Origin of the sequence: Pseudoselenomonas caprae (genome assembly GCF_008271345.1) — a bacterium.
GTDB classification, from domain to species: Bacteria; Bacillota; Negativicutes; order Selenomonadales; family Selenomonadaceae; genus Selenomonas_A; species Selenomonas_A caprae.
In genome coordinates this window covers 1-48,942 of record NZ_VTOZ01000023.1, presented here as the reverse complement: position 1 = coordinate 48,942, position 48,942 = coordinate 1, and the positions used below count along the sequence as shown (strand labels likewise).

Below are 48,942 nucleotides of genomic sequence, written 5' to 3'. Positions count from 1 at the left end.
AACTTTTTCAATGCTTAGTTAAAGGCAAAAAATATTTTTAGCAAAGCATCTAAGTGAAGCGTTGATACTCCCCTGCCCGGCGGCGCGGCTTTCCTCGAATAAAAACACGGTAATTTACAAACTGCAATTTATAATACAAAGATCCGCCGACACATCTCTGCATCGGCGGACCAACAATCATATTCTCTTAGAGCAGATGGGCGCGCAGTTCCTCGCCGCTCTGTGCGCAAAGATAAGCCGGTGCGATATCGAGTACCGTGCGGCAGCCAGTCTGCCCCTCTTTTGCGAGGCGATAGGCGGCACGCGCATAGGCGATCAGCACACTCGTGGTGAACTCCGGATTGGAATCAAGGTCGAGCTTGAATTCAATGACATGCTTGTTCTCCTGCGCATGCCCCGTCGTGCCCGTGCGGATGACCGAACCGCCATGCGGCAGGCCGCGATGGTTTGCCTGCAGCTCCTCCTCGCTGATGAACGTCACCGTCGTATCATAATCGGCAAAGTAGTTCGGCATCGTCTTGATCTCGTTCTCGACGTAGGCTGCATCAGCGCCTTCCTCCAATACGACGAAGCACTCGCGCGTATGCTTCTGGCGCGTCGTAAGTTCAGGATTCTTGCCAGCACGGACAGCCTCCAAGGCTGCCGGAACCGGCACCGTATACTGGCGGGCATCTTTCACGCCCTTGATGCGGCGGATGGCATCGGAATGCCCCTGCGACACACCACGCCCCCAGAACGTATAGTCCCTGCCCTGCGGCAGGATAGCATTGCTGTAAACACGTGCCAGCGAGAACAGGCCCGGATCCCAGCCGACGGAGATGATGCCGATATGCCCCGACTCCTTGGCTGCCTTATCAACAGCAGCATAATGCTCGGGAATGCGCGCATGGGTATCAAAGCTGTCGATGATGTTGAACAGCTTTGCATACTTCGGCCCCTGCACCGGCAGATCCGTTGCACTGCCGCCGCAGAGGATCATGACATCGATCTTGTCTTTCCAGGCCTCTGCCTCATTGACGCTCACAACCGGCACACCAGCCGTCGCGATCTTGAGCGCCGACGGATCGCGGCGTGTGAATACTGCCGCCAGCTCCATATCCTCATTAGCGGCCACGGCGCATTCAACACCCCGTCCTAAATTGCCATAACCCAGAATACCAATACGAATGCTCATCAGGAACTACCCCTCTCTGTCAAAATACCAACCATTCATGAAGCATCAAAAATACGCTATTAATATACCATACCTGCCCTGTCTTGCAAATGATTTTTCGCAGATTCCACACCGCAGATTTCCCTATACAATTGCGCAACAACCCGCTATAATAGAAACATTACCGTCAAAATCTCAAGACAGGAATCAGGAGGTCTTTTGCATGATTACACCGGAACTCATCGCCCGCATCAACGAGCTTTCCCGCAAGAAGCGCTCCGTTGGCCTTACGGAGGAAGAACTGGCTGAGCAGCAGGCTCTGCGCCGCGAATATCTCGATGGCATCCGCGACCAGGTGAAGGGCATGCTCGACAACATCGAAGTCGTCGACGCCCCGCTGCAGCCGCAAGCCCAGCCAAAGGTCACGCGCATCAACGAGGTTTCGTTCTCCCTGCGCCGCCAGCTGCACTGATGCGGATATCCAGGCACACAAAAAGGGACTGCCAGCTATCATGCAGCAATCCCTTTTCAAAGCAGGGGTCCAAAATGCCGTTCGCTTTTCATGCCTAAAACCTGCTGCTCGCAGGTGGGTGCCCTAAGTCTGACTTCTGGCATTCGCCGAGGCGGACCTCCATCAGAATCAAATCAAGCTCCCTATAAAAAACGTAGGTTAGACATAACAAAGCCCGCGCACATTCCAGGCTTATCCTTCTTTGTCTGTATAATAGCATAAAAAAATTATGCTTGCAAGACTTGACAAATCAGGCATTGATGGTAGTTGACAAAAAAATCAGTATGTTTTAACTTTTGCCGCATTATTTATTTCTGCCAACACATTTTGGACTTTCCCCGCAAAATAGACTATAATGAATAAATAAGTTTTTCGATAGCAAACACGAAACCATTTACGGATAAAGGAGTTTTACTTATGGCTACTACTTTCAGCGTAGCAATCAGCTACAACAACGCACTCGGCTGGATCGACTACGATGCCGATGCCCGCAAAGCCGAGGTCCATCTCGCTGATGCCGAGGGCAAAGAGCTTACCGAGGCTTATCTGGGCAAGACACATGAGATCAACATCCCGCACGCAACGCTCATGGACTTCACCCATGAGACCATCGATCCGCTGGCCGATGAGGAAAGCTTCAAGCTCGCCCTCACGCGCCTTTGGAACGAGACGAAGGTTCATGTGGATTGGAGCCGTCCGGTCGACTACGTAAAACAGCATCCGCATTATTGATACGAAAAAGGCAGCCGCAATGGCTGCCTTTTTCGTATCTGTTGCCAACCGCATGGCCGCACCTGGTTCAGCGCTGCTCGAACAGTTCGCGTATCTCTTCTTCGCTGAGCTTGGACAGGAAGTTGTCGCCCGGCTGGATCATCTGGTCGATCAGTGACTTCTTTTTCTCCTGCAGCTCGTAGATCTTCTCCTCCACCGTTCCCTTCGTGATGAACTTCAGCACCTGCACGTTGTTCTTCTGTCCCAAACGATAGGCACGGTCGGTCGCCTGATCCTCCACGGCCGGATTCCACCAGGGATCGAAATGGATGACCATATCCGCCCCCGTGAGATTGAGCCCCGTGCCACCAGCCTTGAGCGAAATCAGGAACACAGGGATATTGCCAGCATTGAACATCTTCACGAGCCGTATGCGCTCCAGCGCCGGCGTTGCACCATCGAGATAGTAATACGTGATACCGATCTGCTTGAGCCGTTCACCGATGTGCTCCAGCATCGTCGTGAACTGCGAGAATACCAGGATGCGATGGCCGCCCGCCACAGCCTCCCCGACAACTTCCTCAAGCATATCGAGCTTGCCCGATCCGCCTTCATAGCCTTCCAGGAACATCGCCGGGTCACAGGCGATCTGCCGCAGGCGCGTGAGGATAGCCAGTATCTTGATGCGGCTTTCCCCAAAGCCATTTGCCCGCAGCTCGGCCGCGAATTCCCGCTGGCTGCGGACGAACCACGCCTGATAGATCTTCTCCTGCTTGGGCGTCATGTCGCTGACCATCTTGCGCTCGACCTTATCCGGCAATTCCTTCAGGACATCTTTCTTCATGCGCCGCAGGATAAACGGCATCACATGACGCCGCAGGTTGGTCAGCATCCGCTCGTCCTGCTCGCGGACAATCTGCGTCTCATAGCGCTCCTTGAACTTCTTATGGGTCAGCAGATAGCCCGGCATCAGGAAATCAAAGATCGACCACAGCTCGGTCAGCGTATTCTCGATAGGGGTACCGGTCAGCGCAAAGTACCCGCCAGTCTTTATCTTCTTGACTGCACGCGCATTCTGTGTCGTCGGATTCTTGATATGCTGCGCCTCGTCGAGGAACGCATAGCGGAACTTGCGCTTTTCGTAGAGCGCAATGTCGCGTTTGAGCATGTTGTAGGTCGTGACCAGCACGTCATAGCTCTTGTCGGCCTCCGCCAGCACAGCCTCGCGCTGCGCCTTCGTCCCTGCCACAGCTGCGGCCTTGAGGGACGGCGCGAAGCGCGCGATCTCATCGAGCCAGTTGTACATCAGCGAAGTCGGCGCCACGACCAAGGAAGGCGGCTGCGATGCATCCTGCCGTGCCAGCAGGAAAGCGATCACCTGCAGCGTCTTGCCCAGGCCCATATCGTCAGCCAATATGCCCCCCAGATGATAGTCCGCCAGTGTCGACAGCCAGTTGAACCCCGTGACCTGATAGTCGCGCAGCACCTCCTTGAGCTCTGCTGGCACCTCATAATCTGCTTCCTCGGGACGGCGGATGTTCCGCACGATGGAACGGAAGGTACGGCTGCGCTCAAGGTGCAGCGTCTCATCGGCCCGCGCCAGCTCATCGAGATACATCGCCTGCGAGAGCGGCAGCTCGACAGTCGCGCCATCAGCCGCCTTCTTGCGCGTGATGCCCGCATTCTCCACGAAATCCGCCAGTGCCTGCATCTGCTGCTCCTCCAGCGTCACAAAAGTCCTGTCCTTCAAGCGATGGTAGCGCCGTTTCTGCTTGTATGAATCGAGGATATCCATAAGCTCATGGACATCGAGATCCTTCATATTGAAAGTAACCTCCAGCAGGTCCATGTCATTGACGCTGACCCCTGCCGCTACCTTCGGCATAGGCCGCACGGGCCGCTTCACAAAACTATCCTCGTAGAAAACATCTACCCAGGCCGGCAGGTTAGGCAGCTCCTCGGTCAGGAAATCATAGCTCCTTTCCTCATCCTTCTGCACCAGCTGATCCCTTTCAGGCCGGAAGCCATAGACAGATAGCCGTGTCATGATTTCCTGCTCGCCGCGCGCATCACGCACCAGATGGCGGCCATCGCGCAGCGGCGGCGCAGCGGCCACCAGCGGATTGAACTTGGCATCGCCATAGCAGAGCAGCGGCCGCACTGCGATGCCATCCCCGGCATAGTCGATATAGAGCTCTGCCGTCAGGGGCTGCAGCATATACTGCTCAAGGAAGGCAGGATCGACTTCCACCGCCGCCGCTTTTTCGAGCCGCGGCAGCACCTCGCCGAAAAAGCGTCCCATCTCCGACCGCGGCACTTCAATGCGTGTCGTCGTGCGGAATGACTGCCACAGCGGTTTGACTGCCCGCGCAAATTTCGCTGTGACCGCATAGATATACTGATCCTGATAGAGATAGCGGCATGCATCATCGAGCGGCAGGATTTCTTCCGTCGTCAGGCTGACCTGGCCGCGGCCCTCCTTCTCACGGATGCTCACACCAATCTGCGGCTGCCCCTGGCTGCCACGCACATCGCCGATGTCAGCACCATTGATGCGCATCTCAAACGGCGTATCCCCCATGACCGCCAGGAAGCGCCCCAGATTATCCGGCGCCAGCTTGAACTGCTTCTGCTCAAAGATATAGCTATGGAAGCCCGAGTAATACACGCCGTTATTCGGCCCGTAGAGCAGAACTTCCTTCTCGGCCCGATGCGCGTCCTTGAGCATGGCATAGAGCTTGGCCGACACGGGATCTGCCCAGCGGATATCCGCTAGATCCAGCGCAGAATTCCGGCCCAGCTGCCAAGTCTCTCCCTTTTCCTTGCTACGCAAGAACTCCAGCACATTACGCACCACATACAGCCTGTCCGTACCGAAGCGGAATTCCAGCCAGCACTCGGTGCGGCCATAAAGATCCTCGACAAACAGGCGCGGCACAAGGTACGCTGCCTGGCTGGCCACGCGGTACTGCGTGCTGTCCTCACGATCAGCATCCGCAAAAAAGCGGAACATCCGCCGGCTGCTCGTCGACTCAGCCGGTTCCCCCTGCTGGCGTACATCGAACGTCCGCTTGAGCTGGCTGAAGATCTCGCTTTTCGAAAGGTTCGCCTCCTGTTCCTGCTCCTCCCCGGCCTGCTCATCCTGGATGGCTTTGAGTACCGCCACCACATGCTTGCAGGCTCCTAAATACTGGCTGGCCGCCGGACAGTCACAGGTATACTGCTCGATGCCGCTGCCATCCTTTGACAGGCGCACTTCGACTTCATATTTTATCGAGCCATCAACCTCGGCCCGGTACCGGTTGTCCCGGACGCGCTCAAGATGGGTAACCCGGCCCTGATTATAGTAGCGCACCCCGCGGCTGTAGGCCATATCGCTCGCTACGGTGCGGATCATCATATCTTTCAGCAAGTATTCCCGCTCCTTTTCCTGCGCAGATTCGCCCGGCATCCCGTCAGCGCTTGAATCCACTGCTTTTCCTATGCTAAGATAATATTATCGCTTTTTAAGCATCCACGTATCCTTTTATTTTACTATGGACCGGTGGAAAAACCAACCGGCACGAAGGAAAATCATGAAGAAAAAACACCCGGTACTGGCTGCCGGTACACGTATCCTCATCGTGCGTCTCAGCGCTATCGGGGATGTCATGCACGCGACCGCCGTCGTCCACAACCTCAAGCGTCTCCAGCCCGGCTGCCATATCACTTGGCTCGTCAGCCCGCCAGCCGCCAGCCTGCTGGCAGGCAATCCTGATATCGATGCCCTGCTTGTCTGGGATCGCCGCGCTCTGGACCGCGCCTTTGCCGCCAAAGATCTGCGCGGCATCGTACGCAGTCTTGCCGCAGCCCGGAAACTCCTGCGCCCGCATGCGTTCGATATCGCCCTTGACATCCAAGGGCTGTTCCTCAGCGGCCTGCTGACGCGCATGAGCGGCGCACCGCGCCGCATTGGCATCCACGAACGTCACGAAGGCAACTTCCTGTTCATGACCGAGCTTGCGCCCGACCTGAAGGCCAAGCACAAAATCCATCGCTATCTGTCCGCCCTCCAGCCACTCGGCTTCGATTTTTCTGCCTTCCAGCCAGGCCTTGTACTGCCGCTTGCCGCTGCACAGCGCACTTGGGCCAAGGATTTCTGGCAGGCCCAGGGCGTCGAGACCGGCAATCCCCGTCGCCCGCTGCTGCTCGTCAACACGCGCACGACCTGGCCGGACAAGAACTGGCCGGCGGAAAACTTTGGCCATTGCCTGCGTGCCCTTGGCCCGCACATCCAGATCGTCTTCACGGGCGCAGCTGCCGACGCCCCTTGCATTGCCAAAGCCCAGCAGAGGCTTGGCCGTCCCAGCCTCTCTATTGCCGGAAAGACAACACTTTCCGAGCTTGCCGCCTTGTTTGCCGAAGCGGACCTGTTGCTGACCGGCGATACGGGACCGCTCTATATCGCGGAAGCCGTCGGGCTGCCCACACTTTCCCTCTGGGGGCCGACGCATCCGGACATCTACGGCCCGCTGACCTCTGGCCACCACTTTGTGCTGAGCCCGCATAGTTGCACGGCTTGCTGCAAAACAAAATGCAGGCACCACACCAATGCCTGCATGAACGCCATCACACCAGAAAGCGTCACCGAAAAAATAAAACGCCTGCTGCAATGACAGGCGTTTTATTGTCTCACTTATTCTCACCGACAACCCGCATCATAGCGCGGACGTTGTCTGCCACCGGCTTCTGCGGATCGAACAGCCGGACTGCATCAGCCTGCTGCTGCTTATCCGTGCAGAGCACCAGCTCTACCCGGCCCCCCAACAGGCGCTTCGCCTGGCGGAAAGCCAGCCAGAAGTCACGGCTCCAGGCGACCATGATATACGTATCGGCCAGATCGCTATGCGCAGCGCTGACAAGCTCAGCCACCGACGGGCCGGCATCCTTGCTGCCACTCACGAGCACATGGATGCCCATATCCTGCAGCTCCCGCGCCTGCACCTTGTTTTCCGCTACCGCCATCAAGGCTACCGGCATCAAGGCCTCATGCGCGTCCAGCACATGGCTTTCACTCATATTCGTGACGTGAATCCCCTTGAGCGGCCCCCAGCCGATCGCCTGATCGATCACCTTGCCCGGATGGTCGGTATGCAGATGGACGGTAACGCCGCGCTCCTGGGGCTGGACCAGTACGAAGTTCGAGTATTCCTTGAACTGCTGCTCGATTGCCGCGATATCTGCCTTGGCATTGACGATCGTAAAGCGCACACAATACGGCCGCACGACATCATTACGCGGGTCCGGCATCCCAAACTGCTGCGCCTCCAGCCCCAGCGACAAGCTGACAGCCGGCGAGACAAAATTGCCATCGAGCCCCTTGAGACACCCCTTGAGGAAAGAAAACATGATGCAGGCCCCTGCGTCCTCACTGCCCACCTCGACCAGGGCCTTTTCGCCGGCGGCAATTGCCGCCTCGAGGATCTCCGATATCGGCTTGTTCGCACGCACCGCATGGTAAGCTCCCTTGGCCACTGCCTTGGCCAGCGCAATGATAGGCTGCTCAGACTGCTCCGGAATCACCCGCTGGGCGTAGAGGATGCCATACTGGAACGCCTTGCCAAACTCCGATGACGTCGCGTGATACTTGCCCGACAGCCCCTTGCCGATGCCGCGGAACATCTGCGCCAGCACGACACCAGCACTGCCACGCGCCCCAAACAGCGCGCCTGCGGCCACACGGCGGGACAGCCCGCCGATGCCGTCATCCTTCACATCGCGCAGTGTCATCACCGCCGCGCCCATCGTGCGCAGCACATGCGTACCCGGCAGCCGGCCCGCGCCCTCCATCTGATTGATATTCTCATACTCGAGCAGGAACTCGCTATACGCGCCACTGACCATGCGCTTGAAATCGCCAGCAGTTATAACCTCTTTATTTCCTGTCATAACAATCACACTCGCTTCTTTGTAATGTAGTATCTGCCCTGAAAATTTCTGCTAAAAACAGGATTCTATTATATACTTCGCGAAATAATAAAAATAACCTTTAAAATTCTAAAAATACAAGGAGTTTTTTTATGCCCACCATAGATAAATCCACCGCTGCTGCCACCAAGAAAACCAGCGCAGCAGCAGCAAAAACAACCAAGACTACCAAACAAGCTGCCAGCAAGAGCAAGACCAGCAAGACCGCCAAAGCAGCCGGGAAAGAACCAGCCGCCGCCAAGGGCACCGGCGACCGCATCTTCTCGCTCGATATCGGCACGCGCAGTGTCATCGGCATCGTCGCCGAATACCACGAAGACGATGAGCAGCTCCATGTAGTCGCCACCGACCGTCTCGAACACACGACGCGGGCGATGCTCGATGGCCAGATCCACGACGTCCCGCAGGTCGCTGCCGTCATCGAGAAAGTCAAGAAATCCCTGGAAGCCAAGACCGGCCCGCTCAAGAATGCAGCTGTCGCTGCCGCTGGCCGTGCGCTCTACACAATGACCGCCGAAGCTGAAATGGACGTCAACGGCCTCATCACAGCCGAACAACAGCGCAATCTCGACTTTGCTGGCGTACAGGCGGCACAGGCCGCATTGGCAGAGTCCCACACCGTCGACGATCCGACACGCTATTACTGTGTCGGCTACAGCACCATCCGCTATGTTCTCGACGACATCCAGCTCAAGATGCTGATCGGCCAGCGCGGCAAAAAAGCCAAAGCCGTCGTCATCGCGACCTTCCTGCCGCGGCAGGTCATCGACTCGATGCAAAGCGCCCTGCATGCCACCAACCTGGAAATGCGCGCCCTGACCCTCGAGCCGATAGCGGCTATCAATGTACTGATCCCGCCGACCATGCGCCATCTGAACCTTGTACTCGTCGATATCGGCGCCGGCACCTCCGACGTGGCCATCACCAAGAACGGTTCCGTCATCGCTTACGGCATGGTGCCGCTGGCCGGCGACGAGATCACCGAGGCCATCAGCCAGCGCTTCCTGCTGGACTTCAACATCGCCGAAGACATCAAGCGCCGCGCCGCCAACGGCGAGGACGTGACCTTCACGGACATCCTCGGCATGGACTACGCACTCAAGGCAAGCGAGATCATCGATCCGGTCCTGCCGAATATCGAAAACCTCGCCGGTGCCATCGCCAAACAGATCATCGAGCTCAACGGCGATGCGCCGCAGGCCGTCATGCTCGTCGGCGGCGGCTCGCTAACCCCGCATCTGGCCGAATTCGTAGCCGAAGCCCTCGGTATGCCTGCCAACCGCGTCGCCGTGCGCAAGCCCGACCGCGTCGACGGCATTACCGACCTGCCTGAGGAGCTCCACTCGCCAGACGCCGTCACTCCGCTCGGTATCCTAAAGATTGCCTCCCTCAACACACTGCACTTCCTCTCGGTCTATGTCAACGACGAGGAATACAGCCTGTTCAACTTCCGCGAGCTCACAATCTCCGACGCCCTGCTGAATGCTGGCATCAACATGCGCAAATACAATGGCCATCCAGGCCTTGGCCTTATGGTCAACATCGGCACGGAAAAGAAATTCTTCCCGGGCACCCTTGGCACCTTTGCCAAGATCCTGCTCGGCGATGAAGAAGCCGACCTCGACACCGTCATCCACGACGGCGCCCGCATCACGATCATCCCCGGCGAGAACGGCACGACACCGAGCGTCCGCCTTGGCGACCTCGTGACAGCCGGCCAGGAATACACCATCTACATCAATGGCCGCGAAAAACACATCCGCCAGCGCGTCACGATCAATGGCAAAGAAGCTGACGCTGACCAGCTGCTCGCCGATGGCGATACCATCGAAAGCCGCGAGTTCAAGAGCCTCGGAGAGGCTCTGCTGGCTGCTGGCTACCCGCCGACAGGCCGCAAGATTCACTATAAGCTCAATGGCAGCGATACGACCTATAGCTGCACGCCGGAAATCCTGCTGAACGACAATCCGGCCAGCATCTCGATGCCGATCCACGAAGGCGACCATGTCGAATACATCGCCGATGAGGAACCAAAGCTTGGCGATATCCTGAACCTCAGCAATTCGGATACCTCCATTGTCATCTATTACGAAAATGCCGAGTATCAGATCCCATCGGCCGGTGTCGAGCTCACGGTCAACGGCCGCAAGGCCAGCCCTGGTACCTTGATTGACGATGGCTGCGAAATCACCTACGTCAAATCCGAGCGCACGGCAACCACCGTCAGCGACGCCTTGCTGGCCGTCAACTTCCAGCCGCCTGCTGCCACGAGCCGCGTGACCTTCACGATCCTCGTCAACGGCCAGCCCGTCGACTTCACCGACCCGGTCAAGAACGGCGACAGCCTCGAAGTACGGCTGACCTCACTGGAAGCCCCCGCAACGGCAGCAGCACCTGCCATGAACGCTGCTATGCAGCCAGCCGAGCCTGCGCCTGCACCGAGCATCAGCAGCTTCATCCACACACCGCAGCCTGCCGCCCAGCCAATCACGCCACCAGCAGCACCTGCGGACACGCAGCCACGCCGCCGCACCATCGCAGATTTTATCCGCACGGATTGATTGCAGGGACAGGTACAAAAATTTTTCTTGCATAAATGACAAAAAGAAGGTATCATAGTAACATGTGTCAGCGCACATGAACTATGTGAAATGAATCCATTCAGCATCAACCCATTGCGTGGATTTCACTAACAAGGAATAAGATTTGCTCCGGAGGTGAAAATCAACATGGCAGTACCAAAGCGTAAAACTTCCAAAGCCCGTCGCGATCAGCGCCGCGCTAACTGGAAACTCGAGGCTCCGGGCTTCATTGCCTGCCCGCAGTGCCACGAGCCGAAAATGCCTCATCATGTATGCCCGGAATGCGGCTACTATGACGGCAAAGAAGTCGTAAAAGCAGCAGAATAATGCATAAATAACAGGGCAGCCAACGGCTGTCCTGTTGTTTTGTCCCCTCATCCTGTTACAGAAAGGAGCGCATCCTTGAACATCAAATCCTTCCGCGCCATCGAACAGATTCGCGCAGCACGTATCGACCAGGGCCTGAGCTGCAGCCAGCTGGCACTCAAATGCGGCGTCCGTCCCTCGCTGATCCTCAACTTCGAATGCGGCACGCGCCCCATCTGCGAAGACACTTACAGGAAAATCTGCAAGATACTGGGAATCTGATGCTCTCAACAGACAAGTCCCATAAATTCGTAAAGGCTTCAGGACTAATACACACAAAGTCCTGAAGCCTTTTTCCGTTTATTCGTCAATAAACTCTCCTGAGTCCTATTATACCATAAAACCCAGCGCACAAGAAAGACAATTCGCATGAGCAGTACGAATTGTCTTTCTTGCTGTGTATTATATTTTAGGAGAGCTTTGACATCCGTTCAGCGCCTCCACGCTTTGAACAAATGCCGTAACGAAAGCCTGAATATAATATAGCGTAAATGAGAATAATTGTCAATAGATTGCTGGAAAATTTTTCAAAAAAAGAAAAGGCTGCCGTTAGGCCAGCCTTTCCTCAATCATATAGACAAACATGCATCGCCAACAGGCCATGTGCCTCCCAGCAGTGCTCGACGGAGTACTCCAGGCATTCATCCAAATGCTCCAGAGATGCCTCCATCATATCAATCTCCCGCTGCAATCCGTTCATGCTGTTGCAGAGGTTGCAAAGCTCCTTGAGCGTCTCTTCCATCTGACAGATTTCCCTTCATACAGTACCTATGTTACCCGATACCTGAATATTGTATACACACATTATAACATAATAAGAACATAAAGGCAGTGTGAAAAAATACAAAGATTCTCTACTCTACAGGAATTTTATAAAAACAAAAAAGCCCCGTGAAAACTCACGAGACCAATGATTTCAATGGCAGAGAGGGTGGGATTCGAACCCACGGTGGCTATTAACCACACTTGATTTCGAGTCTTATAAAGGTGCATCAAAAACAAATTTATGGGAATGTCTATGAGCCGTGTACTGGCAATGGTTGGTGGAACCCTTATCAGGATTGGGATTCTGCAGGCTTCTATTAGTAAACTGGTCGTCTAGTGACTTCTAGTTACTTTTAGCGGTTCAATTTCTTCTTCACCGTTGCCCGCAAGTTGCACGAGGTTTTCAGTGCACAGAAGATTTCAATTACATCGTTCAGTAAAAAGTTTGCAATGATTTAATTTGTTAAAAGGAAAGTTGTGGGAGAATATTTTAATAGATTGTGGAGTTTATAATTTGGATAAACACAAGCTCTATGCGAAATGCGTAGGGCTTATTTTTTCGTCAAAAGTCAAATTTTTATTTATTCGTTTCTGTGAATTATTATGTAATAATGCCAGTAGGCTTTTAATAGGAAAATGTCATTCCCCACCCAGCGTTGTCCCTGCTTTGGTGGACGCTGACGACCAGAGCGACCTGCGACCGCTTTGACCGGTCAGCGTCCACGTCGCTAGGGACACCGCGCCCACCCTCAAAAAGTTACTAAGAGGCTGACAAGTCATGCGAGGGCGGACAGTACGGCTGCATTCCCTCGTTTCTCCTTCCGGATGGCCATGCACTGACGTACCACCAGCACAGAGCCATCCTCCCTCCGGCACTCGGTCACTTAGCCGTACAGACCGCCCCCGCGCATAAAAGCAACAGGCAACGGGTGTCCGTTGGCTTGGGTGGACAGGAATGCTGGCCTGCCTGCGCAGCCCGGCATATCCTGTCCACGTCGCCACAGACACCGCTCACTTGACCAGTCATTTTTGATTTAGGTAAATGCTTTTCAACTGGACATTGCATCAGGTTCGGCGGGCGGGACGTGCTTTGCACCTCCCGCAAGGTACCATCCGGCATCCGCAGGCCGTGGCGTTGTCGGGCAAAATCGGAAACTTGCGGGACGGCACTGCGGGCAGGGGGCCGTCTCTGCACGTGGACGCATCCGCGTCCACTCTCCGCCCCCTTTCCCCCTACGGCCCCGACCAGCGGGGCCTACCCTCTTTCCCCCGATTTCCTGCCCTGCGGTGCTGTGGCTCCTCGGTCAGGCAGGGAATAAGGTGCTGCGGATTAGGGGGACAGGGGGCTTGGCAGCCCTCCCTGCGGTCGGGACGACTACGGCGGCCAGCGAGATAGGAGCAGGATAACTCGCGCCGCCGTACCCCCTGCCCGCAGTGCCTAGTGCTGACCAGTAAGGCTCAATGTTGCCTGCTCGTAGTTCATGCGATTGGTTTGTGTCCGCCTGCTCGGGTGGGCAGGAAACCTGCCCACTTCGCAGCAGACACTTTCCGTTTCTCTTGGCGGGCGGCGGTCGGACTGTGCGGCTCCATTCCCGCGGCGTTCCAGTCGTCAGTCTCCTGCTGGGGCGGGTGCTCAAGTCTTCGCACTATTTCCGCCCCAGTAGGAACCTTCCTCCTTCCAGCACTTAGTCATTCCGCCTTACAGACCACCGCCGCGCAATGCTTGTCACGGGTACGCGTGTCCGTTGCTTTTGGTGGACAGCTGCGCTGTCCACGTCAGCACCGACACCGGCATCCCTGCCGAGGAAAGGCTCACGTCCTGTTCGCCCGCATAAAAACAAAGGATTCAGGCAACCAGTAGCGAATATAACAACAAGGTCATTTAGAGGGGGGATTCAAGTGGAAACACTGGCAGCTTTGGGCTTTTTCGCCCTGATGGGGGCAGCCTATTTAATTATGATTGCTATGATCCTCGGTATTTTGGGAAAGATTCTGGGAATGTTTTTTCGGAGCTAATCAAATTACTAGCGAAAGCGGCCAGTTCTTTCAGCGGCGGCCAATCACACTCAAAATGCGTCCAGTTCGACACTTTCATGCCGTATGGCCGCAAAATCGGGTAGATTTCGGTCACAATTTCCATTAACGCATTCCGCAGCAAGGCTTGATGATATTCGTCGCCCAGCTGTTCGTCCTTTATACGTTTCAGCATTTCAGCATCCAATCGGCCAATATTGCTGGTTTCAACTTTTTTCCCCGGAAAAGTGAATTGCTGATAAATTCCATCCATAATGAGATTGTTGTCAATAACCTTTGGAAATGACTTTATCCTGTCCGCATATTTTGCCAATACTTTTGACAGATCAGCTGCCACCTGTTCCGGCAGGCTGGCTTTGTGTTTGAACTCCGCCTTCAGTGGCTCATTGAAAATCCGAAAAATCAGCGTACCCTTGGCGGTTATCTTAAATTCAGTTTCAAAATCGAACGGCTCATAAAAGCAGGGCGAACTGCGATAGCCGAACAATATTCTTGCCATGATATTGCCCCCTTTGCCTTGCGAATGATTATGCCCTAAGTATACCATATTTGACGGGAAAGGTTAGAAAAGATAACAGGCACGAAAAAAGCCGCTGTCCTTGGATGGCGGCTTTTTGACGTGCGCCCAATAAATTTGTCCACATTGGCAGGATTTTTCCTATAAATATCTAATACCTTACTGGTAATTTATTAGGAGGCGTTTAAATGTGAATAGGGGTAAAGTGTTCGTTCTTACGGTGATGGCTGCTATGGTCATACCTGCTGACCAGCTGGATTAGTACAAAGGAAAAGGCGGACGGCTGACCGGTCAGATTGACCAGTCAGCCGCCCGCCTTGCTTTACTTTTCAAACCGCTTCAGTTCCTGTATGAGTTCGCCCAGCTTGTCCGTGAATTTGTCCATGGACTTTTGGAAACTCGTGAGCAGGTAAAATGTCACCACAATGGGGAATCCCACGGCAGAAACGGCGGTCAGGATGGTTTGTTCCATTTGTTCCGCCCCCTTATGGCAGTAAGGTTTCATCAATGGTACGCAGGAAAGCGTGCTTGTAGCCTGTCGCCGGGACACCATTTTCCGACAACAAGACTTTGTTTTTCATCATTTTGTACGCCGCCGCTTCCACTTCTCGGCGCGTCAGGTCTTCGCGCGGGCAGGGTATGGAAATCGTCATGGTTCTGTTGTTGGCCAGCCAAAAAATAATAATCAGATAGACTTTCATCATCAGCCCTCCTTGGTCAATTCGCAGCTGTCCAGCCGCTCAACACTATGCAGCGGCAGGTAAATCATGCCAACTATCGCATTAACGGCCTCCAGCAGGTCTTTGTCGTTTGCTTCGGGATTGACATTAAAATGGAGATACCTGCAATGCGCGCCGTATTCATCATAGCCGTATTCACAGCCAATTTTCAGCACAGAAGCTGCTTTTTTACGCATAAAATCCCCTCCTTGCAAGAAAGGGGGCCGCAGTTTTTCTGCGTCCCCCCAGCCTTTTGGGCAAAAAGTTTTTGGCGGATTATTCCACTTCCGTCTCCTGAATGGTGCGGACAAACGCCCGTTTGAAGGAAGCTACCGGGGAACCGGAGGCGATAATGGCCTTCTTTTCCACGATTTCATCTGCCGCCGCAGTCACATCTGCCTTGGTCACATCCTCGCGCGGATCGGGGATGGAGACAGTCGTGGTCTTGTTGTTTGCGAGATTGAACTCAATCATCAGCGTGGTTTTCATGGCTTAGCCCTCCTTAATCATTGGCCAGTACACTGGAATCAATGCGGCCGACACTAACAATGGGGAATTTCTGCAAAAAGCTGAGCTTGTCCCCGATAGAGAGCACATCTTTGTCCGCCAGTTCCGGATTGACCGCCAGATTGACGAAATCATGGGTTTCCTTGCCCGTGCTGGACGTAGCCGTTACACGGGTGATTTTCAGCGTGGTTTTCTGATTGGTACGCATGGTCATTTCCTCCTTTTCAAATACAGCAAAAGGGCCGCCGGATTGTCACCCTGCGGCCCTCTTGCGGAATGACAACCCAAATATATCAAGCGCGGGTTCGCGCCCAATACCCATAAAACTTGTCATTTCCGAAAATGTATTCAGTTAGGTTTGTTATAGGAAAGTTCTTTCAACTACTATGATATGGAGTTGACCGGTCAAAGGCAAGGAAAATTTTATTTTATCCGTAAAGTGGCCGTTTTATGATTGAGTCCGTATTATGGTCATATTCGGCAACATAGACTTTGAAATCATCCCTGCCATACTTCCTGCATTGTTTCTCAATGGCATCCACAATCATCATCCTGTTTTCCGGCGACATTTTTGCACCTAAGATAATTCCCTTCAAATCAGCGAAATGATATTTTATAACTCTGGTTTCACGTTTCGTATAATCAAAGAAGAAATTTATCAGTAATAAGCGATATTCCTGCTCATATTCCCATTCTTTTGTCTTGTGGCAATATCTGTCATATAAAAGTTTCCAGTATTCTTTCCGCCACTTATCTTCCTGATCATAAATAGCATTCAGGCAGCAGCTTCTTTTACCGTCCTTACTTGCCAGCCAACCGTGTAATTGTTGGCTGTTTAGCCGTCCAAGCATAGTGAAAAAATTAGCTTCACACACGTTGCCGCCATAATTGACAGGATAACAAACTTCATCTACATATTTCTTATATTCTTCACCTGATGATGATACACCATACTTTTTTCGTAACGCTATACACTCGTTACCATTGCTGGTATGGGTATCATATATCAGGCATACACCGGTATGATTGTCTGCATATTGTCCCCACATGGCGTTATTATTTCCCGAAGCCGAAAAACAAGCAACATAAGTTTCCGGATGTATAAGATTTTCCAAATAGTCAATATACATTTTCGGAAAATTACAGGCTACGGACATCCATGTTTTCTTTTGCTTATCTGATATTTCCGCTACACACATAGTATAATAATCTTCATGCTTACTTATCATACCATGCAATATCTTTTGCCTTGCGACAATATCTTCCTTTAGAAATGCCTTCAACGAAGGTAATCTTCTTTCTTGTATTGATAATGTTAATTTATCCCGAAATTCTACAAATGATTCTTCGTTATAATCAGCATCAATAAATGCGTTAAGCACTTCTAAAAGAGCCCGGAGATGAAAAGTGTACAGAAAAAAGAGCAATTCATCACGGGAAATTCTGGGCTTACCTTCACTTAAATCAATGGTCAACTGTTTTACATTCTCACATTGCAGAAACGTATCACCCAATTTTTCTAGTGTCTTTCCTGCGGGAACGTCATCAAAACGATGTATATCAATCATGACCGCAGATTCTTTTATGACGCTATGTTCTGCCTGCAAAAGATATAATTTAATCGCATTATACAAACTGCACACATAGTTTCTGAACAACCCTTCCCATGCTATGCGGTCGCCTTGCCAGTAGACATTCAGAAAGCCCTCTGCTGCGGGGTCATTCAAGTCTTCTCTAGGCGCAAAATAAATCGTTTGCTCCTGTATTTCCTGCAAGCCTCTTGCAAAAGGACGATAGCGAAACAGCTCCATGTAAATCACTCCTCAACGTGGAAAAACTTACATAACACTATATATTTTTTACTTGCCAAAGCCCATATATTCCGGCAAGGCCAGTTTATACATTTGACTGGTCAAATTATTGCCGTCTTTTTCGGCCAGCTGACACAGTTCCTGATAGGCAGAAGCCTTAGCGCCTTGTTGGCCGATAGGCTTTTTGCCCTTGGCTTTCATAAAATCACTTATGGCTATGGGCAATGCCTGAGTGAGTTCCAGCAGGGCGTTTTCTTTGCCTGTGGCCAAAGCATAGAATTTATCCGCCGAAATCTCATGGATACGGGGATGTTCCTGCTTCATCTCATTGACGGTCACTGACCATATCTTATCCGTGCTGTGTTTGGCGATAATTTCCACCAGATAGCACATTGCCTTGGGATAGGCTTTAGCCAGTCCCGTCAGTTCCTCGTACACACCAGCGGCAGAACGAACATTCATGGTATTATGTTTGTTCTTGACCTCCGCAAAGATACTGTTGTCTTTTTTCCGTACATCACAAGGAAGATCAGGACTTTCCTCAAAGCCGTCAATGGCTCCCAAAAGTTCCTGCTGAAACTCGCCAATCGCATTGGCAATGGACTTGTCGCTTTGACGAAAGGCCTCACTGTCAATCGTGGCCTCGGCATTGCCGCCGTGAATAAACTCCGTATCAAACTGAAATTTGAAGGGGTCAATGATATTCTTGTTCAACTTTTTCAAGCTGGCCTCTGAAAAAGCCTTTTGATAGCGATTGTACAGTCGTTCGATAGCAGCCAGCAGCTTTTCGTCCTCCATAAAGGACACATATTTACGATTATCAGACACAGTAAAAAACCTCCCATACAAAGTATACCTTTAAGTATAGGAGGTTTCTATTGTTCTGTCAAAATTTGCTTGACGATTTATTGATTTTCCACCTGATTAAGCACGTCAATGATGGACAGGCCGATAGCCTTGGCAAGTTCCACAGGTACAGCATTGCCTATCTGCTTGTACTGCTGGGATGTGGAACCGCTAAACTGCCATTCGTCCGGGAAACTTTGAATACGGGCATATTCCCGTACAGTGAAAGGGCGGGTTTCTTCGGGGTGGCAGCGTTCTGTCTGTTTCTGTGCCGGACTGCATGTAAGCGTCAGACAAGGTTCATCCCATGAAATACGCCGTGCCATTCCCGTGCGCCCACCACCAGAAAAATAGCTTTTGCCCATATACTCACGAGCAATATCGTCCGGCAGGTCACGCCAGTAACCGCCGGGAGGAACCAGCTTCAAGACCTTTTCTTTTTTGGCCGGATATTTCTCTCCCGGGGAAGGTGGTACATTTTGCAGAACGTCCCGCAAGACCAGCTTTTTATCGTATACCTTGGGCAGACGGTATTTCACATCTAAATCCCCGCGAATCCCCACGATAATCAATCGTTCACGCTTTTGAGCTACACCATAATCAACAGCATGGACAAGATGGGTTTCACAACGATACCCCATGCCCTCATAAATATCCAGCATGGTCTTCAAGGTTCTACCACTATCATGTGTCAAAAGCCCTCTCACGTTTTCTGCTAAAAAAACTTTGGGACGCAGCTCATTAACAATTTTGGCAAAGTAGAAGAACATCGTGCCGCGCACATCTTCCAGTCCCATCTTCTTGCCTGCATAGCTGAACGCCTGACAGGGATAACCGCCGGAGAGGAAGTCAATTTCCCCGCAATCTGCTGGCAGGTAGGAACGAATACCCGCTTCGGCTACCTTGACCACATCTTCCTCAATCACATTCCAGTCAGGACGGTTTTCGCGCAATGTAGCGGCGGCGTACTTGTCAAATTCCACCAGCCCTTGCGCTGAAAAACCTGCTTTTTCCAGCCCTAAGGCAAGACCACCCGCTCCGGCAAAGAGTTCAATGGACTTATACGGACGCTTGGCTGTTACCTTACCCGTGTCCACATAATCTGCAAACAAATCATCCTCTGTACAGTTTATCAGACGTTTTCGTGGTGCCCTGCGTTCTGCGCGGTGTTCTTCCCGTGGCTTAATGACTGTTGACGGGTCAACATCCAATATGTCAAAAAGTTTTTGGTAACAGCTTTTTATTGGGGTACTGCGAGAGGATAAGAGAACCGATACCTGATTCTTCGTAACCCCCATGCGTTCAGCCAGTTCCGCCTGTGTCTTTATGTCGCGTGTTTCCATGACCATACGCACTTTTTCACGATCAATAACATATTCCATTTTGTAACCCTCCGTCTTGTTATGAAAATATATTAACCTATCTTAGGGTTATTGTCAAGAGAAAGAACGCGGGCGACTTGACTGGTCGAAATATATATCCCGTGTCTGTGCTGACGTGGACAGCATAGCTGTCCACCAAAAGCAACGGACACGCGTACCAGTGACAATCTACGCCCGGCGGTGGTCTGTAAGGCGGAATGACTAAGTGCTGGAAGGAGGAAGGTTCCAACCCCTGCGGGAATAGTGCGAAGACCTGAGCACCCGCAGGGGCTGGAGACTGACGACTGGAACGCCGCAGGAATGGAGCCGCACAGTCCGTCCGCCGCCCGCCAAGAGAAACGGAAAGTGTCTGCTGCGAAGTGGGCAGGTTTCCTGCCCACCCGAGCAGGCGGACACAAACCGAATACGCATGAACGACAAGCTGGCTTCCACTACTCCATCTGGTCAGCACGAGGCAATGCGGGCAGGGGGTACGGCGGCGCGAGTTATCCCACTCCGCTCTCGCTGGCCGCCGTAGTCGTCCCGACCGCAGGGAGGGCTGCCAAGCCCCCTGTCCCCCTAATCCGTGGCACATTATTCCCCTGTTCGACCGAGGAGCCACAGCACCGCAGGGCGGACAATCGGGGGTAAGGGGGTAGGCCATGCTTGCCGTGGCCGTAGGGGGAAAGGGGGCGGAGAATGGACGCGCAATGCGTCCATGTGCAGAGACGGCCCCCTGCCCTCATTGCCGTCCCGCTTGCTTCTGATTTTGACCGACAAGGGCACGGCCTGCGGTTGCCGGATTGTACCTTGCGGGAGGTGCAAGGCACGTCCCGCCCGCCGAACCTGACGCATTATCCTTTTGAACCATGTTTAACAAAATCAAGATTGACTGGTCAAGTGAGCCGGTGTCTGTGGCGACGTGGACGGCGCAGCTGTCCACCCAAGCCAACGGACACCCGTTGCCAGTTTCTTCTTATGCACGGGGGCGGTCTGTACGGCGGAATGACCAAGTGCCGGAGGGAGGATGGCTCTGTGCTGGTGGTACGTCAGTGCATGGCCATCTGGAAGGAGAAACGAGGGAATGCAGCCGTACAGTCCGCCCCCGCCTGACTGTTTGGCTCTTATGATGAGTATTAGGGCGGGGAGCGGTGTTCCTCTGCGACGTGGACGCTGGCTGTCCATGGCGGTCAGAGGTCGTCATGGGTGCCAGCGTCCACCAAAGCAGGAACGCCGCAGGGCGGGTATAACAAAAACAAGCGGCTGACTTTGACCGGTCAGCCGCCTTTTTGTCGTTATACCGTTTTCCAGTAGTCCATTATGCCCAGTGCCAAAGCCTTGGCCATGTCCTCCTGATGTTCTTTTAAGAGCCACACATCCGCGCTGTCAATGAATCCCAGCTCCACGAGCGCGGCGGGCATCATGGTTTCCCGCAGGACGCACAGGCTGGGGCGTTCCTTTATTCCCCGGTCAAGATAACCTTTGTCCAAGGGCTGCATGGCCATGACCAGTTGATTCTGGATGGAGGCAGCCAGCCGCCCGCCTGCGCCGTACCGCCAGTAACAGAAGGTTTCCGCACCTCTGCCGCCGCCGGCGTTGACGTGGATGGAGATAAAGGCATCCGCAAGGCTGTGATTGGCGGTGTCGGTGACATTGGGAAAGCCGGGGGATTCCCCGCCAAGGTTATGGCTTTGCAGGAGACTCACCGTACAGCCTGCTTCTTCCAAGAACTTGCCCATAATACTGCCTACCGTCAAGGCAATATCACACTCGCGCAGGTTTTCCGCTTGATTTACGCATCCCGGATCAGGATTGCCGCCCAGTGCGTGCCCCGGATTGATAAAGACATTCATCATTGCCGCCTCCTACTCTACATCCACCCCGCCATATTCATTTTCCGTCACTGTATAATGGTCTTCCATACCGTATTCTTCCGCCCAAACGCTGTACTCATTGGGCGTGACCAGCGATTCCGATACATTGACACAACCGCCCAAAGACACGGTAAGCATGCCCATCCAATCGTCAATACTTTCAAACGTGCCCGTCACCCTTGGCATTTCGGCCTGCGCCGCTGCTGGTGCCGCAGGCGCAGCAGGTTTTACCAGTCCTGCCTTGACGGCGGGCGGCGGCGGAACTTCTGCGGGAGGAGATGCCATTTTATCGCTGTTTTTGGCCTGCGTACCTTTTGACTGGTCAACTTGACTGGTCAAAAGGTAGGTGGTTCTGCGTCCGTCTTTCCCCAGCATCAGAAGTCCAGCGTCTGCCAGCTCTTTACGGGCGGCGCAGATTGAGCCATGGGACAAGCCAGTTTTGTCCCGTATCTGCCATTCGTCAATAAAGCCGCCGCCACGGGACGAAATCACAGCCAGTAGTTTTTCTGCTTTTGCTGATAACATAATCACGCCTCCCCACACTTTTGCAACACTACATACTCCCGCACCGAACAGGGGGGACGGCGCTTAATCCCATGTTCCCGGTCGCGCCTTTTCATCCCGTTTTCAAAGAGCCTGCGCCCGGCAATCGTGGAGAAGTCAATGTAATCCTTTCCCAGCAGGCTGCAGCAGGGGAGGATTTCTCTGGCCACATCCCATGCAAGGCTGGCGTAAAGCTGCGCCCATAGTCTTGCCATACGGTCATAGCCAAAATCGCCCAAGGCCAGTGAAATATCCAAAACATCACTGCCGGAAAGGTCAAAATCTGCATTCAGGTCGATGCCGTGGGGCGCAATATGCAGAGGCACCCAAACAAAAAGCCCATCAGGTGCCCACCGTTCAGCCAGCAGTTGTTGCCAATAATCAGCCAGTGACGGCTTTCCAGACAGTATTTTTATCCCTTGTTCTTCCCGTTTTAGGCAATCACCAATATACAGGGTTTGAGGCCTGTCAAGCCTTACTCTCACATTCAGCTCCATGATAACAGATCACCTCTCACATAAACCACCCTTGCCACGGGGGTGCCGTTGACCAGTGCGAGCATTCTTGATCGGTCAAATCGTACGGGAATCTGCGCCCGCCGGTAGACCTCGAGAACCACGCACTCCACAGCCGTTCTGCCGCTAAATTCCTCGTAATCATCTAATTCTCGACATTCTGCTTTTCTCAATTTACTATCTCCCTTATGATTTATCGTCTTACTTTACTGTTATTGTTATCCGCCCAAAGGAAAGCAATCGCCTCCCACACCTCTGAACGAAAAAACTGCCCAAATCGTAATGCTATGAATCATAAAGTTTTATACCAGATGCAGTCCCTTGGCAGCTGGCACTGACTGCGCAGCAGTAGCGCTTTTATCCGTCTGCGGTGCCAGTTTCTGACCAATGTTGATATTGGACAGGATATAATATCCTGCCGGTTTGTTGCCGCCAAAGGACTGGTGACGGATATAGCCGTAATCCTCCAGCTCCCGCCTTGCCCTTTTGACCATGGTCACGGACATTTTCGTGGCACCTGCCAGTTCCAGCAGGGACAGACGTATGGGAAAATGCCAAAACGCCTCATTGCCACGGTACATCAGATAAGCCCATAAAGCCTGTGCATGGGGGGATAGCGGGAACGCCAGCTGCCGTTTGTAAAAATAGCGGATTTCCTGCATCCATCCCCCAAGCGTATCCATTAAATATCAATAACCGGCAGGCAGGCGTCCTGATGAGCTGCGCAGTCTGCCAGCCAGTCTTCTGCTGACTGTTTGTGAATCATAATACGGTGCCCGATACGGATGGCCGGAAAGCCCTGCACATGGGACAGACGACGGATTGACTTTTCCCCCAGCCCCGTGATTTCCGAGAACTCCTGCACCGACAATAGAATCTTACCTGTTTCTGTCATTTCTTCCACACCTTTCCGCTTATTTGTTCGGGAGTCATCCTACCCACAAGGACAATGGTCGATAAAATTCATCATACTACTATGAAATCGTTGATTTATCACCATAACCCCCCATCTGTTAGTTTATTATACTCTTGTTTTATCCTGTTGTCTACTAAAAAATAGGTATTTTGATGTATTTTAACAGTATTTTATGGTAAAAAACGGCAAACTATGGTAGAATAAAGACAAAAGGAGGTGTGAAGGTGAACGAAAATAGTAAAGACAGCGCGGCAAAATCTGACCGGTCAATCTTAGAGGAACGCCCTGACCTGGCTGAACGGATGGCTGATCTGGCGGCTCAAGATGCCAGCGACAACCTGTTTCCAAAACGGTTGAAAGTATTGCGGCAGGATTTGGATATCCGTCAAAATGAAATGGCCAAGATACTAGGTGTACCACTTACTACCTATGCCAACTGGGAACAGGGGCGTTCTTTCCCCAGCGTTGATCGTCTGCCGCGCATTGCGGCCTTCTTCGACGTGACCGTTGACTATCTTATCGGCGCAAACCGGGACACCGTGAACCGCCGCATTGTTCAGCAGCTGGCGGCGCTCTCGCCAGAACAGCGCCAAGCTGTCGAACTCGTTTTATCCAGTATGAATAATGGCAAAAAAAATAGCAGCATCTAATCACGGATGCATGGCAGTCGTGTGACCCACTACTATTATATTTAGGTTATGTCTACAAATTGGGTTCGTCTTAGGAGGTCCGCAATCCCTTGTATCTCAAAGGGGAGCGGCTATCCACAGGGCACAATATGTCCGCAATGTTACCCACAAAAGTGACCACAGATGTGACCGCAATAGTACCTGCCTTGTTACTTATCCACCGAATAATCACAAGAAATTCACAAGCTATCCACAGATTTATCCACAACCTGTAAATAAATCCACATCTTTCCTGTGACCACTTTAAGGAGTGACAGGAAATGACAACACAAAACAGAAATTCTCATCGCGGTGCCGGAGAAGGTACCATTTACAAGGACGTTAAGCGTAATCGCTGGGTGGCTCAGGTAACCGTTGGTTACGACGGGCAGACCGGCCGTCTTATCCGTCGGTCAAAATCCGCCCGTACACGCAAGGAGGCAATGGTTGCATTAGCCGCGCTCCAAGAGAAATACACCAGTCAGGCGGCTATTTTTGCCAGTAAAATGACCGTAGGTCTTTGGCTTGACCGGTGGTTTGACACGTATTCAAAACCCCATATCCGTCAGAATACGGCGGCGGGCTATCTGATTATGATCGATATTGCCAAGGAATATGTGGGCAAACTTGATCTGGAAACGCTCTCCAGCTTTGACCTGCAAAATGTCATTAACAAACGGCTTTATACGCATTACCGCGAGGCTCAGTATTTCCGTACAGTCATGCGTATGGCCTTTGCACGGGCAGTCAAGCTGAAAATCATCCCCGAAAATCCGGCGGAGGATTTGGAACTGCCGAAGAAACCACCGAAAAAAGCGTTTGTCGCTCCCACCAAAGAGCAACGCGAGGCACTACTGGATGCACCGTCTATCTATTATTGCTGGCGTCAAATGATGCTGGTCGAATTTATGACCGGCCTGCGGCGCGGTGAACTTCTAGCCCTGCATTGGGAAGACCTAAATCTGGAGGAAGGCTGGCTCAAAGTCCGTCATGCACTGGTCAACGGCAAACGGGAGGAAGGTATGGCGGCCTGTCCGGTATATCTTAATGATCCCAAAACCGAAAAGAGCCGCAGGCAGCTTTATCTGCCGCCTGCCCTTTGTCAGGAACTTGCGGCCTATAAAGTCAAACAGATGAAACTGCGCTTGCAAGCTGGTCACTGGGAACACCCGGAAATGGTGTTCACGGATAAAGACGGGGACTACATCAGCCCTTCCGTCTTTTCCTCCCAATATGTCAAAGTCCGCAAGAAACTGGGCATTAAGACGACGTTTCACATGCTACGCCATGATATGGCCAGCCGCATGAAAGCGTCACACCAGTTTGACTTTAAGGATATTCAGGAGCAGCTTGGACACAGTACCATTCAAATTACTATGGATATTTATACACATATCAATGAAGAAAAAAAGGCTGCCGTCAGCAACTGGCTGCAGAACGATATGGATAATGTCGTTAATTTTGGAGAATGTGACACAATCAAACCACGTCAGAGGAACTAAAAAAGGGACGACCAGTACAGAAAAAAATCTGCCTGTCCGTCCCAAACTATCTGACGAAAAAAGTCCCTTAACGGCTTTTAGCGTCCGAAAAAACTCCCGCCTGTTGCCCGCAAGTTGCCCGCAGACACCTCAAAAAACACAGCAAAAAAGACCCGCACAAAAACGCGCGAGCCCTTTAATCTCAATGGCAGAGAGGGTGGGATTCGAACCCACGGTGGCTATTAACCACACTTGATTTCGAGTCAAGCACCTTCGACCACTCGGACACCTCTCCGTGTTCGTTGCGAACAAAAATATTATAGCACACGGTGATAGCATTTGTAAAGGTTTCAAACCATGTTTTCTGATAAGTTTTTTCCTGTTCTTTCCCCTCTTCTCACCACCATTCTTCTGTGTTGTTTGTTTAAAAGTATATTAGATTATCGTCGGTTCGTTATTGCGAAACGCCCTTCTTTCGACTATAATAATAGTGCGGTCCTGCAAGACCGACGACATACAACGGGAGGGTCCGGTGTGAATAGTCTGAATGCCGATCGAGCCGCCACCAGCTTTGCAATGCTGGAAGAGGATTTCTTCCTGTTGCAGACCAAGGCTGAAGATATCCTGTTGGATACGGTGGGACTAGGTCAAAAAATGCAGGAAGCGTTTGAACGTCATGGTGATACCCTGAGCTCCGCAGTTCTGTGGAAAGCATTGCAGCAGCAAGGATAATCCATGGACGTCGAAAAGCGCCCCGGTTTCAACAGAAACCGGGGCGCTTTCAATTTATCCAAGTCAAGTTTTAAACGGTCTGTGCTTCGCTTTTGCGACGCTTGAACTGATACGCCAGCACCGCACCAAACAGCGTCAGGCCGATGGCGTCGGTCAAAAGCCCTGGCTGGATCATCAGCAGGCCGCCCACGACGAGCAGGATGCGCTCCAGCCACAGGCAGTTGGCTGCCAGATAGCCAATCAGCGCCGACGAGAGCGCAATCATGCCCGCCAGAGCCGTGACTGTCGAGAACAGCAGCTCCACTACGGAACCTTCCATCATCAATAGCACTGGCGACAAGACGAAGATATACGGGATGATGAAGGCTGCAATGGCGAGTTTCGACGCATTGATGCCAGTCTTCAAGGCGTTACCGCCACTGATACCCGAACCGGCATAGGCGGCCAGTGCGACTGGCGGCGTGACGTCGGCGATGATGCCGAAGTAGAAGACAAACATATGCGCAGCCAGAACCGGCACGCCCATCTGCACAAGAGCCGGCGCCGCAATCGTCGAAGTGATGACGTAGTTGGCCGTCGTCGGCACACCCATGCCGAGAATGATGGCCGTGATCATCGTGAAGAACATCGTCGGCAGCAGCATCCCGCCCGAGAGCTGCAGGAGCCCCGAGGCCAGCTTGAGGCCGACGCCCGTCTTCGTGACGACGCCGATGATGATACCGGCCGCCGCACAGGCCACGAGCACGCCCAGCACATTGCGCGCACCATTTTCAAGGCCACGCACGATCTCAATCGGTTTCATGCGCGTCGACTTGCGCAAAGCCGAGCAGACGATCGAAAGGACAATGGCAACGAGCGCCGCCCGCATCGGCGTATAGCCCGAGACGAGCAGGTAGACGATGAGGATCAGCGGAATGGCCAGATGGCCGCGCTCGCGGATAAGCGTCATGATTTTCGGCAGCTGGTCGCGCGGGATGCCCTTGAGGTTCTCACGCTTGGCCTCGAAGTGGACGCCGAGCCAGACACCAGCAAAATACAGGAAGGCCGGCACGACAGCCGCCTTGACGATATCGATATAGGGCACACCGACAAACTCGGCCATCAGGAAGGCAGCTGCGCCCATGACCGGCGGCATGAGCTGGCCGCCCGTCGAAGCGGCTGCCTCAACTGCACCCGCAAAATTCTTGTGGTAGCCGAGCTTCTTCATCATCGGGATGGTCAGCGAACCTGTGCCGACAACGTTAGCTACCGAGCTGCCCGACACCGTGCCCATAAGCCCCGAGGACAGAACTGCCACCTTGGCGGGGCCGCCGCTGGCCCAACCAGCGATTGAATTAGCAAGATCGATGAAGAACTTACCGAGCCCCGTCGACTCCAGATAAGCACCAAACAGGATGAACAGGAAGATGAACGTCGACGATACGCCGAGCGGGATACCAAAAATACCCTCGGTCGTAAAATACAGATGACTGACGAGCTGCGATACCGTCAGGCCGCGATGGGCCAGCACCCCCGGCATATACGGACCGGCAAAGGCATAGGCCAGGAACGCCAATACGACACAGACCATCGGCAGACCGACCACGCGGCGCGTCGCCTCGATGACCAGCAGGATGCCCAGCAGGCCGACACCAAGATCGATATCGGAGACCGTGCCTGCGCGCAGCACGAGATTCTGATACTCGTAGATGATATAGGCCGGTGCAGCCGCACCGAGTATCGCGAGCAGCAGATCGAAGGGATGCAGCTTATGGCGCGACCACGACTTGCAGGTCGGATACAGCAGATAGACCAGCGCCAGGCCAAATCCCAGATGGACGCCGCGCTGCAGCTGGGCATCCAGTACGCCAAACGTAGCGGTATACAGCTGAAAGACGGAAAACGCGATGGCGATGGCGGCGACAATCTTCGCCATCAAGCCCGTGTATTCCATGGTGTCGGACTCCTTGTCATATTTCTTCAGGATGTCCTCGGCCTTTTTTGCTTCAGACTCTTTCATAATAACATTCCTTTCCCTAATGGACTGACAAATAGTTCTACCGGCGTTCCCGGCGGATACGATTCATAGAGACGATATCTGCGCCCGCCCAGAGTCAGCGTCAGCTTCGTACCGACGCCAGTCCTCAGCGTGAGACGCGGAAAATGCCGCTCCATGTCATCCATGATGTAGTAATCGCCTTCCTGCCGGAAATTGCCCTCCTGCTCAAGGAAGGGCAGCCCGACGCCAAAAGACTGATATCGTGTCGAGTGAAGGACAAAACTGCTGCCATCTGGAGCCACCGCCAGATTCTCCCAAACCGGCGTCTTCTGCACCGAATGGATGAAATGGATGGTGAATGATGTTCCCGGTGCAGCGGGCACGACTGCCACCCGCTGCCCGCCTGCCTTGACGAACAGGCAGGGCTGGCTCAGCACATCCCCGAGCCCTAGCAATATGCCCAGGATGCACAAGTAAACCGGCAGTCTCCTCAGCTTAGACAATTCTGACACTTCCCTCTCACTAAATATGCCTTCCTCATGCGAGGAAGGCATATCAGCAGCAATCGCTATCGCTTACTCTTTGAAGAACTTCTCTGCACCAGCATTCATCGGCAGGGACATACCCTTCGTAGCGCCCTCTTTCGTGATGAGCTTGCCGACCGAATGAGCGGCCTGCAGACGATCGAGGTTCGAGAAGATGGCCTTGGCAATGTCATAGCCCAGCTTGTCATCGACCTTATCCGTTGCTACGAGCATTGCCATGACGGAAATCGTCTTGACTTCCTCGTCAAAGCCTGCATACGTACCAGCCGGAATCGTCGTCTTCGTATAGAACGGATACTTGGCAATCAGCGCATCTGCCTTGTCGGCATCCACCGGCAGCAGGCGGATCTTGTTCTGCGAGCTGATATCCTGTACCGATGCCGTCGGATAGCCTGCCGTCAGGAAAGCTGCATCGACATTGCCATCCTTGAGGGCACTGGCACCTTCACCGAAGGACAGGTACTGGACCTCGATATCGTTATAGGTGATGCCATAGGCTTCAAGGATCTGACGCGCATTGGCCTCAGCGCCCGAGCCAGCTGCACCGACAGCGACCTTCTTGCCCTTGAGGTCAGCAATCGACTTGATGCCGGATTTATCGAGCGTTACGAACTGGCAGGTCTCCGGATACAGCGTGGCAATGCCGCGGATGTTGTCGACCTTCTTGTCCGTAAACATCTCCGTGCCGTTAACGGCATAATAGGTGATATCATTCTGAACGATAGCCAGATCCACCGAGCCATCCTTCAGCATGTTGATATTCGCTACCGTAGCGCCGGTGCTCTGCGCGCTGGCGTTCATACCCTTGATATCCTTGTTGAGGATCTCAGCCATCGCACCGCCGATCGGATAGTACGTACCAGCCGTACCGCCCGTTGCAATGTTCAGGAACTTCTTGCCGCCGTCATCGCCGCCGCAGCCTGTCAGAAGTGCCGCCGAAACGACCATGGCCATACCAATAGCTGCCAGTTTCTTGAATCTACCAAAGTTCATACAAACGCCTCCCATGTCCTTTTTTGCATACAGTATTATTCATATTTCATATGTAATTATAGCATAGTGCATATACACAAGCAACCGCTTGATTATAAAAAAAAACGATGTATGTAAAGTATATCTGTATACAATACACACATCGTTTCCATATGTCATTCCTGATAGAAGCGCTGCAGCAAGCGCACCAATGCCTGCTGGTCACTTCCGGCCATTGTCTCGCGCGCAGAATGCATGGAAAGGATCGGCACACCAACATCCATCGTGCGCAGCGGCACCAGTGCAGAAGCAATCGATCCCAGCGTCGAGCCGCCACGGCTGTCGCTGCGGTTGACGAACTGCTGCCAGGCAATCCCCTCCTCCTCACAGAGACTGCGCACAATGGCGACGGCCTCGGCATCACCGGCGTACGACTGGCTCGCGGCCTGCTTGATGGCAAGGCCGCCGCCCAGCACCGGATGCACGACAGGGTCGGCCTTATCCACATGATTCGGGTGCACAGCATGCGCCACATCCACCGACAGCATGAAGCCCGCCGCAATGTCGATGAAAAGCTGCTCCTTGGTGAGCCCCAAGGCAGCATAGATGCGCTCCAAGACCTGCATCAGCACTGCCGAGCCTGCCCCCTGCTTCGTATTGCTGCCGACTTCCTCGTTATCGAACAATGCGGCCAGACGCAGTCCCCGGCCCATAGCTTCGGCCGCACAGATGCCATCAAGGCAGGCCTGTACCGAGGTCAGATTGTCAAGGCGCGGCGAAGAGACGAACTCATCGCCCAGCCCCAGCGTGCAGCCCTGCTCCACGGGATAGGCCGACAGTTCATACGAAAGGATATCTGCCGCTGGCACTTCAAGCTCGCCAGCCAGCCAATCCACAAAGAAGGATTTCTCCTTATCTGCTGCCTCATCTGCCGCATCAGCTGTCTCCCGCCCCGCAAAGGCCGCTGCCAGTGGCAGCATATCCGTCTGCGCGTTGAGCTTGCCCTCATCGTTGACCTCACGGTCCATATGGATGGCCAGACTGGGGATCGTCACCAGCGGACGCTCGAAATCCACAAGCCGGATTTCCGGATTGAAGGCATCCTCGCCGCGCAGGACGATCTTGCCCGCCAGCGAAAGAGGACGGTCAAGCCACGAGCGCAGGATGAGCCCACCGTATTTCTCGACATTCAAAAGGCCACACTTCTCCTTGACGATGCCGGCCTGCGGCTTTATGCGGAAACACGGAAAGTCCGTATGGGCCGCCGCTATCCTCAAGGGCCCGTCCGTCTCGCCCACGACAAAAGCCAGTAATGTCGAGTCGTAAACCGTCACAAAGTACCTGCCGCCCCGCTTGAGCTCCCAGGGCCCGGCCAGCGGCAGCTCGGCAAAGCCAGCCAGCCGCAGCCGTGTCGCGCTTGCCTGCACCGTATGGAAAGGCGTCGGGCACTCGGCGATGAAATCAAGCAATTCTTCCGTTTCTACATTCATCCAATCAGTCCTTATTCTTATGATACCTTCATTATAGCACAGCCACCCTCCTCAGGCCGCACCAAGGCCTGTATCGCCTTGGTCGGGCACTTGGCCAGGCATACCGGCTCCGGGCAGTCCCGGCATTTTGACGGGTCAACCACGGCCACGAAGCGGTCGATGGTGATAGCCCCCTGCGTACAGCTGCGCATGCAGAGGCCACAGCCGATGCAGGCGTGCTGGCAGAGCTTCTTGGCCACAGGGCCCTTGTCATGCGAGCTGCAGCCGACCTGTACGGGCGCCGTGAAGGTCTGCAAGGTAAGCAAAGCCTGGGGACAGGTTGCCACACACTTGCCGCAACCCGTGCAGATGGCCTTATTGACTACGGGCAGGCCGTCTTCCCCCATGGACAGCGCCCCGAACGGGCAAGCCCTGACGCAGTTGCCAAAACCGATGCAGCCGTACTTGCAGCCCTTCGGACCGCCCTGTATGAGCTTAGCCGCCGCACAGTCAGGCACACCCTCATAGCACGCGGCCATAGCCGCAGCCGTCTTCGTCCCACGGCACTTCAGCTGTGCGTACTTGGGCTCAGAGGCCCCGGCCTTCTTGCCCGTGAGCTCCGCTACCTTTGCGGCTACCGCTGCTTTGCCCGGCACGCAGAGATCCGGCGGCACCGACTCATCTTCGACGACGGCCTCCGCATACTTGGCACAGCCTGCAAAGCCGCAGGCACCACACTGCCCCTTGGGCAGGATGTCTTCGACTTCATGGATCAGCGGATTGACCTCCATGGCGAATCTCTTATCCGCCAGCGCCAGCACAATCCCGAAAAACGCGCCGACGCCAACGAGCACGACGATTATCATGATTGCTGTGTTCATAGAGTACCTCCTAGCGGCACTTCCCTTGATGGAAGGCCCTTATAACATCCCCGAAAAGCCCAGGAAAGCCAGCGACAGCATGCCCGCCAGAATGAAGGCAATACCGATGCCTTCCAGCGGCTTCGGCACATCGGCATAGGCAAGCTTTTCACGCAGACTCGCCATCAGGATGATGGCCAAGGCAAAGCCCAGCCCCGAACCAATGGCAAAGACAATGCTTTTCATAAGGCTGTAGCTGTTCTCGACGTTCAAGAGCGGCACCGCCAGCACGATGCAGTTCGTCGCGATCAGCAACAGGTAGATGCCCCACATGTTGTAGAGTGCCGGGGCCTGTTTCTTGATGATGAGCTCCAGGAGCTGCACGAAACTTGCCGTCAGCACGACGAAGACGATAGTCGTCAAGAACGTCAGCCCCAGCGGCTGCAGCACAAAGAAGTAAACGATCCACGCGAGGATGGAACTCATGGTCATGACCGAGGTCACGGCCATGCCCATGCCCACCGAGGCACTGAGATTCTTCGAGATGCCAAAGAAGATGCACAGGCCCAGGAACTTCGTCAGCACGAAATTGTTGACGATGACCGCGCCGATAAATAACGTAAGATATTCTGCCATCACGACTCAGCCCCTTTCATCGCCGCCTGACGCCGCGCCTCCCGCGCCCGCCGCTCTTCCACATGCTTGTTCCAGGTCTTGGTCGCCGCCACCAGATAACCGATCAGGATAAAGGCGCCTGGCGGCAATACCATCATGAGCATGGGCTCATAGCCCTCACCGAACACCGGCAGGCCGAGGATTGTCCCCGCGCCGATAAGTTCACGGATTACCGAAATAATCAGCATGGCCAGCGTAAAACCGCAGCCCATGCCAAAGCCATCAGCAAAGGACTTGACCACGCCGTGCTTCGAGGCATAGACCTCGGCCCGCGCCAGGATGATCGCAAAGACGACGACCAGCGCCAGATAGATGCCCATAGCCTTGTAAAGCTCGGGGAAATATGCCTGCAGCACGAGCTGCGCCACCGTGACGATCGTGGCAATCGACGTGATGTAGACCGGCACGCGCACCTTCGGATTGACCCAGTTGCGCACGATCGAGACGACCACATTGTTCGTCGTGATGACGAATGTGACCGTAAGCCCCATCGTCAGCCCGTTGATGACCGTCGTCGTGACCGCCAGGGCGGGGCACAGGGACAAGGCGAGGATGAAGATCGGATTCTCAGCCACGAGCCCCTTGCTGAAGATTTGCCAAAGTTCCTTCATATCATTTCCCTCCCGTCAGCTGCGCGACCTCCTCGACGGCCTGTTTGACGCCCTTGGTCACTGCCCGCGAGGAGATGGTCGCACCTGTCATGGCCTGGATGGCCTCCTTGTCGGCAGGATTCTTCGTGACCGTCAGTTCCGCAGCACTCTTGCCTGCAAACTGCCCGCGAAAAGCCGGTTTCTGTGCATTGTCGCCAAGCCCCGGCGTCTCATTGTGCTCGAGGATATTGTAATCGATGACCTTCGCATCGGCAGAGACCGCCACCAGCAGCTTGATGGTACCGCCATAGCCCTTGGTCTCGCTCGGCACGATATAAGCGGCGGTCTTGCCCCCCTTCTGTGCGGCAAACCAGCCCTCATGACCGTCAACCGGCTGGAAATCCTCCGCATCGGGAACCAATGACTTCATCGACTCCTGCCGCATGAGCTCAGCCTTCTGGGCAGCCACCGGTGCAGTCACATAGTAGACCGAACCGATGACGACGCCTGAGATGAAACACGCCATGGCCAGATTGGCGGCAATCTTCACAATCGAATGTTCCTCAGCCATCATTTGTCACCCCCTGCGCCAAAAATCCGCGGTTTCGTGAAACGGTCGATAAGCGGCGTCACCGCATTCATCAACAGGATGGAATAGCATACGCCCTCGGGATAGCCGCCGATCAAGCGGATCAGCACCGTGATAGCGCCCGCGCCCACGGCAAAGATCACCTGCCCCTTGACCGTCATCGGTATCGTAACCATGTCGGTGGCCATAAAGAACGCACCGAGCATCAGTCCGCCGGCCATCATATGGAACAGCGGATCCCCCGTGAACAGTCCTGCCGGCCCAAATACAAAGGTCAGCACGCCCACCGTTGCAATCATGACCGCTGGCACGATCCAATTCACATAGCCTTTCACAATCAGATAGAGGCCGCCGATGAGCAGCAGCACCGTACTCGTCTCCCCCAGCGAGCCGTTGCGCGTGCCGATGAACATATGCCAGTACATGGCGGCCTGCCCGCCAAAGGTATTCACCAGCGCATCATAGCCCTGCAATTTCAGGATGTTGAGGGGCGTCGCACTCGTCATCGCATCGACGCCGGCGCTCATGTCCTGCATCTTCGACCAGGTCGTCATCGCCACTGGCCAGGATACCATAAGCGCCGCCCGGCCAATATGCGCCGGATTGAAGATATTGAATCCCAGGCCGCCCATGGACTGCTTGGCCACCACGATAGCCAGCACCGAGCCGATAGCGACCATATACGGCGGCAGCAGCGGCGACATCGACATCGCCAGCAGGAGGCCCGTGATGCAGGCACTGCCATCGAAGGCCGTAACCGGCCGCTTGAGCGCGCGCTGCCAGACATACTCAGCGCCTACGGCAAATATGACACCCACAAGCATATTGATAAGTGCGGGGAAACCAAACCACCAGATGGCAAACAGGGCTGCGGGCAAAAGTGCCGCATTGACCTGCCACATGATATGGGAAATCGTCTCATCGTCGCGGATATGCGGCGAGGCAGAAATCGTGTAGCGCGTCTCACTCATTTCCCATCGCCCTCCTTCTTCTTTGCATCAGCCTTGGCCTTGGCTTTGGCCATCTCCGCCCGCACAAAGCCCTTCGCATTCTTGATGTACTGCACGATATTGCGCTTGGCAGGACACACATAGGTGCAGCAGCCGCACTCCACGCAGTTCATAAGCCCGTATTCATCCCGGCAGCCTGCAAAATCCTGTCGCTCCGAAAGAATCGACAGCATGCTCGGCACGAGACCCATCGGGCAGGCCTTGACGCAGCGCCCGCAGCGGATACAGTTCATCTCCGGACCATGCTCTGTGACTTTGCGCGTCAGCGCCAGGATACCCGACGAGCCCTTCATTACCGGCACCTCTGCCGTTGTCTGCGCCATGCCCATCATCGGGCCGCCAGCGATGAGTTTATCCGGCGTCTCGCGCAAGCCACCGCAGAACGCGATGGCATCGCTGAACTTCGTGCCGATGCGCACGCGCAGGTTCTTTGGCTCGGCCACCGCATCCCCCGACACCGTCGTGACGCGTTCCGTCAGCGGCAGGCCACGCACGACTGCATCGTCGATGGCCGCCACAGTCCCCACGTTCTGCACGACAGCCCCGACATCCATCGGCAGCCCGCCCATCGGCACCTCACGATCCGCGATGACCTTGATGAGCATCTTCTCCGCGCCCTGCGGATACTTTGTCTTGAGGGCCACGACTTCGATGCCCGTACCGGCACAAGCCTTCTCCAATGCCGCAATGGCCTCAGGCTTATTGTCCTCAATGCCGATGACACTGCGCTTGACGCCAAGCACCTTGGCAAGGATCTGCACGCCCTCCACAATATGTGCGGGTTCCTCCAGCATCAGCCGGTAATCCGCTGTCAGATACGGCTCACACTCCGCACCGTTGAGGATCAGGATGTCCACAGACTTAGAAGGTTTCAGCTTGATATGCGCAGGGAAAGTAGCACCACCCATGCCAACGATGCCGGCCGACTGGATCGCACCGAGGATTTCCTCAGCCGTCATCGCCTGCCAGTCGCGGCTCAGCGGCAGTCCTTCCACCCATTCATCGGCCCCATCGCATTCGATGACCACCGCAGGACAGCTGATGCGCCCGGAATGCGGCCGCTCCTCGATGCGCACGACCTTCCCAGCCGCCGGCGCATGGATATCCGCATGCATGAACGCCGGACTCGTGCCGATAAGCTGGCCGCGCTTTACCACATCACCCACCTTGACACAGGGCGCACAAGGTGCACCGATATGCTGGCTCAGCGGCACAACGAGTTCCGCTGGCGGTGCCATCACCTCGATGGGTTTATCCTTGGCCAGCGCCTTGCCGTCCTGCGGGTGGATTCCTCCCCAAAAACTCTTGAACATCAACATCACCTCATAGCTTTCGCAAATCTCGCGTCAATCCGCCAGGATTTCGACGATGACGGGTTTCATCTCCTGCCGTCTGGCCACACGGCGGTCAAAGGACCGCACAAAGCCCAAGGCCAATACCAAGGCCACCAGCGCAAGACCTGCACTGCCCTGTGCCGCCGAAACGGACAGGGACGGCGCCAGCAGCCAGCCGGCCGCAGCGCCAAGCCCCGCGGCCAGCAGGGGCAGTACGAATACGACAAATGCCCCGACGAGCACATTCTGCTCCTGCATGGCAAAACGCACGCGCTGACCGGGATGGGCGCCGATCTTGTTGACCGCCTCGACCATCACCTGACGGCTCGACGGACACGCCCCGCAGCTCGTGCACTCCGCATGACGCCCGACTTTTATCTTCGCCAGCCCGTCATAGACCTCGACGACGAGACCTTGTTCCTGTTTCATCTGCTCTCCTCCCGCCTATCGATATACACTTACTCTATTCGACTTCTATTCAAAATATCCTGTTTCCTATCAATTGTGAAAATTATATTTTAAGGAATAGATGCCCCGTAATACAGCAAATTGCAGTTTGACGGTTTAGTTCCAGCCTTCCCCTTACCGAGGGGAAGGTGGGCGCGAAGCGCTCGGATGAGGTGTATGCGTCCGTATGGAATCCTGCTACTACGAAGCGCGGGGTTCACGGGGTAGTACTTTTTCTGTTTCCGCTAAATGGACCGTACGACCAAAACTACGGACTTAGTTACCTGCTCCCGTCACCAGGTCGTGGCGTACACATCGGAGTCTAGCTTATGCGCTTACGGCCCAGTCCTGCTGCGCAGGACAGTCGCTCCAGACAGAAAGAAGCACTACCCCGTTCGCCCCTTTGGTAATGGAAATCTGAGATGGTACGAACCGTTTCTCCCGTAACAAGCACATCGATGTAATTCGTTGCCTATCGCCGGAAAGGAACAGGCTTGTTCCAACATATCGGAGGGCGAGGGTGGGTACACTTTCTTCGTAGACGGAGCGACTGCCCGAACGCAGTGAGGGATGGCCCGCGGTAGATAATCACTAGAACGTTTAGATGTATTGGCGCGCCGCCGGCTTGCCCGGCGCATGTCACTAAGTACGTACAAGGGTATCCGCGCGGGTCATTTAGCGGAGCGGAGAAAAAGAGCACCCACCCTCACCCAAGCTGAGCTGCTCCAAGCCTATTTTCAGCTCGCACGAACATACAAACTGCAATTTGCAAAAAAGTCCGCTGACACTTTCCTGCGTCAGCGGACTCCTACGTATCATATATGTATCTCTCTAATCCGGTTTGAAGTAAACCACGATGCCTGCCCCTTGGTCGACGAGCGTATTCACCGGGATGCTCTGTCCCGTCGCGTAGCCCGATCCTTCGCCCGTAAAGCTCAGCCCCTTGTCGCTGGCAAGCTTGGCTGCCTCGCGCAGGCTCTTACCCGTAAAGTCCGGCATCACGATCTTGCCCTCGGGCACCTCGCCGTCATACGGTTTGACTGGCTTCGGCTGGGGAGTATTCTTGGGCGGCTCCATATTGGCAAATGGATCGCTTGACGGCGCGATGTGCAGATAGCGGAACAGCTGGGAAAAGATGCGTCCCGCCACCGGAGCCGCAATCTGACCGCCGTAGTAGTTGCCCGTGCTCGGGTCGTCAATCATGACCAGCACAGTAATCCGCGGATCCTCGACCGGCGCAAAGCCGCAGAACGAAGCAATATAGCGCCCTTCCATATAGCCGGCACCATCCTCACGGATCTTCTGCGCCGTACCAGTCTTACCGGCAATGCGATAGCCGCGCACACTGGCTTTCTGGCCACCGCCGCTGGCAACGACCTGCTCTAAGAGCCCCACGAGCGTCTTATCGGTGGCCGACTCGATTGTGCGGCGCACCTCTTTGGTCTGCCGCTCCTCATAGACCGAATCATCGGCATTGCGGATGGACTTCACGATATACGGATGCAGCAGGACGCCATCGTTGGCAATCGCCGACATCGCCGTCACCAGCTGCAGCGGCGTCACCGCGATACTCTGGCCGATGGACATCGTCGCAATATCCGAGTCGCGCATATTCTCCGGCTCGAACAGGATGCCGCTCTCCTCGCCCGGCAGATCAATGCCCGTTGCCTCGCCAAACCCGAATTTCTTGGCATAGGCCGTGATTTTCTCCGCACCGAGCCGCAGGCCGACCTGCGCAAAGCCCGTATTGAGCGACTGCTTGACGACATCGGTGAACGTGACGGTACCAAAGCTCGTACCGCTCCAGTTCTGGATGCGTCGTCCCGACACCATGACATAGCCAGGGTCGACAAAGACCTGATTCGGCGTGACAACCTTCTCCTGCAGGGCCGCACCAGCCACCACCGACTTGAACGTCGACCCTGGCTCATAGATAAACGACACCGCACGGTTTTTCCATACTTCCGGCTGATAATCCCAGAACTTGTTCGGATTGTACGAAGGCCGCGAAGCCATCGCGAGCACCTCGCCAGTCTTCGGATCCATGACGACACAGGTGATGGATTTCGGGTTATTCTCGGCCACCGCACGGTCGAGTTCCTGCTCGACGATGAACTGGATGCCGCTATCGATCGTGAGCTCCACCGTCTTGCAGTAGTCACCGCGGTAACGGCGGCTGCTTGTGAAGATTGAGTCTAGGATAGGGCGGTCCTGACGGTCAGTCGTCAGATACTTTTCCTTTATCTCGCCCTTGAGCAGGCCATCGAGCGCCTGCTCAACACCATCAAGTCCCTTGTCATCTGTACCGACAAAGCCCAGCACATTAGCCGCAAGTGCATCGTTCGGATAGTAGCGTTTCGCCTCATCACGGAATCCCAGGCAGGACTGATACGACTTCTCGCGGATCAGCTTGCGCACAGCCTCATACTCCGTCTGCTCCATGCGCCGCTTCACCCAGACAAAGCCGCCGCCCACATTGATGTCGTCAAGGATTTCCTGCTCCGGCTTGTCGATGACTGACGCCAGATCTGCCGCCAGCACAGCCGCATCCTCGACATGGTTCGGGTCGACATAAAGCGATTTGGTCATGGTACTGACCGCGAGCTCCCGCCCATTGCGGTCAAGGATTGCACCGCGCGGCGACTGGATGGCATAGTCATGCCCGACTTGATTCTTCATGCGCTCGGAAAGCTCACTGCCCTGTATGAGCTGCAGCCAGCCATAGCGCAGGACGACAACGCCCAACACGAGCAGCATCAGCATCGCCAGCCAGGTAATATGCTTTTGTGTCGTGTACCGTCTCTTATTCATTCCCTTTTATCACTCCCGGCGCCCACTGCTTTTCAGCAGCGTATCCCGCAGGCGCCCCTCGATCTGTACCAGCTCGGCCTCGGCCGCTTGGCGTTTCGCCCGGCCCTCCTGCTGGATTTTGATTGTCTCTTCAATGGTGGCCACCAGCCGTTCATTGACCTCGCGCACCGTCTCGATATCGACCACGCCGCGCTCATTCTCACGAGCCGTCTCCACCGTATTCTGCTGCAAGAGCTCGGCATTGCGGCGCAAAAGCTCATTGGTCGCATCCGTCACGGCGCGCTGCATCTGCAGCGTCTGCTGCTGGGCCGACAGCCCTAAAGCAATGACCATCTGGTTCTTCCAGAGCGGTATCGTGCTGTAAATAGCCGTCTGCACACGGTCGATGAGCGCCTTGTCGTTGTTCTGGATCAAGCGGATCTGCGGTGCCGTCTGGATGGCGATGGTCTTGCTGATCTTGAGATCATGGACCTTCTTTTCAAACCGCTCGACGCTGCCCTCGAAGTCTGCCACGACCTGCACGGCCATCGGATCATTTGCGGCAGCCGCCTGCGCACGCAGCTTCGGCAGCGTCACCTCACGCATCTCCGTGAGCTTCTCCTCACCAGCCTGGATATATACCTGCAGCTGCTTGAAATACGCCAGATTCTCATCGTAAAGCTTATCGAACAGGACGACGTCCTTCATCATCTTGATCTTGGCCTGCTCAAGACTGCTCTGGATGCGCTCCACCTGCACCGAGAGCTTGTCATAGCCATTCTTGATGTCCTCAGCCTTGCTGGCCAGGCCACCGATGAATGGCAGCTTGCCCAAAAAGCCGCCGGGCTTATGCCCCTCAAAGCCGCGCACCTCAGTCACCAGGCTGCCCAAAAGCTCCCCCACCGGGCCACTGTCCTTCGTGCGCACCTGGGCGAGCACGCCATCGGCAAACTCAGCGATCTTCTGCTGGGCTGGCGCGCCGAAACTCAGCACCGCCGTCGAATCCGTGAGGTCGATGCCCGCCTTTATCTTATCGGCCTGCGCCCGCTCCTCCGGCGTCAGCTGCAGCGTCTGCTGCTCGACCTGCGCCGCCAGCGCCTCGTCTGCTGCCACAGGTGCCTTTGCCCCTGCAGCTTCTTGCTTTGCTTTCATGAGATCTTCCAGATTGATGTCCATCGTCGTCACCTCAAAACTCAGCGGTAGTACTTCTCATAAAAATCGTCCACGGGCATGAACAGATAGCGGACGCCCTCGATAAAGCCGATGAAGCCCGGCAGGAACGTCCAGAACAGGACCAGATACATGATGCCCGCAAAGGTCTTGCCCCGGTAAAACTTATGCGCACCGATGCAGCCAAGGAATATGGCCAGCAGGCTCAGGATGATCTTCTCCTTGACGACCTCACCACGCACAGCCGGCGGTACGATGCTGTAACTGCCCTGGCCGCTCTTATTGCGGCCAGAACGCCCTTTGCCAAAGGTAAAAGGGATATCCTGCCGCGGAGGACGCTTAGCCTGCGCCGCCGGCTGCTTTTTCGGCTGCGGCCGGCTGGGATCATCGGCAATCCCCTCCGACTCCAGATGCTGCTGCATCACCGTCATCTCGGCCTCCATGTCCATGAGCTGAGGCCCCATGACCTTCTCGAACTCAGCCGCATAGGCCTCGTCAAAAGCCGCCAGCGTCTCCTTGAGCCGCGTGCGCACCTGCCGCACCTGCTCGGTCTCGAGCCGTGTCTGCTCGAGCTCATGGAACTCCTCGCTGAGGCTCGCCGCCCGGTCCTGGTAATAGTCGATGAACCGTCGCGCCACAGGCACGCGGTCGGGATGCTTCTCCAGGTAATCCAGCATGCACGCGGACTCCTGCTGGATGGTCGTGAGCTGCCGGCTCAGATCTACGTCGTGGATCTGCCGCCGCACCTTCTCGATGCGGTCATAGTCTGCCAGCGCCTTCTGCCAGCTTGCCTCGGCCGCCCGCGCCTGCTCTGTCGATAGCTCCTCGGTCCGCAGCCTGCGTCCCTCGCTTTCGCGGCCGGCCCGCACGCCTTGCACCAGCGACCAGCCGCCAGCAAACAACGCTGCCATCCCGAGCCGTGGATAATCGCCACTGACCCAGAATATGCCTGCGCCCAAGAACAACACACCTAGTCCTATATATAGATTCCGCATAGCGACAATTCCTCCCTGCCGTCTCACGAAAAAAACTAGTAAAATCTGACATTTATATCATACCACAAAACATCGCGAAACAACACCAAGACAAAAGCCCTCCCCCGCAGGGGAAGGCTTTCCTCACCAATGATATTTCTCTCCACGATTGATTTTAAAGCAACGGTAGATCTGCTCAACGAGCAGCAGCCGCACCATCTGGTGCGTGAACGTCAGCTGCGAGAAGCTGAGCTTCTCATCGGCCGCCGCCCGCACCTCCTTCGACAGGCCAAACGCACCGCCAATCAGGAACGTGATATTGCTGCGTCCCTGGATGCCGAGCTGGTCGATTTTCTCCGCCAGCTTCTCCGACGGCATTTCCTTGCCATACACATCGAGTACAAACAGATAACTGCCCGCAGGCACGAGCCGCAGGAGCTTCTCGCCCTCCTTGGCCAGTACCTGCTCCTTCTCGGCAGCCGACGGTTCATCAGGCATCTTTTCCTCGTGGATTTCCTTTATTTCCACCTGAGCGAACGGACGCAGGCGCTTCATGAACTCCGCGATTCCCGCACTCAGATATTTTTCCTTGATCTTGCCCGCACAGACAATCGTAATCTTCATTATTTATTGTCCTGCGGCATTTCCTCGAGCACCACATCCACCGTGCGCTCTGCCCCATTGCGATCATACGTCACCTTGACCGTATCGCCGACCTTATGCTCGGCAATCTTGGCGCGCAGATCCGAGACGCTGTTCGTCTCCTCGCCATTGAGCTTCAGGATGATATCGCCGCGCTGCAGGCCAGCCTTGCCGCTCGGGCCATTGAGCGTGAGCTGGAATACATAAACGCCCTTGTCAATGTTGAGCTGGTAGCCATAACGGCCAGCCGTCTGCGGATCGAAGACCGTTACACCGAGATACGGACGGGCCACATAGCCCTTGCTGAGGATTTCATCGATAACGTTCTGCACCGTATTCGTCGGAATCGCAAAGCCCATGCCCTCGACGCCGCTGGCAGCCACCTTGGCACTGTTGATGCCAATGACCTTGCCGTCGGCATTGACGAGCGCACCGCCCGAGTTGCCCGGGTTGATAGCCGCATCCGTCTGCAGCAGCTTGACGCGCTTATCGCTGATGTCCAACGTGCGGTTCAAAGCACTGATGACACCGCTCGTCACACTGCCCTGGAACTCCAGGCCCATCGGATTGCCGATGGCGATGGCCGGCTCGCCGACCACGATCTTATCCGAATCCGCAAACTCAGCTGCTGGCAGCTTGCCGTCGTCCACACGTACAACCGCCAGATCCGTCATCTCATCTGCACCGACCAGCTTGCCCTTGAGGCTGCGACCATCGGCCAGCGAAACGATGATTTCCCTAGCACCGCTGATGACATGGTTATTCGTCACGATATAGCTCTTGCCATCATCGTTCTTGAAAATGACGCCCGAGCCCACGCCCTCGGTCTCGACCGGATTATTGAACCAGTCACGCGCAATGGCCTTGTTTGTGATGCCGACTACCGCCGGGCCAACCGCCTTGGCCGCACGCACGACCGGCGTATTGCGCGCATCCGAAAGGTTTGCCTCATTAGCGGCCGTCTGCTGGGCCACTGCGGCCGCTCCCGACGGCGAACTATCGCTATTCCCCGCCGTACCAGCCGAGCACCCCGAGAACGATACCACCGACATCGCAATCAGCAAAGCGCCGATAATGTTTTTCTGTTTTTTACTGCTATTTACCTGAAAGAACGATTTCATGCAAAATCCCTCCCGAATTAATTTCTTACCATTGATACGGTTTCCGTCTGGCTAGCCACCGCAAAATCAAGCGCAATCCCCTGCCGGGATAGGATGCCCTGTACCGTATCCTGCGCCAGCTCCGGCCGGTTGTTCTCCTCCGACAGGTGCGCGAGGAAAACCTTCTCGGGCTGCTTGCGTAGCCGTGCAAGCGCCCAGGCCGCATCCGAATTGGCCAGATGGCCGCGGTTCGACAGGATGCGCCGCTTAAGCGGCCATGGGTACGAGCCATTCTTCAGCACCTCAGGATCGTGGTTCGCCTCCAGCACCAGCACATCCGCACCATCAATAGCCGCCTGTACGCTCGCCGTCACAAAACCAAGATCCGTCGCCAGAGCCATGCACTTTGACCCCTGCACACGATACCCAACAGGATCTGCCGCATCATGCGAGGTCGAAAACGGCATGATTTGCACGCCATGCAGGCGAAAACCATCTTCAATCGGCTGCAAGCACTCCACAGGCAGCTGCGCCCGGCAGCTCATATGCGCAAACGTCGCCCGCCGCGTGAAGATGGGCAGATGATACCACTTCGACAGCGTCGTAAGCCCTGCAATATGGTCGCGATGCTCATGGGTGATCAGCACACCATCGAGGGTCGCCGCATCCACATCCAGTGCCGCAAGAGCCTTCTTGATCCGCGTCGCACTGATACCTGCATCGATAAGCAGCCGGCAGCCATCCATCTCTACATAGACCGCATTGCCCTTGCTGCCACTGGCCAGCACCGAAACCTGCATACCTTACTTTCTCCTATCCTAATCCTTGATTCTGTAAACTACCTGCAAACAATAGGCGCCAGCTTCGCCTTCAGTCTCTGCGAATACTGCCTTGCGCCCTTCTCATTCAGATGCGTCGCATCACCAAAACAATCCGTCTCGTAAACCGGAATCTCTTTAGACACTATGACACCACATTCATCTGCCAACTCAGTCAAATATACTTGATACTGCGCCAAATACCCTGACTGCACCACCCTTTGATAGCTATGATTTGTCATCGGCGCTTGTTCGATCAGCAATTCTATATTGTGTTCTTTACACAAGTCTGCCAGCCGCTTCAAATATATCTCCATGGTCGGCAGCACATGAAATTCCTGCATCGATGCAGCAACATTCAATGAGGTATTCTCCCCTCCGGACTGAATGGCCTCCCAACCATTATTCTGATAAAAATTTCTTTGATCGGCCGCCACATCATTCCCGCCTGCTAACATGCGGTTACAAAAATCAAACCCATAAATCTGCGGCATATACGCTTCAAACGCAAGCCGTTTCAATTGAAGGGTTTTCTTTTCGCTCACACTGAGACCATCCTGCTCAAAACGTATGTCTTCCACTTCTTTTTCTTGCGCCTTAGTCAAATAATGGAAACACATAGTCCGGCTGCTATATGCTGCTATGTCGCTATAAAGTGTCGGAATGAATTGTACCACTACCACCTGCGGTTTATATGCGTGGTTCTCTAAATATGCGGCTAGCGAATAATAAGCTTCAATAGGCGACCCGCCAACCAACCCCAAATTCAAACATTTTTTTCCAATTTCCTGAGGAATCCCCGCTGATTTCATCGTCGAATCGCCGAGCAGCAGTATATCAGCCTCGCCCTCCTGGCACATAACAGCCTGCTTTTGAAAATACCATGAATTATAGCCATCTCCCATATACCAGGAAAACGGCACTACAATAATTGCTCCCCATAAAAGCAGCATAACACTTAACACGCCAAAAATAAATGTATATACAAATCTTTTATTACTCAAACGTATAATCTCCCCACACGCTTAAAACTGGAAGTATAAAAACTCACTATACTCATTCATCTTCAGCAAAGAAATCACAAACAGGATTATCGCTGCCGCCACCCATTTTTTATTCGGGGTAAAGTTTTTCATCATAGCCAGCGGCGTTGGTACTAGCAATACCAGCAGCATACCAGCTAATACAAACCGAAAACACTTCGCCACTTCACCATGTATCAAAGAAACACTACCGTAGCTATGGATGTCAACCATGGCAGACAGATAAGCTATTGCACCGGCAAAATCATTTGCCCGAAAGACTACCCATCCAATAACAACACACAGGAAAGTCATCGTCCAGGCTAACCCACGCGGCAAGGAAATAGATAAGCGGCGCCATTGATGGTTGATCATCAACAGCAGGCCATGCCAGCCCCCCCAAAGGATGAACGTCCACCCAGCTCCATGCCAAAAGCCTACGAGCAGCATCGACAGGAATAAATTACGCATTTTCTTGATTTCACCCTGCCGATTTCCGCCCAAAGGAATATACAGATACTCTTTTACCCAGGCACCTAACGTCATATGCCAACGACGCCAAAAATCCACAATACTTGTTGCCCGATATGGCGCATTAAAATTCGTCGGAAATTGTAAATTGAGCATCAATCCCAAGCCAATGGCCATCTCACTGTAACCAGAGAAATCAAAGTACAACTGCAAAGTATATCCTAATGCCCCCACCCAGGCAGTGACAAAATCCAGCGCCCCCGCCTGGGAGAATATTGTGCTCACCCACGGCGCTAAACTATCTGCTAAGACAACCTTTTTGAAAAGGCCCAAAGAAAACAGCACTAAGCCCTGTGCAATATTCCCATAATCAAGCCGATAAGACTGTACCGCCATGAACTGCGGATGCATCGACCGATGACTAATGATCGGACCCGCTATCAAATGTGGAAAAATCGTTACAAATTCAAAAAAGCCCACAACATCGCCAGTAATTGTCTCCCCACGATAGGTATCCACCAAGTAGGCAATCTGCGTAAAAGTGAAAAAAGAAATTCCCAATGGCAGTATGACATGCGGTACATCGATAACTGCTGCACCTGCTAACGCATTGAAAGTATCCGCAAAAAAGCCAGCATACTTGAACCACCCAAGCAAACACAAATCACCGGCTATACCCGCAACAAGCCAAAATTTCTTCATCCCCTTACGGGAAATTTGACAACTGATTTTGTAATTAAACAATATCGACAACAGCAACAATGCCAGATAGCGATAATCCCACCAGGCATAAAAAAATAACGATGATATCACTAACCAGAACTGTGCTGGTTTCCTTCCATATCGTTTTGCTATCACAAAAAAACAGCAAACTACAATCGGTAAAAAAACACATATAAAAACATATGAATTAAACAGCATGAATCCCTACACACCTCATCCTTGTCTTTCCTCTCTATTCTCTCGAATCCGATTACAAGGAAAATCTATTTCTAAATCTTGCAGTTCATTCTCCTTTACTCAACATACTGCTTTATAATACGTTTAATTTCATTAGAGAATACGCGATTACCATTTCTATTCAAATGCGAATTATCTGCAAACATATCATTCGTATACATAGGAATATCTGTCTGCACAGGAATCCCATACTGATCACGAATGTCTTCCATATAAGTTTTATACGTGACTAGATATCCCGATTCCTTCAGTTTTTCTATGCCATATTCTCCCATAGGGAACTGGATAATCATCACAGGAATACCATTCGTCTGACAAAGCTGTATCGTCTCCCGCAAATAAAAATCCAACGATGCTAGCGGCGAAAAATCCATAGCCTTGGTTTCTTCTGGTCTTACTTGATCCGCAGGATCCTTTACAGCCTCTAAAAACATTGCACCACGCTGTTCTGCCAGCTGCGCATATTCCACCTCATTGGCCACCTTAGCATTTTTACGTAGATTATGCAAAACACCTGTCAGATAGATTGCCGGAGAACGATATTTATATTTGATGTATTCTCCAGTCATATCCTTGCCATCATATTTCCGTATATTCTCATTAGCTTCTTGCACTTCATCTTCTGATAAGTAATGAAAGTACAAACTTCTCTCTGTATAATTTTCCATATGCGTCAAATGTGTCGGCGCATAGCCAATGATAACCAGCTTAGGTGCATCATTATTTTTCAGATACCGCTGCAGCGAATAATACATATCTATCGGGTTACAACCAGATAACGCCATATTATAGGCAGATTCGCTAAGTATTGCCGGATCCACGCCAATCTTCATCCGTGAATCTCCCAACAACAAAACATCCACATTTTCATGTTTGCTCTGGGTGAAATCTTTTTGTTGCAGCCAAGATCCGTATTCCCCCGCGGTCATATAATACATATCTGGCAAAATCCATGTCAGGCTGTAAATAAGCAAAACTATCCCAACGACTACGCCGCTTATGCCTAACACAAAGCGTTTACTATTCATATCTTTCCCTCATTTTTAAAATTGAAAATACAAAAACTCCGTGTAGGTATTCAATTTATACAAGGATATCAGCAACAACGATAATATCAACACAAACCATTTCCAATTCGCCTTGAATCTCTCCATTAAGCAAATTGGATTCGGTATAACAGCCAGTACAATAGACAAGCCTGCCATATTCCACAAAATACGGTCCAATGGTTCACATACCCGCCACACATCGAAGCTTACACCATACGGAACAAGGAACGCTAACAATTTCGGGAAATTGCCCTGATCCGGGAACACAATGTTATGGACATCCGTCATAGCACCTAATATCGCTATGGCATCGTGAATGGATGCCGCGCGGAAGAACACCCACGCAATCACGACACTGAAAAACGTCATCCCCCAGCACAGAACTGCCGGCAGCTTGATATTGAGACGACGCCACTGATGATTGATCATCAGCAAAGCACCATGAATGCCACCCCAGATGATATACGTCCAGCCAGCTCCATGCCATAAGCCAATCAGCAGCATGGACACAAACAGATTTCGCATCTTACGCCATTCGCCATAGCGATTTCCGCCCATCGGGATATATAAATAATTCTTTACCCAGGCACCCAGCGTCATATGCCAACGACGCCAAAAATCAATAATTGACGTAGCTTTATACGGTGAGTTGAAGTTGACAGGGAATTTCAAATTGAACATCAAGCCTAATCCAATCGCCATCTCCGAGTATGCCGAAAAATCAAAATACAATTGGAAGGTATATCCCAATGCACCTGCCCAGGCCTCGATAAACGAAAGCTGATCAGCTTTTGTAAATATATCCCCTACCCAAGGAGAGAGATTATCCGCAATGACCGTTTTCTTGAACAAACCAAGCGTGAACAGCGAAATGCCCTTTGCTATATTCGTATAATTT

At 53.7% G+C, this 48,942-nt stretch carries 48 protein-coding genes, 1 tRNA gene and 1 other RNA gene; 9 read left to right on the top strand and 41 right to left on the bottom strand.

Translation table 11 applies throughout. The features are described from left to right. Positions 1–187: 187 nt before the first annotated feature. A complete protein-coding gene (locus FZ041_RS10710; RefSeq protein WP_149189545.1) occupies positions 188–1,174 on the bottom strand; it encodes a diaminopimelate dehydrogenase in 987 nt (328 codons plus the stop codon). A gap of 202 nt (positions 1,175–1,376) precedes the next feature. On the opposite strand from FZ041_RS10710, the gene FZ041_RS10705 reads away from it, so the two are divergent. Next, positions 1,377–1,625 carry a DUF896 domain-containing protein gene (locus tag FZ041_RS10705; RefSeq protein ID WP_075443702.1) on the top strand — a complete coding sequence of 83 codons (249 nt, stop codon included), beginning with the start codon at positions 1,377–1,379 and terminating at the stop codon, positions 1,623–1,625. A gap of 62 nt (positions 1,626–1,687) precedes the next feature. On the opposite strand, the gene ssrS is transcribed toward FZ041_RS10705, so the two are convergent. Further along, a non-coding RNA gene (gene ssrS / locus FZ041_RS10700) (6S RNA) lies at positions 1,688–1,860 on the bottom strand. Positions 1,861–2,081: 221 nt separating this feature from the next. Between ssrS and FZ041_RS10695 the strand changes: the two genes are divergently transcribed. Beyond that, positions 2,082–2,396: a hypothetical protein gene (locus tag FZ041_RS10695; RefSeq protein ID WP_075443700.1), complete on the top strand. Its 315-nt coding sequence runs from the start codon at positions 2,082–2,084 to the stop codon at positions 2,394–2,396. A gap of 67 nt (positions 2,397–2,463) precedes the next feature. Here the strand turns inward: FZ041_RS10695 and FZ041_RS10690 are convergent, their stop codons facing one another. Further along, a complete protein-coding gene (locus FZ041_RS10690; protein WP_149189544.1) occupies positions 2,464–5,787 on the bottom strand; it encodes a DEAD/DEAH box helicase in 3,324 nt (1,107 codons plus the stop codon). A gap of 124 nt (positions 5,788–5,911) precedes the next feature. Here FZ041_RS10690 and FZ041_RS10685 point away from each other — a divergent pair, with 124 nt between their 5' ends. Beyond that, positions 5,912–7,030 (top strand): glycosyltransferase family 9 protein, encoded by a 1,119-nt coding sequence (locus FZ041_RS10685; protein WP_369407321.1) that lies wholly within the window; start codon positions 5,912–5,914, stop codon positions 7,028–7,030. 16 nt (positions 7,031–7,046) lie between these two features. On the opposite strand, the gene FZ041_RS10680 is transcribed toward FZ041_RS10685, so the two are convergent. After that, complete coding sequence (locus tag FZ041_RS10680; RefSeq protein ID WP_075443696.1) at positions 7,047–8,303, bottom strand: DAK2 domain-containing protein; 1,257 nt, start codon at positions 8,301–8,303, stop codon at positions 7,047–7,049. A gap of 131 nt (positions 8,304–8,434) precedes the next feature. Here FZ041_RS10680 and FZ041_RS10675 point away from each other — a divergent pair, with 131 nt between their 5' ends. The 3 genes from FZ041_RS10675 (at position 8,435) to FZ041_RS10665 (ending at position 11,512) form a co-directional block, all read left to right on the top strand. Beyond that, positions 8,435–10,903, top strand: coding sequence for a cell division FtsA domain-containing protein (locus tag FZ041_RS10675; RefSeq protein ID WP_149189542.1), 2,469 nt, complete (start codon positions 8,435–8,437; stop codon positions 10,901–10,903). A 168-nt stretch (positions 10,904–11,071) separates the two neighbouring features. Further along, a complete protein-coding gene (gene rpmF / locus FZ041_RS10670; RefSeq protein ID WP_075443692.1) occupies positions 11,072–11,251 on the top strand; it encodes a 50S ribosomal protein L32 in 180 nt (59 codons plus the stop codon). Positions 11,252–11,326: 75 nt separating this feature from the next. Beyond that, complete coding sequence (locus tag FZ041_RS10665; protein ID WP_075443690.1) at positions 11,327–11,512, top strand: helix-turn-helix domain-containing protein; 186 nt, start codon at positions 11,327–11,329, stop codon at positions 11,510–11,512. Positions 11,513–11,855: 343 nt separating this feature from the next. Here FZ041_RS10665 and FZ041_RS14465 read toward each other — a convergent pair whose 3' ends face one another. From FZ041_RS14465 to FZ041_RS10595, 15 genes are all read right to left on the bottom strand, one after another. Beyond that, positions 11,856–12,032 carry a hypothetical protein gene (locus FZ041_RS14465; RefSeq protein WP_173371128.1) on the bottom strand — a complete coding sequence of 59 codons (177 nt, stop codon included), beginning with the start codon at positions 12,030–12,032 and terminating at the stop codon, positions 11,856–11,858. A gap of 1,986 nt (positions 12,033–14,018) precedes the next feature. Next, complete coding sequence (locus tag FZ041_RS10660; protein ID WP_149189541.1) at positions 14,019–14,588, bottom strand: hypothetical protein; 570 nt, start codon at positions 14,586–14,588, stop codon at positions 14,019–14,021. Between the two features lie 340 nt (positions 14,589–14,928). Continuing rightward, complete coding sequence (locus FZ041_RS10655; RefSeq protein WP_074573139.1) at positions 14,929–15,078, bottom strand: YvrJ family protein; 150 nt, start codon at positions 15,076–15,078, stop codon at positions 14,929–14,931. A gap of 13 nt (positions 15,079–15,091) precedes the next feature. After that, positions 15,092–15,310: a DUF2922 domain-containing protein gene (locus FZ041_RS10650; protein WP_149189540.1), complete on the bottom strand. Its 219-nt coding sequence runs from the start codon at positions 15,308–15,310 to the stop codon at positions 15,092–15,094. Continuing rightward, a complete protein-coding gene (locus FZ041_RS10645; RefSeq protein ID WP_149189539.1) occupies positions 15,310–15,522 on the bottom strand; it encodes a DUF1659 domain-containing protein in 213 nt (70 codons plus the stop codon). Before FZ041_RS10645 ends, FZ041_RS10650 begins: the two co-directional genes overlap by 1 nt. A gap of 79 nt (positions 15,523–15,601) precedes the next feature. Next, positions 15,602–15,814, bottom strand: coding sequence for a DUF2922 domain-containing protein (locus FZ041_RS10640; protein ID WP_149189538.1), 213 nt, complete (start codon positions 15,812–15,814; stop codon positions 15,602–15,604). Between the two features lie 13 nt (positions 15,815–15,827). Further along, the gene (locus FZ041_RS10635) at positions 15,828–16,040 is read right to left on the bottom strand and encodes a DUF1659 domain-containing protein (RefSeq protein WP_149189537.1); all 213 of its coding nucleotides are present in this window, start codon (positions 16,038–16,040) and stop codon (positions 15,828–15,830) included. Positions 16,041–16,260: 220 nt separating this feature from the next. Then, positions 16,261–17,643 (bottom strand): DUF2971 domain-containing protein, encoded by a 1,383-nt coding sequence (locus FZ041_RS10630; RefSeq protein ID WP_149189536.1) that lies wholly within the window; start codon positions 17,641–17,643, stop codon positions 16,261–16,263. Positions 17,644–17,691: 48 nt separating this feature from the next. Beyond that, positions 17,692–18,471 (bottom strand): Eco47II family restriction endonuclease, encoded by a 780-nt coding sequence (locus FZ041_RS10625; RefSeq protein ID WP_149189535.1) that lies wholly within the window; start codon positions 18,469–18,471, stop codon positions 17,692–17,694. Between the two features lie 77 nt (positions 18,472–18,548). After that, positions 18,549–19,871 (bottom strand): DNA cytosine methyltransferase, encoded by a 1,323-nt coding sequence (locus FZ041_RS10620; RefSeq protein WP_149189534.1) that lies wholly within the window; start codon positions 19,869–19,871, stop codon positions 18,549–18,551. A 1,274-nt stretch (positions 19,872–21,145) separates the two neighbouring features. Then, positions 21,146–21,706 (bottom strand): N-acetylmuramoyl-L-alanine amidase family protein, encoded by a 561-nt coding sequence (locus FZ041_RS10615; RefSeq protein ID WP_255449357.1) that lies wholly within the window; start codon positions 21,704–21,706, stop codon positions 21,146–21,148. A gap of 9 nt (positions 21,707–21,715) precedes the next feature. Then, the gene (locus tag FZ041_RS10610) at positions 21,716–22,249 is read right to left on the bottom strand and encodes a hypothetical protein (RefSeq protein WP_149189533.1); all 534 of its coding nucleotides are present in this window, start codon (positions 22,247–22,249) and stop codon (positions 21,716–21,718) included. Between the two features lie 2 nt (positions 22,250–22,251). Beyond that, the gene (locus FZ041_RS10605) at positions 22,252–22,764 is read right to left on the bottom strand and encodes a hypothetical protein (RefSeq protein ID WP_149189532.1); all 513 of its coding nucleotides are present in this window, start codon (positions 22,762–22,764) and stop codon (positions 22,252–22,254) included. 320 nt (positions 22,765–23,084) lie between these two features. Continuing rightward, positions 23,085–23,444 carry a helix-turn-helix domain-containing protein gene (locus FZ041_RS10600; protein WP_149189531.1) on the bottom strand — a complete coding sequence of 120 codons (360 nt, stop codon included), beginning with the start codon at positions 23,442–23,444 and terminating at the stop codon, positions 23,085–23,087. Positions 23,445–23,464: 20 nt separating this feature from the next. After that, positions 23,465–23,677, bottom strand: coding sequence for a helix-turn-helix domain-containing protein (locus FZ041_RS10595; RefSeq protein WP_149189530.1), 213 nt, complete (start codon positions 23,675–23,677; stop codon positions 23,465–23,467). A 245-nt stretch (positions 23,678–23,922) separates the two neighbouring features. Between FZ041_RS10595 and FZ041_RS10590 the strand changes: the two genes are divergently transcribed. Together FZ041_RS10590 and FZ041_RS10585 are read left to right on the top strand one after the other, a co-directional pair. Beyond that, entirely contained in the window at positions 23,923–24,348 is a 426-nt protein-coding gene (locus FZ041_RS10590; RefSeq protein ID WP_149189529.1) for a helix-turn-helix domain-containing protein, read from the top strand. A 299-nt stretch (positions 24,349–24,647) separates the two neighbouring features. Beyond that, on the top strand, positions 24,648–25,868 hold the full coding sequence (locus tag FZ041_RS10585) for a site-specific integrase (protein WP_149189528.1): 1,221 nt from the start codon (positions 24,648–24,650) through the stop codon (positions 25,866–25,868). Positions 25,869–26,053: 185 nt separating this feature from the next. Here the strand turns inward: FZ041_RS10585 and FZ041_RS10580 are convergent. Beyond that, positions 26,054–26,142, bottom strand: a tRNA-Ser gene (locus FZ041_RS10580). Positions 26,143–26,381: 239 nt separating this feature from the next. On the opposite strand from FZ041_RS10580, the gene FZ041_RS10575 reads away from it, so the two are divergent. After that, on the top strand, positions 26,382–26,579 hold the full coding sequence (locus tag FZ041_RS10575; RefSeq protein ID WP_075443660.1) for a hypothetical protein: 198 nt from the start codon (positions 26,382–26,384) through the stop codon (positions 26,577–26,579). A 70-nt stretch (positions 26,580–26,649) separates the two neighbouring features. On the opposite strand, the gene FZ041_RS10570 is transcribed toward FZ041_RS10575, so the two are convergent. From FZ041_RS10570 to FZ041_RS10470, 21 genes are all read right to left on the bottom strand, one after another. Then, complete coding sequence (locus FZ041_RS10570) at positions 26,650–28,578, bottom strand: TRAP transporter permease (protein WP_149189527.1); 1,929 nt, start codon at positions 28,576–28,578, stop codon at positions 26,650–26,652. Then, entirely contained in the window at positions 28,575–29,051 is a 477-nt protein-coding gene (locus tag FZ041_RS10565; RefSeq protein ID WP_255449359.1) for a DUF1850 domain-containing protein, read from the bottom strand. The genes FZ041_RS10570 and FZ041_RS10565 overlap by 4 nt, the downstream gene beginning before the upstream one ends. 81 nt (positions 29,052–29,132) lie before the next feature. Next, entirely contained in the window at positions 29,133–30,095 is a 963-nt protein-coding gene (locus FZ041_RS10560; protein WP_075429445.1) for a TAXI family TRAP transporter solute-binding subunit, read from the bottom strand. Between the two features lie 155 nt (positions 30,096–30,250). Continuing rightward, a complete protein-coding gene (locus tag FZ041_RS10555) occupies positions 30,251–31,564 on the bottom strand; it encodes a M18 family aminopeptidase (protein WP_075443656.1) in 1,314 nt (437 codons plus the stop codon). Positions 31,565–31,581: 17 nt separating this feature from the next. Continuing rightward, positions 31,582–32,424 (bottom strand): RnfABCDGE type electron transport complex subunit B, encoded by an 843-nt coding sequence (gene rnfB / locus FZ041_RS10550; RefSeq protein ID WP_149189525.1) that lies wholly within the window; start codon positions 32,422–32,424, stop codon positions 31,582–31,584. 39 nt (positions 32,425–32,463) lie between these two features. Beyond that, entirely contained in the window at positions 32,464–33,039 is a 576-nt protein-coding gene (locus FZ041_RS10545; RefSeq protein WP_149189524.1) for an electron transport complex protein RnfA, read from the bottom strand. Further along, positions 33,039–33,689, bottom strand: a complete 651-nt coding sequence (gene rsxE / locus FZ041_RS10540; protein WP_149189523.1) for an electron transport complex subunit RsxE — start codon at positions 33,687–33,689, stop codon at positions 33,039–33,041. The genes FZ041_RS10545 and rsxE overlap by 1 nt, the downstream gene beginning before the upstream one ends. Position 33,690: 1 nt before the next feature. Beyond that, the gene (locus FZ041_RS10535; protein WP_255449356.1) at positions 33,691–34,242 is read right to left on the bottom strand and encodes an RnfABCDGE type electron transport complex subunit G; all 552 of its coding nucleotides are present in this window, start codon (positions 34,240–34,242) and stop codon (positions 33,691–33,693) included. Beyond that, positions 34,239–35,228 carry an RnfABCDGE type electron transport complex subunit D gene (locus FZ041_RS10530; protein WP_149189522.1) on the bottom strand — a complete coding sequence of 330 codons (990 nt, stop codon included), beginning with the start codon at positions 35,226–35,228 and terminating at the stop codon, positions 34,239–34,241. Before FZ041_RS10530 ends, FZ041_RS10535 begins: the two co-directional genes overlap by 4 nt. Further along, the gene (rsxC, locus tag FZ041_RS10525; RefSeq protein ID WP_149189521.1) at positions 35,225–36,580 is read right to left on the bottom strand and encodes an electron transport complex subunit RsxC; all 1,356 of its coding nucleotides are present in this window, start codon (positions 36,578–36,580) and stop codon (positions 35,225–35,227) included. The genes FZ041_RS10530 and rsxC overlap by 4 nt, the downstream gene beginning before the upstream one ends. Before the next feature lie 33 nt (positions 36,581–36,613). After that, a complete protein-coding gene (locus tag FZ041_RS10520; RefSeq protein ID WP_075443646.1) occupies positions 36,614–37,030 on the bottom strand; it encodes a SoxR reducing system RseC family protein in 417 nt (138 codons plus the stop codon). Between the two features lie 849 nt (positions 37,031–37,879). Further along, positions 37,880–39,859, bottom strand: coding sequence for a penicillin-binding protein (locus FZ041_RS10515; RefSeq protein ID WP_149189520.1), 1,980 nt, complete (start codon positions 39,857–39,859; stop codon positions 37,880–37,882). A 9-nt stretch (positions 39,860–39,868) separates the two neighbouring features. Further along, positions 39,869–41,014 (bottom strand): toxic anion resistance protein, encoded by a 1,146-nt coding sequence (locus FZ041_RS10510; protein WP_149189519.1) that lies wholly within the window; start codon positions 41,012–41,014, stop codon positions 39,869–39,871. A gap of 17 nt (positions 41,015–41,031) precedes the next feature. Further along, positions 41,032–42,003, bottom strand: coding sequence for a 5-bromo-4-chloroindolyl phosphate hydrolysis family protein (locus tag FZ041_RS14585; RefSeq protein ID WP_149189518.1), 972 nt, complete (start codon positions 42,001–42,003; stop codon positions 41,032–41,034). Positions 42,004–42,126: 123 nt separating this feature from the next. Next, complete coding sequence (rlmH, locus tag FZ041_RS10500; RefSeq protein ID WP_149189517.1) at positions 42,127–42,606, bottom strand: 23S rRNA (pseudouridine(1915)-N(3))-methyltransferase RlmH; 480 nt, start codon at positions 42,604–42,606, stop codon at positions 42,127–42,129. Next, positions 42,606–43,745 carry a S1C family serine protease gene (locus FZ041_RS10495; RefSeq protein WP_149189516.1) on the bottom strand — a complete coding sequence of 380 codons (1,140 nt, stop codon included), beginning with the start codon at positions 43,743–43,745 and terminating at the stop codon, positions 42,606–42,608. Before FZ041_RS10495 ends, rlmH begins: the two co-directional genes overlap by 1 nt. Positions 43,746–43,762: 17 nt before the next feature. After that, on the bottom strand, positions 43,763–44,524 hold the full coding sequence (locus FZ041_RS10490) for an MBL fold metallo-hydrolase (RefSeq protein ID WP_149189515.1): 762 nt from the start codon (positions 44,522–44,524) through the stop codon (positions 43,763–43,765). Positions 44,525–44,562: 38 nt separating this feature from the next. Beyond that, the gene (locus FZ041_RS10485; protein ID WP_149189514.1) at positions 44,563–45,546 is read right to left on the bottom strand and encodes a hypothetical protein; all 984 of its coding nucleotides are present in this window, start codon (positions 45,544–45,546) and stop codon (positions 44,563–44,565) included. A gap of 21 nt (positions 45,547–45,567) precedes the next feature. Further along, a complete protein-coding gene (locus FZ041_RS10480) occupies positions 45,568–46,956 on the bottom strand; it encodes an MBOAT family O-acyltransferase (RefSeq protein ID WP_149189513.1) in 1,389 nt (462 codons plus the stop codon). 95 nt (positions 46,957–47,051) lie between these two features. After that, positions 47,052–48,023, bottom strand: a complete 972-nt coding sequence (locus FZ041_RS10475; RefSeq protein ID WP_149189512.1) for a DUF1574 family protein — start codon at positions 48,021–48,023, stop codon at positions 47,052–47,054. Between the two features lie 15 nt (positions 48,024–48,038). Then, positions 48,039–48,942 (bottom strand): MBOAT family O-acyltransferase (locus FZ041_RS10470; protein ID WP_149189511.1); only part of this gene is annotated, 904 nt, incomplete at its 5' end.

Excerpts from the sequence above, each read along its gene's own strand:
- FZ041_RS10710 (WP_149189545.1), bottom strand. The coding sequence starts at position 1,174 with ATGAGCATTCGTATTGGTATTCTGGGTTATGGCAATTTAGGACGGGGT.
- FZ041_RS10705 (WP_075443702.1), top strand. The coding sequence starts at position 1,377 with ATGATTACACCGGAACTCATCGCCCGCATCAACGAGCTTTCCCGCAAG.
- FZ041_RS10695 (WP_075443700.1), top strand. The coding sequence starts at position 2,082 with ATGGCTACTACTTTCAGCGTAGCAATCAGCTACAACAACGCACTCGGC.
- FZ041_RS10685 (WP_369407321.1), top strand. The coding sequence starts at position 5,912 with ATGGACCGGTGGAAAAACCAACCGGCACGAAGGAAAATCATGAAGAAA.
- FZ041_RS10680 (WP_075443696.1), bottom strand. The coding sequence starts at position 8,303 with ATGACAGGAAATAAAGAGGTTATAACTGCTGGCGATTTCAAGCGCATG.
- FZ041_RS10675 (WP_149189542.1), top strand. The coding sequence starts at position 8,435 with ATGCCCACCATAGATAAATCCACCGCTGCTGCCACCAAGAAAACCAGC.
- rpmF (WP_075443692.1), top strand. The coding sequence starts at position 11,072 with ATGGCAGTACCAAAGCGTAAAACTTCCAAAGCCCGTCGCGATCAGCGC.
- FZ041_RS14465 (WP_173371128.1), bottom strand. The coding sequence starts at position 12,032 with ATGGAAGAGACGCTCAAGGAGCTTTGCAACCTCTGCAACAGCATGAAC.
- FZ041_RS10660 (WP_149189541.1), bottom strand. The coding sequence starts at position 14,588 with ATGGCAAGAATATTGTTCGGCTATCGCAGTTCGCCCTGCTTTTATGAG.
- FZ041_RS10655 (WP_074573139.1), bottom strand. The coding sequence starts at position 15,078 with ATGGAACAAACCATCCTGACCGCCGTTTCTGCCGTGGGATTCCCCATT.
- FZ041_RS10650 (WP_149189540.1), bottom strand. The coding sequence starts at position 15,310 with ATGATGAAAGTCTATCTGATTATTATTTTTTGGCTGGCCAACAACAGA.
- FZ041_RS10645 (WP_149189539.1), bottom strand. The coding sequence starts at position 15,522 with ATGCGTAAAAAAGCAGCTTCTGTGCTGAAAATTGGCTGTGAATACGGC.
- FZ041_RS10640 (WP_149189538.1), bottom strand. The coding sequence starts at position 15,814 with ATGAAAACCACGCTGATGATTGAGTTCAATCTCGCAAACAACAAGACC.
- FZ041_RS10635 (WP_149189537.1), bottom strand. The coding sequence starts at position 16,040 with ATGCGTACCAATCAGAAAACCACGCTGAAAATCACCCGTGTAACGGCT.
- FZ041_RS10630 (WP_149189536.1), bottom strand. The coding sequence starts at position 17,643 with ATGGAGCTGTTTCGCTATCGTCCTTTTGCAAGAGGCTTGCAGGAAATA.
- FZ041_RS10620 (WP_149189534.1), bottom strand. The coding sequence starts at position 19,871 with ATGGAATATGTTATTGATCGTGAAAAAGTGCGTATGGTCATGGAAACA.
- FZ041_RS10615 (WP_255449357.1), bottom strand. The coding sequence starts at position 21,706 with ATGATGAATGTCTTTATCAATCCGGGGCACGCACTGGGCGGCAATCCT.
- FZ041_RS10610 (WP_149189533.1), bottom strand. The coding sequence starts at position 22,249 with ATGTTATCAGCAAAAGCAGAAAAACTACTGGCTGTGATTTCGTCCCGT.
- FZ041_RS10605 (WP_149189532.1), bottom strand. The coding sequence starts at position 22,764 with ATGGAGCTGAATGTGAGAGTAAGGCTTGACAGGCCTCAAACCCTGTAT.
- FZ041_RS10600 (WP_149189531.1), bottom strand. The coding sequence starts at position 23,444 with ATGCAGGAAATCCGCTATTTTTACAAACGGCAGCTGGCGTTCCCGCTA.
- FZ041_RS10595 (WP_149189530.1), bottom strand. The coding sequence starts at position 23,677 with ATGACAGAAACAGGTAAGATTCTATTGTCGGTGCAGGAGTTCTCGGAA.
- FZ041_RS10585 (WP_149189528.1), top strand. The coding sequence starts at position 24,648 with ATGACAACACAAAACAGAAATTCTCATCGCGGTGCCGGAGAAGGTACC.
- FZ041_RS10570 (WP_149189527.1), bottom strand. The coding sequence starts at position 28,578 with ATGAAAGAGTCTGAAGCAAAAAAGGCCGAGGACATCCTGAAGAAATAT.
- FZ041_RS10560 (WP_075429445.1), bottom strand. The coding sequence starts at position 30,095 with ATGAACTTTGGTAGATTCAAGAAACTGGCAGCTATTGGTATGGCCATG.
- FZ041_RS10555 (WP_075443656.1), bottom strand. The coding sequence starts at position 31,564 with ATGAATGTAGAAACGGAAGAATTGCTTGATTTCATCGCCGAGTGCCCG.
- rnfB (WP_149189525.1), bottom strand. The coding sequence starts at position 32,424 with ATGAACACAGCAATCATGATAATCGTCGTGCTCGTTGGCGTCGGCGCG.
- FZ041_RS10545 (WP_149189524.1), bottom strand. The coding sequence starts at position 33,039 with ATGGCAGAATATCTTACGTTATTTATCGGCGCGGTCATCGTCAACAAT.
- rsxE (WP_149189523.1), bottom strand. The coding sequence starts at position 33,689 with ATGAAGGAACTTTGGCAAATCTTCAGCAAGGGGCTCGTGGCTGAGAAT.
- FZ041_RS10535 (WP_255449356.1), bottom strand. The coding sequence starts at position 34,242 with ATGATGGCTGAGGAACATTCGATTGTGAAGATTGCCGCCAATCTGGCC.
- FZ041_RS10530 (WP_149189522.1), bottom strand. The coding sequence starts at position 35,228 with ATGAGTGAGACGCGCTACACGATTTCTGCCTCGCCGCATATCCGCGAC.
- rsxC (WP_149189521.1), bottom strand. The coding sequence starts at position 36,580 with ATGTTCAAGAGTTTTTGGGGAGGAATCCACCCGCAGGACGGCAAGGCG.
- FZ041_RS10520 (WP_075443646.1), bottom strand. The coding sequence starts at position 37,030 with ATGAAACAGGAACAAGGTCTCGTCGTCGAGGTCTATGACGGGCTGGCG.
- FZ041_RS10515 (WP_149189520.1), bottom strand. The coding sequence starts at position 39,859 with ATGAATAAGAGACGGTACACGACACAAAAGCATATTACCTGGCTGGCG.
- FZ041_RS10510 (WP_149189519.1), bottom strand. The coding sequence starts at position 41,014 with ATGGACATCAATCTGGAAGATCTCATGAAAGCAAAGCAAGAAGCTGCA.
- FZ041_RS14585 (WP_149189518.1), bottom strand. The coding sequence starts at position 42,003 with ATGCGGAATCTATATATAGGACTAGGTGTGTTGTTCTTGGGCGCAGGC.
- rlmH (WP_149189517.1), bottom strand. The coding sequence starts at position 42,606 with ATGAAGATTACGATTGTCTGTGCGGGCAAGATCAAGGAAAAATATCTG.
- FZ041_RS10495 (WP_149189516.1), bottom strand. The coding sequence starts at position 43,745 with ATGAAATCGTTCTTTCAGGTAAATAGCAGTAAAAAACAGAAAAACATT.
- FZ041_RS10490 (WP_149189515.1), bottom strand. The coding sequence starts at position 44,524 with ATGCAGGTTTCGGTGCTGGCCAGTGGCAGCAAGGGCAATGCGGTCTAT.
- FZ041_RS10480 (WP_149189513.1), bottom strand. The coding sequence starts at position 46,956 with ATGCTGTTTAATTCATATGTTTTTATATGTGTTTTTTTACCGATTGTA.
- FZ041_RS10475 (WP_149189512.1), bottom strand. The coding sequence starts at position 48,023 with ATGAATAGTAAACGCTTTGTGTTAGGCATAAGCGGCGTAGTCGTTGGG.